The following is a 57,671-nucleotide window of genomic DNA, read 5'->3' as shown; positions in this document are numbered from 1 at the left end:
GAGGCGTCCGACGAGTCGGAGTCGGACTCCGAGGACGAGGACGTGGCGGCCGACCCGGGCTGGCTGGACATGCTGTTCGGCCCCCACCGGGCGAACGTCCCGCGTGACCGGCTCCGGGAGACCTCCGAGGGGCTGTACGCCCTCGTCCGGGAGGAGGCCGGTGCGAACCCCACTCCGCAGGCGCTGCGCAGCGGCCTGAACCGCGTCACCCGGCAGGTCCTGCACATGGGGACCGGGGCCAGGCCGGTCGCCGCGGACTTCCTGCTGCTCGGTTCGCTGGCGCTCGACGCCTCCTCCGACGACCTGGCGAGCACCGACGTCCTCTCGACGTACTTCGTCGAGCGGCAGATCGAGACCGGTCGGGGCGCCCTCGACGAGCGCACCCTGCTGCGTGACGGCGACGGCAACGCCGTGGGACGCGACTTCACCGGTCCCGGGCAGCCCGCCCCCGAGCGGAACTCGTACGCGGTGCGGGGCCGGGGCCGGGTCGTACCGAGGCCCGCTCCGTGGCACAACCCCTACCTGGTCGTGGCCCGGGCGGCAGGCCGCGCCGTCGAGATCGTCATGCCGGGGCGGACCTTCCGGGTGGAGAGCCCCGAAGAACTGGCCATGTTCATCTCCTACGATCCCCTGCGGCCCCGTGGCGCGGACATCGTCCTGGCGCTCCCGCCGCAGTACGCCGCGACCGTCGCGACCCTGGTCTCCGGCACGACGGGCCGTCGTGTCTGGCACCCCGAGGCGCCGGTCGAGGTGGCCACGCATCCGACGACCGGGACCCGCCACCTCATGCTGGACCTGAACGCCGGGAACACCGGAGCGGGCTGGGCCTCGGTCGACCCGCCGGCGGACGGCGGCCTGCCCGGCGCCCGCGACCTCAGCAGCGGGAGCGACAGAGACGGCGGGCCCGACCCGGACAGCGGCGACGAATGGTCCAGCAGCGACGGGGACGCGGAGTTCGACCGTCTCGCCGACCAGGCCGTCCTCGAACGGCAGATCGAGGCGCGTCGCCCCCGGCCGCTGACGACGCGCGACTACGGCGTCATCGACAGGCGTGGCACCGGAGTCCTGTTCAACCCGCCGCTCCCGTCGTCCGTCGGAGAGGTCCGGGCCGAGGACGGCACCGGCGCCGACGCGCTGGTCCTGCCGCGTCAGGACCTCGGGAGCGTCCTGATGGCCGACCGGCCGCCGCTGCACATCTCCGAGGACCGGACGCTCGCGATACTGGCCGCCGACGGCGCGTCGGGCACCGGCAGCCAGCAGGCCTACGCCACCCGCGCGGCGATCGAGCACTCGTCGGCGCGGCTCGCGGCGGCCGGCGCGGGCGTGCGGCTGAGGGCCGACGAGTCGGTCGGCGTACTGCTGCCGAAGGAGGACGGTTCGTACGGCGAGCCGCTGTTCCGCGTCGAGCCCGAGTTCCTGACGGCGTCGGGTGGTTCGGAGCACGCCTTCACCCGCGACTTCGCGCAGATGGTGGCCGGTGAGGCGGCCGCGCCCCTGTCCCACATCGCCTTCCGGGGTCCCACCGGCGGCCTCGTCGCCACTGCCCCGGTGAACGGGATGCACGGCCGGGAGGTCACCGGTACGCACCACCTGGCCCAGGCGCTGGCCGAGGTCGCCGAGGGCACGGACCCCGCCGTCGACGTCAATCCCCGCTGGGCCGCTCGCCGGGCCGGTCTGGACAACCGCTTCACCGGTGGTGTGGTGGGCGCCCCCACACCCGGCGAGCGTTACGGCCGTGCCCTCAGCTACGAGCCCCAGGACAATCCGCCGCGCACCCGACTGGCCATGGCGGCGCGGCGCATCGGCGTCAACGAGTACGCCTGGGCGGGCGTCGGCGAGGGCTACCTGATCCAGTCGGTCAGCACCACGAACGACAGCGGCGCGCAGTTGTTCACGCACAACCACGCCAAGCCCGGCGACCGGGTGGGCCCGCACGCCCCGTACCACTTCGCGCAGGTGGTGCTGGCGAGCGAGGACGGCACCCACCAGTTCACGCTGGAGAACGAGACCCACTCCCGGAGCGAGATCCCGGACGACGCCCTCGACGAGGTCATCGACGACAACCTCGACCGCTACGGCGAGGACGAACTCACCGCGCTGGCCGCCGGAGCCGAGCGCAGCCTCGCCGAGGCGCGCCGCGGTGGTGCCGACGAGGCACGGATCTCCCGCCTGGAGGCCTTCGCCAAGGCGGCCAGGGCCCTCGCCGACGTGCACCAGGCGGAGCAACTGCCCTGGTACTTCGACGAGGACCGCCCCGAACACGCCCTGGCGCTGCGTGAGGTGGCCGTGGCGCGCTCCCGCGCCAAGGAGCTGATCCGGGCCGCCGCGCCGGTGATCGACAACAAGGACCTCTGGTCCTTCCGGGCGTACAGCAAGCGGCCGGGGGAGTCGGCGCACGAGGTCAACGCGGCTCTGCTGTCGACGGGTTCGCCCGCTGTGGCCAACCCGCTGACGACGGTGGTGCTGCACGGCCACACCCCGCGCCGGCACCAGCACGTGGTCCGCTTCGAGGAGAAGGAGCACGGCACCCCCGCGGACGCGGCCGACACGATCGACGGCCTGGCCCAGGCGCTGGCACGCGCGGGGCTGTGGAACCGGGCCCACGGACTGCCCATGCCGACGATCACCGTCACCGGCCACGGCAACCGCTCGCAGTCCAGCGGCCAGGCGCGCGCCGACGCCGTGGCCAAGGCCCTGGCGACCAGGCTGGCCCAGGTCCTGAGGACCTTCCAGACCGGGGTGAGCGGACCGCACGTCGGTGTACGGGACTTCGGTCTGACCAAGTCCGCCAAGCGGGTGCGCAGGGCCGTCGACCCGGACCAGGGACGCCTGGTGACGATCGAGGTCGACGATCGCCGCCAGGTCACGCCCGGTCCTTCCGGCCGCACCACGCCCACCGGTGAGCCGGCCCCGTCCGAGGAACCCGCCGTCACGCGGCCGACGACCGCCCCGACCGCCGAGCCGTCGGCCACCAGGCCGCCGGCCGCCGAGTCCGAGCCGTCCGTCGGACCGTCGGACCGCCGGCCCACGAGCGCCGACTCCGCCGCCACGCCCGAGCGCGGCAGGTCCCGGCCACCGGGCCGTACCGCGCAGCCGAGTCCGGACCGCAGGAACAGCGACGCGCCCCCGTGGGTCCTGGCGCGCATCCGCTACGCCGAGGAGTCCGTCGCCTTCGACAAGCGGCTGGGTGAGTACCTGGCCGAGAACGAGGCGGTGACCGCCGAGTTCCGGAAGATGGCGAGTGCCGCGTGGGCGGAGGCGCGCCAGCGGCACCCGCGCGCGCTGGCGACGTTCGGTGACACCAGCAAGTTCAAGGCGGGCGTCGTCGGCAAGTCCCGCGAGGCGCTCCAGCGGGTGCTGAGGAGCGGGAACCTGCGGGAGCTGGTGGCGTTCCTCTACGAGGGGATCTCCAGCGACCTCGTACCGGAGATGCTCGGCGGCGCCGAGGAGCAGCATCCGCAGATCGCCGCCGAACGGCCGAGCCGCCGGCAGCGGGAGGCCTACGCGGAGTACATGCGCCGAGCCATGGAGATCCAGGCCTCGGACATGACCCTGGCCGAGAAGGAGGCGGCGGTCGCGGAGCTGCCGCAGCCCGTGTCCGACCCCGCGCGTCCTGACGAGGCGCGTCCGCCGTTGAGCGAGGCGGAGCGCCGGTTCGCGGTCGGCGACGCCGGGCTGACCTGGATGCCGGCGACCTCGGTGTACGACATCGCGATGAACGCCGACTTCCAGGGGCGTTCCGAGGACTCCGGCGGTCTGGTGGCGACCGGAACCGCCGGATCCACGTACCGCTTCCTGCTGCACGCCGCCCGGATGCGGGACCAGTGGGGCATCGACCTGGACCTCGGCCTGATCCGGGCCGGGATGCTGGCCATCTCGCTGACGGTGGGCCACCACACCGCCCACGAGGTGATGCGCGGCGCCCAGCTCGCCCTGGACGGCGTACCCGGCCACGACCCCGCCCTGGACTACACCGACAACTGGGGCCGTTACTGGAACATCCACCCCTTCGGCGAGCGTGAGCTGCGGGAGAACGTCGCGCGGGACGGGCTCTTCCCCGACGAGCACGCCGACGCCCTGCTGGAGGAACTGGAGCCGAGGTCCGCCGCCGGCACCGTCGTGCGCGAGGACGGCCCGCGCGTCCGCGGGGCGCTCCCGCACCGTCCGGTCCACACCCGGCCGGTCGCCTCCGAGCCGAACCACCCGGTGTCGCAGATGCCGAACCCGTCCGGCCCGCACCAGGGCGCCACCGGCACCCCCCAGCAGGTGTCGCCCGACGACGCCGAGCGGCACCGCGAGGCGGTCCTCGACGCGCTGTACGGCCTCGGCGCCCTGAACGGCGTCGACCGGGAGCGGGCCGCCGAGGGGCTGGAGCGCCTCGACCGGCTGCGGGCCTCCGACCCGGCGCTGCGCGGCGGCTTCCTGGACCTGGACGCGCTGGTCCGCCGGGTGCTGCTGCTCGGGCCCGCCGACACGGTGAACGCCTCGGCGCGGGGCGCCCTGGTGCGGCTGGCGACGGCACCGTTCACCGCCGACGCCACCACGCCGGCCGCGCTGTCCGCCCACTACCTCGCCCAACGCGGCGCCTTCCACGCGGACTTCCGGCTCACCGACGCCCAGGGCCGCCCGCGCGGGTGGAACTGGCTCGGGCAACCGCTGCCGGCCGACTTCGACCCGGGCGGCACCGGCCGGATCTCGCGCGCCCCCGACGGCACGACGGGCCACACTGGCCCCGAGACCGCGCCCTGGCTCCCCACACCTGGCCACCCCGACCCGTACCTCGTGCTGCTCGGCGGGCGGTCCGACGCGGTCGTGGTGCGCGGGCTCGGCGGCTTCGCGCGTCCGGTACCGCCCGAGGTCCTCCACGAGCTGATGGCCCTCGACCGGAACCTGACGGGCCGTCCGGGACCGCTGCTGCTGCACGTCGCCCGGTCCGGAGCCGCGTCCCTGGACCTGCCGCGCGGGCTCTCCGACCGGCTCGGCAGAGAGGTGTGGGCCACCACCGGCCGGTCGGCGATCGGGCGCCTCCCGAGCGCCCCGGACCGCTCGGTGATCCTGCTGCTGGACGAGGAGAAGCAGGCGCCGCGGGGTCAGTGGTTCGCCAACACCCCTGCGGCACAGTCCACTTCATCCGAAGACCCGACGGGCGACGGGATCAGCTCCCTCTCCGTCGCCCACCACGGCCACCGGTCCACGGGCTACATCTCCATGGACCTCGCCGACTCGGCCGACGGCGGCTGGTCGCGGACGCTGACGCACAGTCGGCTGGGCACGGCCACGTCCTACATCCTCCAGCGCACCGCCTACGACCCCCAGGGCGCCACGTCGCCCGTTCCCTGGGCCGAACTCAACCTGCCCGCACCGTACTTCCCCAACAACCACGGGCTGCCGGGCTCCGTCACCTGGCACACCCCGCAGGGGGAGCGGACCGAGGACGGGCCGCAGTTCGCCCGTAGGCTGGCCCGCCGCCGCAGCCTGGCCTCCCTCGCCCCCGAGCACCCCGTGGTGCTGCTCGTCTGCTACGCCGCGGCGCCCCCCGGGATCGGCGAGATGCACGGGCTGCACATCGACGGTCCGCTGCCCTTCGTGCCCGACCCGCTCGCGGCCGTCGCGGTCGGCCAGGACACGGCCAACGAGACGGGCCGCACGGTGTTCGCGACCTCCCTGATGAACGCCGCCGTCCAGTCGCGGGACGGCGCCCAGGAGGCGTACCTCAGCCTTCAGACGGACGCGCGGGGCCGCGCCTACCCGTGGGTCATGTTCCGGCCGGAGCCCACCGGGGACGCGCTGGACCGGCGGGCCCGTGACGCCGGGCTGCACCACGGCCCCGGTCCGGCCTCCGAGGCGGTACAGGAGCGGACCCTGCGGCTGGTCCGGGCGCTGCGCCAGATCTTCGGCTCCACGATCGACGAGACCCCGGAGTACCCGGAGCTGCTGCGCGGCATCGGCGCGCTCGACCTGATGCGCGAGGCAGATCCGCACCTGGACCGCGACGGCGCGCGCCGGTTCACCCTCGACCTGTACGAGCAGGTCCTGACCGGCTACCACGCGGCCGGGCTCCCGCCGGGGCAGACCCCGCAGTTCACTCCGGACAGCCACCGGAGCCTCCTGGCCGAGGCGGCCCGGCGGTGGGACGCGGGCCAGAGGACCCCCCTGACCGGCTGGATCGGGCTGCCGAACCTGGTCCACATGCTGGCAGGCCTCGCCTCCGCGCCCCACCGCGAGGACTTCGCCCGGCGGATCCTGGGGCTCGACGCCTCGGCGCCGGTGGGCGAGGCGGAGTGGTCGCGGGTGCTGTGGGCGTCGTTCAAGGTCGCCCTGATGACCGGCCAGGTGGATCCGGGCGCGTTCGCCGCCCGGGTGCTGCACCTGCCCGCCCCGGACCCGGCGCGGTTCAACGAAGCGGTCCTGCTGGCCCGGCAGGCGGCGGCCGTCGGCCGCGACCCGTGGCAGCTCAGCGAGGTGGCCGCCTACCACCTGGAGCAGCAGGGCGCTCTGGGGTCCGACCGGGTGCTGACGGACGAGGACGGCACGGCCTGGGGGCGCGCGCTGGACGGCGCACCCCGGCCGCAGGGCACGTTCGACCCGAGCGTCGTCACCCTGCTGGGATACGCGCCCGACGGTTCGCTCGTACCCGTCGGCACCCAGCCCGCGCCCTGGACAGCCGACCCGCACCGCCCGACGCCCTTCGTGTACGTCGCCGACGGTGACGCCGACGGGCTGCGGATGCAGGGACCGGTGCCGCCCAGCGACTTCGGCGAACTGGTCTTCCGCGATCCGGAGCTGCTCTCCGAGGACGGGTACGCCGAGGTCATCGCGGTGGTTCCGCACGGCAGGCCGTCCGGCGGGCGGCCTGCCGAGGGCAGCGTCCCGGGTGAGGGTGCCCGGAACTCGGCCCGGAACTGGTGGGCCACCGACAGCGCCACCACGCTCCACCACGACCCGGCGACCGGGACGTACACGGTCGCGGTGCTGCCCGGACCCGACGGGCAGCCCGCCACGGTGGGCGGCTGGGGGCGGATCACGCGCGCCGAGGGCGACGGCTCCACGGGCGCGCCGACGGCCACCAACGCGAAGCCGCCCCGCAAGGCCGCGCACACCTCCCCGCCCGCCGGGGCCCGCGCGGCCGACGCCGTCGTCGACGAGGCCGCCGACCCGGACCTCGTCGCCGCCCGGGACGCGCACGCGCGGGCGCTGAGCGCGCTCGTCCAGGCCGCGGCCGAGGCCGCGACGACGGAGCGGATCAGCGGTGACGGGACCGCCGTGGCCGACGCCTGGGCGGAGGTCGACGGGGTGCGCCGCCGACTGGAGGAGGCCGAGACGCGACTGTGGCTCCTGGGCGCCGCACCGGACGTACCGGGTGCGGCGCGCGGGGCAGTTCGGGACGACGCTTCCGGCGCCGACGAAGCGGCCCCGGTCGTCCCTCGGGACTCCGCCGAACGCCGTTGGATCGCCGCAGAGTTGACCGACGCCGATCTGCCGCCCGCACTGCCGCGGCCCTCCCCGGGCGAGACCGTGGGCCCGCAGGAGCTGGAGGCCGCGGGCGTCACGCTCTCCGTCGGCCTGCGGACCGAGATGATGCTGCGCGGCGACGACCGGCTGCCCGCGGACGCGTTGTCGCCGCTGGACCTGGCCCGGGTGCGGATGGCGGGGACCGGTGCGTGGCCGGACGCGCTGGACACCGCCGCCGCTCACGCGTCACGTCGGCTGTGGGCACGGGCGTACGCCGACTTCGAGGGCACCGCACCCCAGGACACGGGCGGGAGCGGCACCACGAGGGCGTGGGACGCCGCCGTCTCCCTGGTGCTGCCGGCGGAGCCGCACGCGGCCATCGCCGACTCCCGGTACGCCGGTGACGGCTTCCGCCGCGCGGTGCGCCAGGTCGCCGACCACCTGCTGGGCGCCTGGACCGGCACGGAGGCCGTGCCGGCGTCCGCCACGGAGCTGGCCGACACCCTCCGCTCCGGCCTCGGACTGCGGCAACGCTGGACCGCTCCCGCCACGGACACGACGCAGGCTGCGCCCGTACCGGTGGCGCAGTCGGGCGCCGACTCCGACATGCCGGACTTCGACATGCCGGACTTCGACATGTCGATGCTGGACGACCCTGCCCTGGGCGGCGTCGACTTCGGTGACTTCGACCTGTCGGCCTGGAACGATCTCGACGCCGGTGGCTTCGACTTCGACCTCGACCTCGGCCTGCCCGAAGCCGACCGGGCCGACCTCGACATGACCGACGCCGACCCGACCGTCCCTGACCTGACCGCGCTCGATACGGGCAGCGGACAGCCGGTGTTCGCCGCACCGGCGGCCGCCGCCTCGGCCCGGCCGCTCGCCCCGCTGCCCCGGCTGAGCCTCGTGACCTACGCCCAGGGGGAGACGCGGCCCTCGGGCGACGCGGAGGAGAGCGTCGAACGGCTGGCGCGCCGGGTCGCCAGGGCCGGTCTTCGCAACCTGCGCACCCGGGTGCCGATGCCGAGGATCGACATCGCCGGATTCGGCGCCGACGCCCGCCAGGCCGGCACGGCGCGGGAGCGGGAGCAGGCCGCCCGGCAGCGGGGCGACCAGCGCGCGCGGACCGCGCACGACCTGTTCGTCCGGAAGCTCGACGAAGCGCTGCGGGCCCTCCAGACGAACCTGCCTGCGGGGCGGACGCGACTGACCCCGAACGACTTCAAGATCACTTCGCGCGGCCGTGCGCGCCTTCCCGCCCAGGGCGGCACCGCGAACATGCCGGAGGCGGTGAGCCGCGCGGACCTGGGCCGGCAGGCCACCATCGCCCTCACCTCACCGGGGCACGCGGCGGCGGTCGAGGCGCTGGACGCACTGCGCCGTGAGGACCGGTCGCTGCGTACCGGGCCGTTCGACGTCGACGCCGTCGCCCGGCGCGTCCTCCACCTCGGCCCCTCCGTCCTCGTCGACCCCGAGATGCGCAGGGACCTGTACACGACGGTCGAGCGGGCGCTCGCGGCCGGCCGGGCCTCCAGCCTGGCCGCTCTCGCGGCGTTCGCCCTCGCGGAGGAGGGCGTCCTCGCCGCCGACCGTGCCAGGTACGTCTCCGTGGGAGGAGGCCGGGTGCCGGGCCTGAACTGGGCCGGATCCGACGTCGCCGAACTGGACGGCATCTTGGTGGACGACCTCCGGTCCGACGGGACGGGCGGCTTCACCCCCACCGGGAACACGGACTTCTCCCCGTGGGCGTGGGACGTGACCCCGTACGCCGTCCTCGCCGACGGGCGCCACGACATGGTGACCGCGCGGCTGCCCGACGGGACGACCCGGGACCTCGGTCCCGACGACTTCGCCGAGCTGGTCGCCTCCGACCCGGAGTTGCGGAACCTCCCGGCCGAGGCCCCGATCGTGCTGGCCGTCCCGTTCGCCGGCGACCGCTACCTGGACCTGCCGCGCAAGCTGGCCGAACGCACCGGCCGTACCGTGTGGGTGCACAGCGGCCTCGCGCGGCGCCACCCCGATCCGTCCGTGTCGATCACCATCGCCGTGATCAGCAGGGACGGACTGCCGCGCGGCACCTGGCTCCCCGTCCGGCCGGGCCTCGCGCCCGACGCCGACGACGACGCCCCGGACTGGCACCGCGACGTGCTCACCCAGCCCGTCGTCAGCGCCCTGACGGGGCAGCAGATCGGCCGCAGCCTGCACGAGCCCGGAGAGCTCACCGGGATGCGTGAGGACACCTTCAGCCGTCTCGACCAGATGACGCTGTACGTCCACTACAACCGGGCCACCGGCACGTACTCCGCCAAGCTGCCGTTGCTTGACCCGGGACCGAAGGGCAAGGCGTACCACCTGGCGGGCCACGGCCTGCCCGGCAGCCTGGTGCTGCCGCTGGCCGGAGGAGGGTCGAGGACGGCCGACCGGCGCGAGGCGGGGGAGTGGCTGCGGCGGCGCAAGAGCCTGTCGAGCCTGCCCGCGGACCACTGGATCGACATGGTCGTCTGCTACTCCTCGACCCCGCAGGACAGCGCCGTGCAGGACCACACCCAGGCGGGCGACTCCTACCCCGTGCCGTTCGCCGCCGATCCGCTCGCGGACGAGGCGCTCTCCCTGGGGCAGCACCTGGCGAACACCACACGGCGCACGGTGCGGCTGTCCTACGCCTTGCAGGGGACCTTCAGGTACCAGGACGACCCCGTGCGGGTGCTGTTCACCGACGCGCGCGGGCGCCGCTGGTGGTGGGAGACCGCCCGCCCGGAGCCCGACGAGGCCGATCTGGACAGGCTGGCGGCGTCGGCCGGGTTCGAGGGCGAGCCGTCGCTGCGGAGCAGGGCCGAACTGCTCCGTGTGGTGCGGGCCCTGAGGCTGCTACTCGGGCACGACGTGGAGGACGCACCCGAGTACGCGACCCTGGTCCGCGGAGCCGGCGCGCTCGCCAACATGCTGCACGCCGATCCGGACCTCGGCCCGACCGGCCCGCTCTCCCCGGACCTGCTGCGCCGGGTGGTCGGGGCCCGCCCGGAGGCCGCTTCCGGGGCCGACCGCCGGGCCACCCGCCTGGTGCTCGCCGCGGCGGCACAGGCGTGGCAGCACGGGGCCACCCCGCCGTTGAGCCGGTTCGTCGACCTGCCCGTACCGCACTCCGCCGCCCGGTGGCTGCGGGACACGGCGGCGGTGGACGAAACGGCCGTCTCCGCACTGAAGCTCTCCGGGTCCGGCGACGTGGGCGCGACCGAGCGCTCGCGGATGTTCTGGGCACGGGTCAAGGCCGAGGAGACAATGGCCGAGGCCGACCCGGACGCCCTCACCCGGAGGGTGCGGCACCTCGACCCCGGCGCCGACGTGGACGACGCGCTGCGTGGCGAGGCACTGGACCTGCTGACCCGGGGGTTCGCGGCGGGCCGGGACATGCGCGATCCCGACGTCGCCGCCGCGTACGACCTGGAGACGCGCGGCGCCTTCGACCGGTCCACGCCGGTGACGACGATGGGCTCCGCGACGGGCGGCGGACGGGACTGGACGGACGGGGCGTCGCCCCTGCCGGGCCTGGACCGGTTCCGGACGCCGGGCGGGCTCGCGGACGCCCCGTGGGCCGGGCAGGACGCGTACGGCACGGACAAGCCCGTCCCCCACCTCGTACTGGCGTACGTGGACATGCAGGACCCCGACCACCTCCGGGTGGGCTTCGGCGGCTCCTCCTACGAGGTGACCGCCGCAGAGTTCGCCGAACTCCTGGCGGCCGAACCCGAGTTGTCACGACAGGGCCTCACCGTCCCCGTCCTCCTGGTGCTGAGCGGAATCGGCGGGCCCGAGCCGGGCTTCGCGGACGTGGTCGCCCAGCGGCTGGGCCGCAGCGTGTGGTGGAGCCCCTTCCCGGCGGACCTGTCGGGGACGGACGACACGGGCACCGCGGTGCCCACCCTCATCGACTCGCTGGTCACCATGACCAGCCCCACGGCCGCCGACTGGCAGGAGGCACGGCCCGTCGACCCGACCGGTGCCCAGGAGGGCCCGCGCCCCGTCGAGCCGCCGCTGCCCGCGGGGCCGGGGCCGCGACCGGCGAGCCCGGCGGGTGACGCCGTACCGGCCGGGGACGGCCCCGCCGCGGCGAGCGACGCGCTGCCCGGCGCGGGTACGGCGGCCTCCCCCGCGAGAGCCCGTTCCTCGGTCGGAGACCCCATGGAGGGCGTGGAGACGACCTCGACACCGGCGCCCGTCCCGCCGGTGTACACGGCCCCCGCCGCTCCGCCGACGGCCCGCCCGCTGCCCGCCCTGCCGACGCGCAGCCTGGTGGCGTACGGGCACGGGCTCATGACCCCGTCCGCGGCGGGCGCCGACACCCTGCGCAGGCTGGCGTCCCAGGTGGCCGCCGCGGGGCTGCGCAACCAGCGGGCCGGCGCCTCACTGCCGCGCGTCGCCGTCACCGGCTACGGGGCCGACGCGCGCCGGACCGACAGCTCGAACACCACCGAGCAGGCGGACGCGGGCAGGCGGCGCGCCCAGGCCGCACGCACCCTGTTCCGGCGGCTGCTGGCCCGTGCGCTCGACGACCTCCAGCAGGACCGCCCCGATGGCGAACCGCGCCTGACCGTGGACGACTTCGCGGTCGGGGCGCGGGGCGTGACACGGGTCCCCGCCGACTGGACGGGTACGGGCGCGCTCGACGGCGTGACCCGCGCGGAGCTGGGCCGGCAGGCCACCCTCGGCATCTCCCAGCCACCGGACGCGGCGGCGGTGCAGACGCTGGACACCCTGCGCCGTCACCACCCGTCGCTGCGCGACCGCCCGCTGGACGTCGACGCGCTCGCCCGCCGCGTCCTGCACCTCGACCCCGCCGCGAGCGTCGGACAGGACCGGCGCGCGGAACTGTTCGCACTGGTGGAACGGGCCACGGCGGCCGGTGCGGCGACGGGCCTCGCCGCGCTGGGCGCCTTCCACCTCACCGAACTGGGCGTCAGGGCCCCTGGCCGCGCACGCCACTTCACCGTCCAGGGCCGCCGCGTACCGGGCCTCAACTGGGACGAGGACACCGTCGCGGAGCTGGACACCGCCCAGGGAGACGTGCTGGAGGACGACCCGTCCGGCACGTACGACGTCCTCGACACGGTGCGGACCCCCTGGCCGCAGGGTGTGACCCCGTACGTCGTGGCCGCCGACGGAGGGCACGACCGGGTGGAGGCACGGCTCCCGGACGGCTCGACGCGCGAGTTGGACGTCGACGAGTTCGTGGAGCTGGTCGCGGCGGACGTGGCGGGGGAGGGCCTGGCCCAGGGCACCCCGATCGTGCTGGCCACGCCCTTCGCCGGGGACGGCTACCTCGACCTGCCGCGCAAGCTCGCGGACCGTACGGGTCTGACGGTGTGGGCGCACAGCGGCGAGGTGATGCTCAACTCGGCCCCGGGCGCGGCGAGCACCCTCGACACCGTACGGCGCCCCGGGGTCCCGCAGGGTGACTGGATCGCGAGCGAGCCCGGCCTCGCGCCCGACCCCGACGACGACGCACCGGCCTGGCACCGCGACGTGGTCACCCGGCCCATCGTCAGCGCGCTGAGCGGGAAGCAGATCGGCCGCGCCTCGCACCACCCCGCCGAGTACGCGAAGTACTTCGAGGAGGACGGCCGGCACCTCGACCGGATGACGACGTTCGTGCACCACTACCCGGCCACCGACGGGATGTCCCAGGAGTACGACCTGCCGCGCCCGGGCCCCGAGGACACCGCCTACCGCCTGGACATGCACGGCGAACCCGGTCTCCTCCAGCTCGCGCTGCGGGACGGCACCGTCCGGCTGGTCGACGAGGGGGAGGCCGGACCGTGGCTCAGGCGCCGCAAGAGCCTGGCGAGCCTGCCCGCGGACCACTGGATCGACCTCGTGGTCTGCTGGAGCGGAGCGCCCAGGGGCAGCGCGGTGCCGGCCCCGAACACCGTGGGCGACGCCTTCCCCGGCCCGTTCGTTCCCGACCCGCTGCGCGACGTGTCCATGGGGCAGCACCTGGCGAACAGCACGGGGCGCACCGTGCGCCTGGCATACAGCTCGCAGGGCACGCGGTCGGCCAACGGCCGTTACACACGCACGCTGTACGCCGACGCGCAGGGGCGGCACCGGGCATGGGACCTGTTCAGGCCGGAGCCCGCCGGCGCCGACCTCGACCGCCTGTCCGAGGTCGCCGGATACGGCCCGGCCGACGGGCACGTCACGGAGGAGACGCGGGCGAGGACCCTGCGCCTGGTGCGGGCACTGCGACTGACGTTCGGTCACGATGTCGACGAGGCTGCCGACTTCGGTGATCTGCTGCGCGGCGCGGCGGCGGTGGACCACATGTGGCGCGCCGACTCCGACTTCGACACCGCAGGGCCGTTCACGCTGGACCTGCTCCGCCGGGTCGTCGAGGCACACCCGGCCGCGGCCTCCGGCGTGGACCAGGAGGCCACCCGCCGGGTACTGACCGCCGCCGCCGAGCAGTGGACCATGTGGCCCGGCGACGTGCTGGTCGGGTTCGTGGACCTGCCGGCGGTCGAGGCCGCCGCCGGGTGGATGCGGGACGGCGATCCCGAGGACGAGGCCGCCTCCGCCCTGGAGATCGACCCCGACGCGGTCGGCGAGACCGAGCGGTCACGCATCTTCTGGGCCCGGGTCAAGGCCGAGGAGGCGCTGCTCGCGGCCGGCCAGGGCCAGGACGCCTTCATCGCGCGGGCTCTCCATCTGCTCCCCGGCGCACGGCTGGGCCACACGGAGCGCGAGCAGGCACTGGACCTGATCACCCGCGCCTTCGCGGTGGGCCGCCAGGCGTCCGACCCGGACGTGGCGGCGGCGTACGACCTGGAGGAGTCCGGCGCGTACACCACCACCGGAGTGCGCACGGTGCGGGACGGCACTCGCGGGGGCGGCCGTGACTTCACCGGCGGGCTGCCCTCGTCGGACGTGGACCTGGCGCAGTTCCGCACGCCCGCCGGGGTGGTGGCCGCGCCGTGGACTCAGGGCCCTGGCACACCGGTCCCGTACCTGGTGCGGGTCGCCCCCGACGCGCACGACCCGGACCTCCTCCGACTGTCCTACGACGGTGAGAGCTCCGCCGTGCCCACCGGCGAGTTCCTGGACCTGCTCGCGAACGACATCCCGTTGATGCGCAGCGAACTGAACACACCCCTCGTCCTGGCGTTCTCGGGACCGCCCGCCGACGCCGGGGACGTCGCCCACCGGCTCGCCCAGCGGCTGGGCCGCACCGTGTGGTGGACCGACTTCCCCGCAGACCTGTCCGGGGCCGGCGACTCCGGACAGCCGGTGCTGACCCTGCACGACCCGGCCGCCGTCGGGAACGTGCCCGGGGCGGACGTCTGGCACGAGACGCGCCCGTTCCAGCACTCCGCACCCCGGGACGCGCCCCGTACGCTCCCCGCGCCGGTACCCCGGTCCACCGGCCGGGGCACCACCGCCCCCGGCGACCCGGCCACCGACGACGGTCCCGGCGCCCTCCCGACGCGCCCACCGGCCGGCCGCTCCGCCTCTGCGGACCCGGCCGCCCGCACGCTGCCGTCCGACCCCGAGTGGGCCTTCGCCCCGGCGACCGACACGGTCTCCGGCCCGGCGTCGCCCGCCTCCTCGGCCACGTCCGAACCGTCGTCCACCGCCTCGCCCACCTCCCGGGAGCCGGTCGACGCGGCGTCGGACCCGCTGCTGTCCGACGCCACCCTGATGACCGACGCCCAGGGTGCTCCGCGCGGGCGCGACTGGACCGGCTCCGGCATCCCCAGTGTCGACGCCTCGCGGATCCGGCTCCACGAACAGCGGGACGGCCGGCTGCGGAGGGTCTCCGACGAGGCGTCGCCGTGGGGCGACACGGCCTACGTCGTGGCGGCCGAGGCCGGCTACGACGAGTACCTGTTCGCCGACGGCCGGGAGCTCGGCCCGCGGGCGCTGGCGGACGTGCTGGCGGCCGATCCCGTCCTGGCGTCGATGCCGCGCGACGTCCCGGTGGTGCTGGTGAGCCCGTACGCGGGCGCCCAGTACGGGCAGTTGGCGCGTGCCGTGGCGGAACGGCTGGGCCGGAGGGTCTGGGCGCCCAGCGGCGACGGACGCCTCCTCGGCCACACGACCGGCGCCGACGGGACCGGGACCACCGCGGACGTCACCGCGGACCCGGCCGACGCCCACGTGCCGTCGCTCGTGGACTCCGACCCCGACGACGCGTACGGCGACTGGGTGCCGTTCGATCCGCCGTCGGACGGGACCACAGGCTCACCGGACCGCGAGTGGGTCACGGTGGACGGAGTCCGGTTCCGGGACAGCGACGTGGACACCCGGCCACTGGTCGGGACGGACCACCGCTTCGAAGGCCGCGAGTCGATGCCGGACGACGGCCGCAGGCGGTTGCGGGAACGCCGGCTGAGGCTGTACCGGGGCATGCGGGAGCGCACGCACGTGCTCCGCCTCGGCGACACCTTCCACACGGTCGACGCCGAGGAGACCGCCCCGGACCCGGAGGCGTCCGTCTACACCTTCCACGCCCACGGCGTACCCGGCGGGCTGAAGCTGGTCCGCAAGGACGGCCGGGTGCTGCTGCTCGGCGCCGAGGACGGCGGACGCTACATCGGCGGGCTGCCGGAGGTGGTCACACGGGCGGCCGGGGACGAACTGCACGTCGCGAGCTGTTACGGCGCGGTGGCCGGCGACCCGCGGCGCGAGCAGTCCCTCATCAGGCCCGCGCCCCTCGTCGAGGACCCCCTCGAAGAGGTCGCACTCGCGCAGCACGCCGCCAACCACAGCGGGCGCACCACCACCGCGGCCACCGGCAGGACCGGCTACAACGACACCGTGCGGCTGCTCGCGGCGACACCCGACGGCACCCTGGCGCGCATGGAGACCTTCCTGCCCGAACCGATCGACGGGACAGCGGAGTTGGCCGCGAGGGCCGGCCTGCTTCCCCTCCCGCGGCCCACCGGCCTTCCCGCCTGGGACGACGAGGGGCCGCGCGCCCTGCGCCTCGTGCGGGCGCTGCGGCAGGTCTTCGGCAACGACGTCGAGGCCGACCGCGGTGAGCCGGGCGGCCGTCACGAGCGACTGCTGCGCGGGATCGGAGCGCTGGAGACGCTGCGCGCGAACGACCCGGCGCTCAGCGCGTACACCCCGCTGCGCATGGAGCTGTGGCAGCTCCTCGCGCCGACGTCCGACGGGCCCGCCCCGCGACCCGCCGACTTCGAGGCCGTGCTCGACCGTGCGCTCGCCGCGCCGCGGGACGCCGCGCTCACCGCCGTGTGGGACGTGCCCGCGCTGCGGACCGCGTCGGACCGGCTGGCCTCGGGCGGCGACGCGGCGGTGCGGGCGGTGCTGCGGACGCCCACCGGGCCGCTCACACCGCGTGAGTACGCCCGCGCGCTGTGGGCGATGACCGGTGCCGCGGTCCTGATGGACGCCAGGACGCCCGCGGAACGCGAGGAGCTCGGGCGCACGGCGCTCCACCTGTCCGCCGACACCCCGTGGGACGCTTCCGCGGAGGCCCGGCTGAGGGAACTGGCCGAGCAGGCCCTCGCCACCGGCCGGAACTTCGGCCACCCCGGCGAACTGGCCGTCTTCCACCTGGAGACGCTGGGCGCGTTCGCCCACGAAGGCCGCATCCGCACACCCTCCGGCACCCTCCAGGGACGCAACTGGGGCCCCACTCCGACCCCCGGCGGGCTGGAGCCCACGCGGCTGCTCACCGCCCGGACCGGCGCCGACGCGGACAGCGGCCCGCCGGAGTTCGCCCCGTGGACCCGGCCAGGTGCCGTTCCCCCGTACTTCGTGTACGCGGACACGGACGCCGCCGGGCAGGTGGTCCTGCGGCTGCCGGGCGGCACCGTGCCGGTCGGCGTGCGGGAGTTCTTCGCGCTGCTGGAGTCCGACCCGGAGCTGTCGCTGACGGGCCACCACCGCCCCTTGGCGCTGCTGGTCCCCGGCATCGGAACGGGACAGCCGAGCGCGCAGCGGCACTTCTCCCTCACGAACGACCGCACCGTGTGGAGTTACGACGGGGCGTTCAGGGTGTCCGAGGGCAGCGGGACACGACCGGGCGTCGTCACGGTCCTCCCGCCGGAGACACCGGGCACCCCGACCACGGGAACGACGCGGGACCCCGAGGCCTCCGACGCACCGCCGCCCGGCGTCTGGCGCCGGACCGTGCCGCGGATGCCGTCCGCCGTACCGTCCGGCCCGACGGACACGGCGAGGGCCGGGGAGTGGAACGCGAGCACCGGCACCGCCGTCGACGACCTGGACGCGGACGGCACGCCCCCGGCGGCACCGTCCCTGCCCTACTCGGCGGACGGCCGTTTCGACCGTCGCTTCGAGGAGACGCTCGAGGCCTTCCCGGTTGCCGCGTCCAGCGACCGCCACACCGTGTGGGGCTACGGCCAGGACGATCCGGACCTCCATGTGTTCGTGGCCGAGATGGCCTCGCTCGGACTGCGCGGCGAGTACAACTCCGACGGGCCGTCCGCCGGCGGTGTCACCGACATGGCCGGCACCGTGTACTCCAAGGGCCCGGCCTGGGACTGGTACCTGCCGGGCCGCGGACTCGTCGCCTCCTCCCGCATGCGGACGGTGCCGACGACGGCGGACCCGTCCGACCCCGTGCCCGTACCGGTCGGCTGGCCCGCCACCGGACCGGTCAGCCCGACCCCGCCCGTCGACCCGGCCACCGTCGCGGCCGACCCCGGCGCGCTGGCGGGCAGCACCCTCCCCGACGCGCTGTGGCGCGACCACGACGGCCCGCTGTTCCGCTTCAGCCCCGACGGGCCCGAGCAGGTCTTCGGCGAGGGCCTCAAGCCGTACGGCCCCGAGATGGTGCACCTCATCGACCACGTCTACGGCGGCAGCAGCCTGGTTCCGGACACCGTCTTCGCGAGCGCCACCCCGAACCGCGACTACGTGCGCGACAGCGCCCGCGCGAACCCCATGGGAGCCCAGGCCCTGTACCGCCGCTACCGCTGGCGCTACGACATCCAGGTCCCCGGCGGCATCGACGTCAACGCCACCCTGGGCCTGGCCTCCCCCTTCCCCGACCAGGAGGAGGTGCTCTTCCCCGGCGGCGTCGACCGCAGGTACATCCGCGGCGCGCAGCCGATGGCGTACGGCATCCCGCTCGGACCGTACGTCGCCAACCCGCACTTCGAGCCGCCCGCCGGCGGGGACGCGCCCGTCGTGGACGCGGACTTCGCGGGCCCGGCGGAGCCGGCCGCCGCACCCGACTGGGTCCTGGCACGCATCCGTTACGCGGAGGAGGCCCTGCACTTCGAGCAGCGGCTGGCCGCGCACCTCGCCGGGAACGAACTCATCAACGCGGAGTTCGGCAAGGTAGCGCGTTCGTTCTGGCTGATCGCCCTGCACGGCGGCATGGACTACCGGCTGTTCGGCAGCGACAAGGAGGGGGAGGCCGGTGCGGTCGGCACCTCGCACGAGGAGCTCGCGAGGGTCGTGGAGTCCGGCAACCTGCGCGAGCGGGCGACGTTCCTGTTCAACGGCGTCGCCAAGCAACTCGTCCCGCACCTCATGGGAGGCGTCGAGCCCCCGCATCCCGAGATCGCACGGGAGCGCCTCGACCGGCGCAAGACCGAGCTGCGCGAGCGCTTCGAGCGGGAGCGCGAAGAGCTCCTCGCCGCCGAACTCGACCCCGAGGACGAGGCGCAGGAGATGGACGAGCTGAGGGCGCCGCTGCGTACGCCGCTGCGCCCGGACGAGGTCGTGCCCGCGCTGAGCCCGGCCGAACGCCGTCTCGGGGTCCGCGACGGCGCCCTGCTCTGGTCGCCCGCCGGCCTGCTCCACACACTGCCCATGTCCGCCGACTTCCAGAAGAGCTCCGAGGACTCCGCCGGCCTCGTCCTGACGGGCACCTCGGGCAGCGCCCACCGGATCCTCACCCACGTGGCCCGGCTTACGAGGGTCGCCGGGGTACCCGTGGACCTCGCCCTGATCCGGGCGGGACTGCTGAGTGTGATGGTGGGCGTGCGCCACCACAGCTTCCACGAGGTGATGACCGGGGCCCAACTCGCCCTGGACGAGCACGACCCCACGGCCGCCTCGGTCTACGTGAACGACTGGGACCGGTACCGGGACGTCCACCCGCTGACCGAGGAGGAGCTGCGTGCCCACGTCGCGCGCGACGGGCTGTTCCCGGACGAGCACGCTCGGGCGCTGCTGTCCGGACCGGAGGCCGGGAGCGCCGGCGGCCCGGGAGCGGAGGGCGACGGCGCCGTGCAACGGTGACGCGATGTTCTCCCTCTTACCCTGCGAGCCGGGCATCCGCGCGGCGTGACTGTCTGGAGCGACTCCCATGCCCACCCCCGCCGGACGGCCCGACGGCCCCCACGGGCCGGTACCCGCACCCGCCTCCGGCGGGGTACCCACTCCGGTTCCGGCCCCCGCCGCGCGCACGCCCGGGACCGTCGTGCGCGGCGAGCCGGACTTCCCGGTGCCGCCCGACGACGTCGTCGCAGCCGCCCGTACCGCCCCCGACCACTGGCTGTCGGTGACCGACCGGCACTGGCTCGGCGTGGCGGACGACGAACCCCCGCCCCCCTGGGCCGTACTCGGCCGCTGGCGCAGCGACGCGCGGGGCGAGATCGCCGAGTGGGAGGCCAACCCCGACTACCGCCCTTCGCCCGCCGCCCTCGGCTGGGCCCCGCCGGTCGACGACGCAGACGCCGCGCTGCACCTGGCCGCCACCGGCTACGGTCCCGACGCGGACGTGGCCGAGGCCCTCGCCGAGGCGGGCGCCGTGGCCGTGTGCGTGGCCGAGGACGGTGAGCCCGCGTCGACGCGGGCGCCCGGCGGAGCGCACGCGGTGCCCGTCTTCCCGTCGCCGCCAGGGGGGTCGGCGAACCGCCTGCCCGCACATGTGACGATGACGATCCCCGATCTCCTCGACCGGCTGCGGTCCGGCCGGGACGTGATGTTCCTCAGCTCGACGGCCCCGGCCGCCCTGCTCGTCCCGGCCGACGAGCTGCGGGCACGCTGGGAGGAGACGTCGGGCGAACCCGCACACCGGGCCCGGACCACCGGGCGCCCCGGCACCGAATCAGGTACCCCGAGCAAGCGAGGACACGATGAGTGAGTCCGGAGCCGAAACCTCCGCAGCCCCCCTGGACCCCGCGCCTCCCGAGGAGTTCGTCCGGGCCGCCGCGCTGGCGCCCGACCACTGGCTCTACCTCGCCGATCCCGCCTGGCAGGGGGAGGGGGCGCCGCCCGAGTGGGCGGTGGTCGGCCAGTGGCGCTCCGACGCGGAGGGCGAGATCGTCGAGTGGGAGGACAACGAGGACTACAGGCCGTCACCCGAGGCGATGGGATGGCCCGAGCCCGCCGACGACGTCGACCGTGCGGTCCAGCTCGCCACCACCGGGTACGGCCCGGTGGAGGACGTCACCGCCGCCCTGGCCACCGCGGAGGTCGCCGTGCTGGTCACGGCGGACGGTGAGCCGGTGAGCGCTTCGGCACCCGACGGCACGGCCGTGGTCCCGGTGTACACCTCGCCCCGCTACCTCCGGACCGCCGGACAGCTGGGGTTCGTACGGCTGTCGGTCGTGGATCTGCTCGGCCGCATCCCGCAGGGGCACGGTCTGAGCCTCAACAGCTCGGCCCCGGTCAGCATGGTGGTGAACACGGAGGGGCTCGCGGAGGTGCTGGGGGAAGCGGCGGGAACGCCCCGGGAGGAGACGGCCTGACCCTCCCCGCGAGCCGGTGGCGCCGGTGAGCCCGGGGCATCGCCGGACCGGGCTCTGCCGGTCCCCCCGGCCCCACCCACGCCGGACACGGTGCGCGCCGGGACACCGGCAGCCTCCGGCGCCGGTCGTGGATTCGCCCCGGACTCCACCGCTCCGCCCGTCGGTCCCGTGTACACGGAAGCGGCCCGCTCCTCCGCAGGCGGTGCCTTCGGCCCGCGTGACCGGGCCGGGACCGCGAGATGAGGGACATCACCGTCACCGAGCCGGACCGGCATCGCCCACAGTCGTTTACGATCTCGACCCGGGAGCGTAGGACAACCTTTGTATAGTCAAGAAGTGGAAAAAGTTACCGAAGTCTCCCTGCGCTTCGCCGTGCTGGGGCCACTGCGGGTATGGCGTGGCGAGGAGGAACTGACCCTCGGCTCTCCCCAGCAGCGTGTGGTGCTGGCCGCGCTGCTGTTGCGGCGCGGGCGCCTCGTCACCACCGCCGAGATCGTCAACGCCGTATGGGGTGAGAACCCGCCGACGACCGCCGTGCCCGTGCTGCGCACCTACGTGTCGCGGCTGCGCAAGATCCTGGACGCCGGCCGGGTGCCGGACGAGTCCCGGGCCGTGATCGTCTCGGCCACCGACGGATATCTGGCCCATGTCCCCGAGGACGCGGTGGACTTAAGCGTCTTCGAGCAGCGAGTCAGCCGGGCCGCGAAGATGCGTGCCGCGGGCGAACTGACTTCGGCCTCCAGGTTGTTGCACGCGGCGCTCGACGGGTGGCACGAGACACCGCTGGCCGGGCTGACCGGCCCGCTCGCCGATGCCGAACGCTCCAGGCTCAACGAGACCCGGCTGAGCACCCTCGAGGCGCGCTTTGACATCGATATCGAGCTCGGGCGGCACGACACCGTCATATCCGAACTGCGAACCCTGGCCGACCAGCACCCGCTGAGGGAGCGGCTGTGCCAGCTGCTCATGATCGCCCTGTACAGGTCGGGGCGGCAGGCGGAGGCGCTGGCGTGCTACCGGAAGACGCGCAGCACCCTGGTGGCCGAGCTGGGCATCGAACCCGGCGCCTCGCTGAGGGAGCTCCACCACAAGATCCTGACGGCCGACGCCTCACTCGAACACCCCCCGCCCGCGCCCCCGCGCCGAGCAGCCGCACCCGCCGAGGCCCCGGCGGTCCCGGCTGTCCCGCCGATCACGCGACCGGCCCAACTCCCCGCCGACCTGGCAACCTTCACGGGTCGCAACGTCGAACTCGGCCAGGTGCGGGCACTGTTGCCGACCGGGGGCAAGCGGGCCGACGCGATGGTCATCAGCGTGGTGAGTGGTATGGGCGGCATCGGCAAGACGACGCTGGCCGTCCATCTGGCCCATGAGATCGCCGACCGCTTCCCGGACGGCCAGCTCTTCATCAACCTGCGCGGATTCGACGCGACGGGCTCGATCATGACGCAGGAGGAGGCCATCCGCATCTTCCTCGACGCCCTGGGCGTCCCTTCGCGGCGGATCCCCGCGCAACTCGAGGCCCAGGCGCTGCTCTACCGCACCCTGCTCGCCCACCGGCGCATCCTGATCCTCCTCGACAACGCCCGCGACGCCGAACACGTCCGTCACCTGCTGCCGGGCTCTCCCGGCTGCCTCGTCATCGTCACCAGTCGCAACCAGCTCACCAGCCTGATCGCCGGTGAGGGAGCACGACCGCTGACCCTGCATCAGCTGACCCACGCGGACGCGTACGACTTTCTGAGGCTGCGGCTCGGCCCGACGCGGATGTCGGCACAGCCCCGCGCGCTGGACGAGATCATCGCGCTCTGCGGCCGGCTGCCGTTGGCCCTCGCCGTCGTGGCCGCCCGCGCCTCGATCAACCCCGGCTTCCCCCTCAGCGCCATCGCCGACGAACTGCGCGAGAGCCAGGGCAGCCTGGACGCCTTCGTCAGCGCCGATCTCAGCACCGACGTCCGGGCCATATTCTCGTGGTCGTACGACACGCTGTCGGCCCCCGCCTCGCGGCTGTTCCGCCTCCTGGGCCTGCACGTCGGCCCGGACATCTCGGCGCCCGCCGCGGCCGCGCTCGCCGGGCTCCCCCTGCGGGAGACCCGCACCCTGCTCGCCGAGCTCTCCCACGCGCACCTGCTCGTCGAGCGCCTGCCCGGCCGCTACACCGTGCACGACCTGCTGCGCGTGTACGCCCGCGAGCGGGTCCGCACCGACGAGCCGCCGGAGGACCAGGACCGTGCCGTCGACCGGCTCCTCGCCTGGTACCTGCACACCGTGGACGCCGCGTACCCGCTCTTCGCCCCGCACCGCAGGCGCATACTCCTGGAGGCGATACCCCCCGGTTGCCGGCCGCTGTCCTTCACGGCTCACGACCAGGCGCTGCAGTGGTGCGAGATCGAGCGGGCCAACCTCGTCGCAGCCGTGCACCAGGCCGCCGACTCGGGCAGAGCGGGCACGGCCTGGCGGCTCGCCGCGGTCTCCTGGGCCTTCCTCTACCTGCGCAGTCATCTGCACGACTGGCTCGACACCTCCCGCACGGCCCTCGCGGCCGCGCAGGCCGCCGCCGACCGCAGGGGCCAGGCCCAGAGCTTCGGGGACGTGGCGGGAGCCCTGACGCAGTTGCGCCGGTTCGACGAGAGCATCGACCACTACCGGCAGGCGATGATCCTCAGCCGGGAGCTGGGGGACAGGGACGGCCGGGCGCACGCCGTGTGCAACATGGGCAATGTTTACCTGAACAGCGGCAGGCTGGACAAGGCCGTCGAGTACGGCCGCCGGGGCATGGTCATGGTCCGGCACACCGGCGACTCGTGGGGCGAGGCGATCGCCCTGGCCAACCTCGGCGACGCCTACCAGCAGCTCGGCAGGCTCGACGAGGCCAACGACTGCCTGGAGCAGTCACTGACCATCCTGCGGACCGTCGGCAGCCGCTGGGTCGAGGGCGTGGTGCTCGACATCCTCGGTACGGTCGACCACCGGCGCCATAGGTACGAAGAAGCCGGCAAGCACTACGAACAGGCCCTGGAGGCCCATCGGGACGCCGCCAACCAATGGGGAGAGGGCCACACCCTGAGCAACCTCGGCGACGTCCAACTGGTCACGGGGAAGCCCGAGGAGGCCCGCGTCAGCTGGCTCCGTGCCCTGGCTATCTGGAGCGATTCCGATCACCCGGACGCCGAGACGATGAGGGACCGGCTCCGCCGCCTGAACGAACCCGGCTTCGACGTCTCGTTGGATCCCGCTTCCGCCTGTGCGGATGCCGACACGTGACACCGGACATGCCTCCCGGCGCCTGGTCCGACGGGCGTCCGCGCGCCCACGGCGCCCGTGCGCGCGGGCGCCTACGCGTCGGGCTTCCCGTCGGAATCCGGCACTACTGCCGTGCGGGGCTGCCCAGTTGGGCATTCGGGGGCTCTTCCGGTCAGCCCTGATCAAGAGCGGTCCACTCGGGTGAACCGTCCACCGCACCCCAACGTCGTGCGGGTGTAGTCGATCCTCGACCCGAGAGGCATGTTGCATGCGAGTGAGATCACTCGAATCATTCCGATCACTTCGATCATTCCGGCCGCTCCTGTTCGCCCTCCTGCTGGTCGTCGCCGTATCGGCCGTGACCACGGTGGCGTCCCGGGGTTCCTCCGGCAAGAGCGAGGACCGTGTCGCCGGCGCGGCCGCCGGTGGCGCCGAGCACACCGTCACCCTGCGTAACAACACCTCCAGTCGCGTCTGGGTCGGTGCCACGGTCAACGCCGACGGCTCGTCCCCGCTCACCGGACTGCCCATGCTGCATCCGGGAGAGTCCAAGACCATCACCATTCCCGAGCGTTCGGCCGCCGGGCACTGGCGCGGCAAGTTCTTCGCCCGCCAGGGATGCACCGGAGAGGAGGGCAGCACCTTCCACTGCACCGTCGCCGACTGCGGCCCCTTCGCCGACCGCTGCTCCACCGGCGAACAGCCAGCCAGTCTGGCCGAGTTCAACTTCGACCCGGCCGACGCCTCAGCTCCCTGGTACAACGTCAGCTACGTCAACGCCGTGTCGGCGCCCATCACCATCACCCCCGACGGAGTGCCGCCGCCCGAGGACGGCGGCCAGTGCGCCTCGGTGGGCTGCCCCACCGACCTCCTGTCCGTCTGCCCGCCCGAGAACCTGACGAAGAGTCCGACAACGGGTCGGCCCATCGTGTGCGTCAACCCGAACCGGGACGCCAAGACCGCCTACAGCGAGGCGCTCACCGCCAAGTGCCCCTCCGCGTACTCGTGGTCCAAGCACGACGCCGAGGCCGGCAACCAGGTCGTACGCCAGTGCAGCGAGTGCAGCGGCATGACGGTGACCTTCCACGGCACGGCCGGCGCGGAGAAGCCCGCCCGGAAGCCCGTCCGGAGCACCAAGCCCCGGACCGAGCACAAGAAGGCCGTGCAGGCCCCGGGCAAGGGTGTCGGGCTCAACCCCACCCCCGGCTCCACCCAGGCGCTGGCCGCCTCCGGCGCGAAGTGGTACCACAACTGGGCCTCCTCCAGCGGCGAGCTCGTCAGGCCCGAGGGCGTCGAGTTCGTCCCGTCGATCTGGGGCCCCGGCTCGGTGACCGACGCCGAACTGGGCAAGGCCAAACAGGAGGGCAAGAACCTCCTCGGCTTCAACGAGCCCGACTCACCCACCCAGGCCAACATGACTCCGGAGCAGGCTCTGGACCTCTGGCCCCAGCTGCAGAAGACCGGGCTGAACCTCGGCGCCCCGGCCGTGGCCACCGACGCCGACAAGCCCGGTGGCTGGCTGGACCGCTTCATGAAGGGAGCCGCCGATCGCGGTCTGCGCGTCGACTTCATCCCCGTGCACTGGTACGGCTCCGACTTCAGCTACCGGGCCACCTACCAGCTCGCCGCGTACCTGGAGCGCATCCACAAGCGTTACGACAAGCCGATCTGGCTGACCGAGTACGCGCTGATCGACTTCACCCAGGGCACCCCCCGCTACCCGAGCGAGCAGGAGCAGACCGCCTTCATCAAGACGTCGACGGAGACGCTGGAGATGCTGGACTACGTAGACCGCTACGCGTGGTTCGCCCTCTCCACCCAGACGAGCCCGACCGGACTCTTCAACGGGAGCACTCCCAACGCCAGCGGGAACGCCTACCGCAACGGGGGCTGATCCGCACCACCCGCGGGCGACCGCCGGTCCGCCCGGGAGGGCGGGCCCTCGGCCCGCCGCCCGCGCTCGACGGAATGTGACGGACCTGCCGTGATCCATCCCAGGATCGCGGCAGGTCCGCGCCGTTCTCCGCACGGCCCAGGTGAACCCGGTACGCCCGGACCGCGTTGTGACCCCGCACGGGGCTGTCTCTCCGCACCCCACGACCTCCGCGGTCGTCCGGGGCAGCCCGCATCGCACACCGGAAGGGAACCCGATGACGATCGACACCCCTGGAGCCGAGCAGGAGGCCCCGTCGCCCGGGGAGTCCTCAGGGCACTCGGCGCCCGCCGATCCCCCGAAGGGATCCGCCGAGCCTCCGTCCGTGGAACCGCCGTCCGAGCCGGCTCCCGTCCCACCCCGGTTCATCCTCTACCTGGAGGGTGCCGAGTACGCGCAGAACCTCCGCCAGCTGACGCTCTGGGCCCATCATGTCCTGCTGCCGGTCTACGGCCGCGAGGTCACCTCCACCGCCCCGTGGTGCTCCAGCTGGTGGGAGCACCCGGAAGCGGTCGCGCAGCTGCACGGCCTGTGGCTAGCCTGGGCGGACCTCACCGGCCCCGACTCGCCCATGTCCGGGCCCGCCAACTGGCATCGGGACTACCTGGGTCCGGTCATGCAGTCGCTGCGGGACCCGATGGGCCCCTTCGCCGGCTGCAAACCCGGCAGCCACCGGGCCAAGGAGACGCCGCCGGTCGACGCCGTCGACCCGTTCCGCCCGCGGGTCCCGCCCCAGCCCACCCGGGCCTGACGCCTGCGCCCGGCCCGATGCTGCGTGCGGGCCGGGCGCAGGCGGGTCCGTCAGCGGACGCGAGCACCTGGCGCGCGTCCGCTGACGGTCGGTTCAGCCCTTGACGAACCGCCACTGGTGGTCGTCGGCGTCGTTGCACACGTAGACCCTGAGCCTGGTGTTGGCCGCCTTACGGTCCGTCCGCGCCACGTCGATGCACATGTCACCGCTCTTCTGGTTGCGGATCCAGTACGTGCCGTTCGGACGCTTGTCGAGCCACCAGAGCTGGTTGTCCTTCACGTCCGGTATGCACTTGTACTCGACTATCCGCTGCTCGATCCGGGCGGGTCCCATACCCGGCAGATCCATGCAGAGCCCGTCCTTGACGTTTCTGATCAGATACAGGTCGGAACCGCCGGTCCCCTTGCCCTTGGCGGTCAGCTTGAACTCCCAGAGCTGGTTGTCCTTGGGGGACTTGGTGCAGCTCTGCTCGTCGAAGATCCCGGCCCCCGAGCTACCCTTGCCCTGACCGGGAAGGTCGACGCAGTAGCCCCACTTGAGGTTCTTGATCACCACTGGACCACGGGGCAGCCCCGGGTCGCTCGGCGGCACCTTGGTCACCAGCGGCTTCGGCTTGGGCGGGTCGGGCTTCGGCGGCGTGGTGGGCTTCTTCGACGGCGACTTCGACGGCTTCTTCGAAGGCGACTTCGACGGCGAGGGTGAGGCCGGCAGGGTGGGCAGGAGGCTCTCGGAGGCCGAGGGGCTCGGCTGCCGGAAGGTCATGGAGGACTCGCTCGGCTTGCTGCCCGAGCCGGCCGCCTCGTTCTTCTCCCCGGCGTTGCCCGATCCGGTGCCCAGCGCGACCAGCGACCCGATGACGGCCACCGACACCACGGCGGCCACACCACCGACGACCAACGGGCGCTGGAACAGACCGGGTCGCTCGTACTCGTCGTCCGACTGGGGCACCGCCTTCCGGCGGGTGTTGTCCACGGCGGGCACCGGCCCGAGAGCCGAAGGCTTGCTCGGCGCGGGCGTGTCATCCGTACGCTCGGAATCGGAGCTCCCGACCGGGGCCGGGCCCGGCCCGAGTGCTTCGTCGGGCTCCGTGTGCCGGCTCCGCTCCACAGGAACGGTGGTCTCGACGATCCCTCCCGCCGCTGCCTCCGTGTCCCTCTCCACCTGCTCCAGCAGCTTGCTGGAGCCGTCCGGAGCGACCTCGACGATCGCCACGTAGTCGGCGGACGGGTCGGAGATGGCACCCGTGATCGGGGCGTTGCGGCTGCGCGCGAATCCGTGCAGCATGTCGAGGATCGCTACGTCGAGCGGCTCGCCCGGCACGATCGGCACCGACTCGCCGTCGATGGCGGCGGAGCCGTCGTCGAAGATGACCACGGCGAAGTGCGAGGAGGACTCGGACCCCTGCCCGGAAGCACCCGGCCGGCCTGGTCCCGCCGGAGCGGCAGGTGCGAGAGGGTCACCCTCGGTGAACGGGCTGTCAGCTTCGTCACCCCTGTTCATATCCATCCCTTCCTTGCGGTGTCGACACGTGGCCCGCGGCAGTCGATCCGGCTGTCAGGGGCCGAACGGCAGGCACGGACCACGCGCCACAACAGTTCTGCTCACGTCGCAACGGAAGAGGAGGGGAAACAGTTCAACTTCCCGGCCCGGCATCTCGGGTGGTTCCGGTCCGGGGGCTCGCCACTCCCCGCCGGTACACGGCCGAGGAGCGGTGCCGGAAGTCGGCCTGCGGCTACTTCGCTCTTCCCGGGCGTGGCGAGGCGGTCCGGTTCTGGTGATCGGGCCGTACGTAGGCGGCCGAATCGCGGCGGTTCCCCGGATCGCCTGCCGGCCGCAGGCCGGCCATCTCCTGCTTGAAGGGAGGCCGTTGGACAGTTGACTGGGACGAGACGGTCGCGATCGACGGTGTGGGCGAGGTCGGCCGCGTCAGCCGGCTGTCGCGGAGGGGCCAGTCCTGCTCGACGCCGCGTGCTTCCGGCGAGTCACGGCCGCTCTGCGCGCTCTCGGGACGCGTCATCTCACGCGCGTGCTCGAACTGTTCCAGCGACGACCGGCGTGAGTCGGACCGCTGCAACGACTCCGGTTCGGGTGTGCGCGGCCTGGCATGCTCGTCCTGGGACGTCATCTCGGGCGCCGATCCGGGCTCCCGCGTCGACGCGCTCGTCTCAGCCGGTTGCTCCGACCTCGCGGCCGCACTCAGGAGCTCCCTGCCCGCGCCGCCGAGGAGCATGCCGAGGCCCGCTCCGAGAGCGGCCCCCACCGGTCCTCCCACCATGAATCCGATGGCGGCTCCGAGCAGGGCGGCGCCGATCACCAGCCACTTCCGGTTCCCTTTCATGGGATGTCCGACTCCTTTGTGAGTTGCTCCCTCAGGGATCCGGTCACTGCGATGACCGGAACGGCGGGAGTCCGCGGCGCAGGGGGGTGACAGACCTCCGGGTGAGGTCGGGAGAGCCGCCCGGAGCGGCGGCTTCTCCTGGTTAACGTGCCGAGGGGCCCGGTGGTTCACTCCACCTTCCCGGAACGGTTCGGCGAGGGTCGAGCGGGCGGTGAGGGTGGTGTCCGGCCCGTCTCCCGTTCACGGTGCGGGCCGGCGACCCGGCTGCGTCAACAGCCGGATTTGGGAGCACCTTTCAGCCGACTCATGCCCCCGGCCGCCCGCATCAGCATGCCGCGGTACCGGTCGGCCGCGGGTTCGGCGCCGGTCGCGCTGCAACTGATCAGGTGCAGCCAGTGCGACAGTGTGTCGTTCATATGCGTTCACGTTCCTGGGTGGGGTGAGTGGTCGGGGGGCGAGCGGGATGAGGCGTTGACCGTGCGCTGCCGGAAGTGGTCATGCTGCTGGGCGGTCCGCCGTCGCATCGGCGAAAACTACGCAGTCCGAGGCCGCGTCGCCCGGGTCGGGCCGTCGACAGGAGGCCGGGCCGACGGCCTGGCTCTTCCTTGCCGACCGACCGACGGTCACCTCGTCGGCCGGTGTGTCTGGAGCACCCCGTCAGACGTGAGTGGGCCGCGATTCGTTGCTCCGGTCGTTGAATTCGGATCAGTTCGACTGCCCGCCCACGCCCGTGGCGCTGCCCCCGTGGAGTGTCTACCACGGCGTACGCGCTCGGTGTGATGACAAACGTCATCGCATCCGGGTGGACGCGGCCGGGGCGACTCGGCGAGGTGCCGCTCTGCTCTCCGTCCCGGAGGGAACTCACCTGTCGCATCGTCGCCTTACGCCGTGAAGCCTACTGCCGTGACCGTCTTGCGTGACGTCAACTTACATGTGTAGCTTTACGTTAGTAAGCCAATGACCCGGACCTGAAGGGCACGCCATGACCAAAACCGTCACCACCACGTCCACCACCGAGATCGTGCTGCCCGGCCGGGTGGAGCCGGACGGCCTGGTGGTGCGGAGCCGTGAGCTCGACGCGCCGGAGAAGGGGCAGGTGGTACTGCGGATGGAGGCGACGGGCGTGTCGTTCGCCGAGCAGCAGATGCGCCTGGGCAAGTACTACGACCAGCCGCCGTTCCCGTTCGTGCCGGGTTACGACGTGGTGGGCAGGGTGACCGCGGTCGGTCCGGGCGTGGACGCGTCGCTCGTGGGGGACCGGTTCGCGGCGGTGACCAAGACCGGTGCGTGGGCCAGTCACCTGCTGGTCGACGCCGTGGACCTGATGCCGGTGGCGGAAGGTGTGGACGCGGCCGCGGTGGAGAGCGTCCTCGTCAACGGGATCACCGCCTGGCAGATGCTGCACCGTCTCGCCCGGGTCCCCGCCGGCGGTACCGTCGTGGTGCTCGGTGCCAACGGCGGTGTCGGCTCGACGCTGGTGCAGCTGGCCTGCCACGCCGGCATCACGGTCATCGGCACCGCGTCCGCTCGTCATCACGCGACGTTGCGTGCCATGGGAGCGGCCCCGGTCGACTACCAGGAAGAGTCGATGTACGCCCGGATCCGGGAACTCGCGCCCGGCGGTGTGGACGCCGTCTTCGACCACGTCGGCGGCGCGGGGGTGGAGCAGTCCTGGCAGCTGCTTCGCAAGGGCGGGACGCTCGTCTCCTACGGCAGCGCGGCCACGAAAGACGACGAAGGCGACTCGCGGCTGCCGGTGCTGAAGCTGTTCGCGCGGCTCGCCGCGTGGAACTCCCTGCCCAACGGCAGAAGTGCGCACTTCTACAACTTCTGGGCGGGCAGGCGCCGTTGCCACGCCTCCTGGCACCGGAGGATGAGCGAGGACCTCACTCAGCTCCTGCGGCTGATCGCCGACGGCCACCTCACCCCGCAGATCGCCGCGAGGATCCCGCTCGGCGACGCCGCCGCCGCGCTCGCACTCGCCGAATCCCGCACCACCACCGGCAAGATCATCATTCTGCCCGACGCGTGACGAGCCGTGCCCCCGCGGCCGAGCCGTCGCCCCGTCCCTCCCGGCATACGCCGAACCCGCGAGGTGAGGGCGGCCGGTTGCGGGCCGACATCCTGGCCGCGGCGACCGGCCTCATCGACCGCGGCGACGAACGCACGCCGACCCTGCGGGCGGTGGCCCGGCAGGCCGGGATCGCCGTTCCCTCGATCTATCCGCACTTCGCGGACCGCCCGGCCATCATGCTCGCGCTCGTCCGGGAGGCCTTCGACGAGCTGTCCGGCCGGCTCGTATCAGCCGTGGACGCCGCCGGCGACGACGCGGAGGACCGCCTTTACGCGGCCTGCACCGCCTATCTCGACTACGCGGACGCCCACCCCGAGCGCTACCGCGCGATGTGCGGCGAAATGGCACACCCCGCCGCCGGTGGGACGGCAGGCCAGGACCTCGCCTCCCTCGGTGCGCAGACCCTGCGGATCCTCGTGGCCACCCTCACCGACTGCGTCACGGCCGGGTGCTCGACCAGTACCGACCCCTGGGCCGACGCGATCGCGCTCCGGGCCGGCCTGCACGGACTCGCCCACCAGCGCTCCGTGGCCCACGTCCATGCCCGGCCCGGCGATCTCGTGAGGCCCATCGCGGCTTCGCTCTCGCGGCTCGGCCCGGGACGCGCCACGTCCTGAACCCGACTCGTGCGACGGGAAGGGCGTCGGTGAGCCGGTCGGGTACACGGGCGTGCTTCGGCGCCGCGCCCGTGCACCACGCCCGCGGCCGGAACGCGTGGCCGAGCCGGCACTCGGCCGATACCGGCTTCCGGAGATCTGAGCACGCGCATCTCGTGATCATGGAGGGCTGCCCGCGGGAGCCCCCGCGTCGCCGAGTGGGGCGACCGTGTCCTCCGGAGGCAGGGAGCGGACCCGCGGTATCGGTGAAGCCAGCAGCCAGAGCAGGGACAGCGCACCCCCGACGGCACCGATGAGCAATGTTGCCCGCAGACCGAAGGCGGTGGCGAGCAGGCCGCCGACGACGGCCCCGACGGGACGTATGCCGTAGTTGACGGTGCTGAACGCGCCCGCCACCCGGCTGCGCATGCCGTCCGGGATCACGCTGGTCTGAAGGGAGTTGAGGTTGACGTCGAAGAGCATGACGCCGACTCCGGAGAGGAACTCCGCCGCGGCCAGCGCCCCGGCGCGGGCCCAGAGCGGGCCGCCGGCGCCGGCCGCGATCGCGATGGGCGCGGGAAACAGCACGGCGCCCACGACGATGCTGTGACCCACACCTATACGCCGCGAGATCCTCGGAGCGAGAACGGCGCCCAGCAGGGCGCCGGTCGAACCGACCCCCAGGGCGAGTCCGATGGCCCCGGCGGACAGCCCGAGGTCGCGGCTGGCGAAGAGGACCATCAGCCCGCTGCCTGCGACGAAGGTGAAGAAGTTGACGGTGGTCGCGCAGCCGAGCCCGGCACGAAGCACCGGGTTCCGAGCGACGAAGGCCATCCCCTCCCGGGCGCGTCGCAGCAGTGAAGGTCCTGCTGCTCCGTCGTCGCCGGCGGGCGACTCGACAAGTGGGATCCGCCCTATCAGGATTGCGGACGCCAGGTACGACAGGGCATCGACGACGACGGCGACGGGCGCGCTCAACGCCTGGACGAGACCGCCGCCGGCCGCCGGGCCGACCACGTGCGACATCGACCGGCTGGCACTGAGCTTGCTGTTCGCCTCGACGTAGGACGAGCGGGGCACGAGCTGGACGAAGAAGGGCGGATAGGCGGTGTTGAAGAGCACCGCCGCAGTGCCGGTCAACAACGCCACGGCGTACAGCTGACCGAGGCTCACCACGTCGAGCAGGTAGGCCACGGGGAGGCTGAGCAGGACCGAACCGCGCACCAGGTCGGCCAGGACCATCAGGCGGCGTTTGCGGGCCCGGCGGTCGACCCAGGCCCCCAGGATGATCGCGAGCAGGTTCGGGATCCAGATGAGGGCGGTCAGCCAGGCCACCTGGTTGGCAGAGGCGCTCAACGCCGTCACGGCGATCAGCGGCAGCGCCAGTTCGGTGATCCGGTCGCCGAACTCCGAAATCGACTGCCCCGCCCAGAACCGACGGAAGCGCCGGTCCTGCCACAGGGATATCGGGCCGCCCGCCTCCGGGGCGGTCACGGGGTCCCTCCGGCCTGCTCCTCGTCCTGCTCCGGCAGGACGTATCGCATCAGCCGGACCCCGCGGCTGCCGGTCGGGCGCTCGGCGGGTTCTCGTGTCACGTAGGGCGCCAGCACCCGCTCGATCCCGTCCTGAATCGCCGCGAGCTCCTCCGCCGAGACGACCACGCGCGTGTTGGCCAGGCCGGACGCCTTCTGCCACAACGGGTCCAGGCCCGGCTCGACTTCGGCCGCCCACCTGCTCGGCAGATCTCCGTAGCGCGCGAACATCACCCGGGACAGCGCTCGGGCAGCAGACCTCCCCTCCTCGCTCTCCGGTGACTCGAACCGGAAGCCACGGGCTGCCGCCTCCCATCGCCGCTGCCTGCGGTCCGCGCCGGCCTCGGCGTCCCGCACCAGGCCGAAACCCGCCAGGTGCCGCAGGTGCCAGCTGGTCACCGAGGGAGTCGCTCCCACGTCGGGAGCGAGTTGCGTGGCCGTCGCCGGCCCGTGCCGTAGAAGGCGATCGAGGATCGCCAGCCTCACCGGATGCGCCAACGCCCGCATCACTTGCGGATCAGTGATCTCGATATCGCCGAGCCGATTTCCGGAGTCCATGACGTGAGAGTGTCCTCTTACATATTGTGAGAGTCAACTCTCACGTTCGGGAGTGCGGGCGGCTCGAGAGGATGACGGGCCTTCACCTCCGTCGTCGGCGCCGCCTCCACCGCGGTCCCCGGCACCGACCTGCTGCGACCGGTTCCGCGCAGGCCTGCCCGCCAGGGCTCGGCCCGCCGTGGTGCGGGGCCCTTGGTCGGCGAGGTGAACCCATCGGATGCGGAGACCGTTGTGCCCTTCCGACACCCGATCCGGTGTCGGTCCGGCATCTCGCAACCGACAGGTCCAGGGAGTACGCACATGCCTGAACGCGTTCCGGCCCAACGCATCGCACCCCAGGGCCTGTTGAAGCGTCGGCGCACCGAGGTGAACGCGGCGGCGGCCCCCGCACCGCAAGGCCTCGCCCCGCAGCCCGCCACCCCGCGCCGGCCCCCGCCGGCGAGCGGCCGGGTGCTGCGGCTGCCCGTCTCGCCGCTGCCCGCCGCGCTGCTTCCCCTGCCCGAGGGGTTCGACCTGGCGCCGGGGGCCACGACCCACCTGGCGGATCCCGCACGGAACCCGAAACGGTGGAAGGGCTGAGCGCGACCGGCAGCGCGAGGAGCGCCCACCGTCCGTCCTACCCGCCGTACCGGTCCCGGAGGCCCGTCTTGCATTCCCCGCGCCGCACACCCGCTCTCCGCGACGCAGAGGCGGTGCCGAGGCGTCACCGGGTAGGAGATGTCGACGTACTCCGCGGATTCGCCCTGCTGGGGATTCTCCTGGCCAACGCCCCGGCCATGGCCGGACCCCACATGGGTCCGGGCGGTGAGCTGTCCGCGTCATGGACGGACGCGGTGGCCGGATGGACGATCACGACCCTGGTCAGCGCCAAGTTCTATCTGCTCTTCTCCTTCCTGTTCGGGTACAGCTTCACGCTGCAGCGGGCCTCGGCCGAGCGTGCGGGGGCGCCGTTCGCCCCCCGCCATCTGCGTCGGCTGACCGCTCTGTTCCTGCTGGGCGTCGCGCACGCGGTCCTCCTCTTCCCCGGCGACGTCCTGGTCACCTACGCGGTCCTGAGCCTCGTCCTGTTCGGGGTCCGCGACATCGCACCCCGTACAGCCGTACGGGCCGCCGCCTGCCTCGTCGCAGGTGTCGCGGCCTGCCTGCTGGCCTGGGGCCTGCTCACCGTCGCCCTCGCCGAGCCCGGACCCGGGCAGGACGTCACCGCGGCGGTGCGCGAGGTGGCCGCGTCCTACCGCGGCGACTTCGGCTCGGTCGTCCGCATCAACCTGGAGCGGTGGGGCGGTGCACTGGGGTGGAACCTCCTTTACGGCGCCGACATGCTGGCGGCCTTCCTGGTGGGACTCGCAGCCGGTCGGCGTGAACTGCTCGCGCAGACCGACCGCTACCGCGCGTGGATGGTGCAGATCGTCGTCTGCGCCCTGCCCCTCGGCCTGGCCGGCAGCGCCTTCATGGCCGTCTGCCGCAAGGGGCCGCTGGACGCGCGGTGGTACGACGTCGGGTCAGCCGTCGGCGTGCTCACCGCCCCGGCCCTGACGGCCGCGTACGCCTGCGGTCTCCTGCTCCTGCTGCGCACCCGGTCGGGAAGCCGGATCGCCGGTGTCCTCGCTTCGGCCGGCCGCCTGGCCCTGACCCACTACCTCACCCAGTCCCTGGTCATGGCACTGGTCTTCACCGGCTACGGACTGGCCTGGTACGGCCGCTTCGGCGCCGCCACGCTGATGGCCGGGTGCCTCGTCCTCTACGCCGTCCAACTCGCCTACAGCGGATGGCTGTTGCGGCGCTTCCGGTACGGGCCCGTCGAGTGGCTGCTGCGCGCGGCGACGCTGGCGCGCAGGCCCTGAGCGCTCAGGGCCTGCGCGGACCAGGGCTCGCGTGCACCAGGACCTGCGCGGATCAGGGCTTGCGCAGTGACACCGCGTTCCTCTCCCACTTGCTCACGCCGTCGGCCGGAGCCGCCTGACCGGCCCAGGAACGGGCGGCCCGCTCGGTGATGGCGGCCGTCTCGGCCTTGGCAGCCGCCGAGATCAGACCCGCGTTCGCCTCCTTGTACCAGGGGCGAAGCCTGATCAGGGCGGGCCGCACGCCGGTGGCCAGCAGCAGCGCGCTGCCCTTGGGCAGAGCCCGGATGCGGTCCGCGGGCAGCACCGGGTCCAGCCGGTAGGAGTAGGAGCGCGAGGTGCCGTCCTTGCTCCGGGAGACGGACGCCGTGCGTACGTCCTGGTTGCCGACGAGTTTGGACACCTTCTCCACGAAGTCCGCGTCGTCGAGGCCGGCACCGAGCAGCTTGATGGTGGCCGCACTCCACAGGGCGTCCATACCGGCCTCTCCCCACACCCGGCTGCCCTGGCGGTAACTCTGGAGCAGGGTCACGACGTTGATGCCGCGCGAGCCGAAGTGGCTGTACAGGTCGGGCAGGTCGGAGATGCGGCACACGTTGGCCGCCTCGTCGAGCACCGCGGTCATCGGAGGGTCCAGCCGTCCGCCCATGCGCTCGGCGGCCATCACACCCGCGCGCATCGTCGTGTCGGCGAGCCCCGCGATGACCCCGGCGGCCGAGCCGCCGCCGTCCTTCGACAGCAGGTAGAGGGTGTCCCGGGCCAGCACGTGATCGTGCGGTTTGAACTGCGGAAGCGCGGGGTCGGGCGTCACCCATCGCACGATCTCCGGGTCGAGCAGACAGGCGACGCACTGCCGGGCCGTCTCGTAGATGCCGTCGCGGGTCTCCACCGCGCCCCGGACCGTGCCCTGCAACTGCTCGGCCATGGCGTGCATCTCGACGTCCCGCAGCAGGTCGACGGGTGTGCGGTCGGCGGGGTCGGCGAGCCAGCCAAGCAGGTCGAGTACGGAACCCCCGCCGCGTGCGGCGGCCAGGAACAGGGCCGTGAGGGTGTTCTGGGCCGCGGAGATCCAGAAGTCCTTCTTCGACTGGTCGTCGTTGACCGAGGCGACGAAGTGCCCCGCCAGGCGACGGGCGCCCTCGATGGTGTGGCAGTCGGAGAGGATGTCCCACCACATCGCGCGCGGTGAGTGGGCGATGCCCTGCGGGTCGAACGTCCACACCCGGCCCGCCTTCTCGCGCTCGGCCCGGGTCACGGCGTACACGTCGGACTTGTTGGACGTCAGCAGCACCGCGCCCTGGGCGCGCAGCACACGTGGCACCGCGATGCCCGTCGACTTGCCGGCGCGCGGGGCCATCAGGTCCAGCTCCACGTCCTCGAAGGAGGACCGCAGTTCCGGGCCGCTCGGATCCAGATCTCCCAGGAGGTTGCCGGTCTCGTCCGGGTGCAGGTGCTCGCGGCCCTTGAGCGAGGGCCGCAGCTCACGGGCCCGCTCCGCGATGCCGGCGGGGGACAGCGAGGCGAGCTCCCGGTTCCCGGCCAGACCCTTGGGCCTGGCGACGTACCGCATGACCCGTCGCGCCACCAGCACGACGGCGGCGACGGCCGAGCCGAAGACCAGGGCGATGCCGGCGACCACACCGGCGGGCGAGGCGTCCGGCCAGATCCTCGTCGGCCCGCCGGTGAGGAACGTGCCGAACGTGGCCAGGGTGAACGGCGGGGTGTGCCAGCCCGAGCCGGTCAGCGCCGCGCCCACGGTCCCGCCGAGCCACACGCCGCCGAACAGCACCAGGCTCGCGCCCGCCACGAGCACGATGGCCCACGGCGCCATCTCGCTGCCGTAACTCCTGCCCCCGGACGAGTTCCCGCTCATGCGCGTCCCGCCCCGTTCTCGTGCCACCGCTGTACGCGGCCGGCGACGTCCGCGGACGCCTTCTCCACGGCCTGCTCGTTCTCGGCCCAGCGCTTGTTGGTGTCGTGCAGACGCCGTTCGGTGTCGGTGATCGCGACCTGGATCGGGATACCGGGCCGGCCACCGACCTTGATCAGGAAACGTCCGCGGCCGGGCGGCTCCTCGCGGTCCCCGTGCGCGGCCCATCCCGGAGGCGAGGACCACGAGGCGACCAGTTCGATCTCCCGGCGGGACAGGCCCACGATCTGGCCGAGCTCCTCCATCTCCTGGCGCGGCAGCCCCGCGCAGACCACCATGCCGGCACGTTCGACGAAGCCGCGCGCCTTGACCCGGTCGGCGTCGGTGCCGAGCGATTCGGCGTCCTTGAGCGTGTGGGTGATCTTGGCGTCGCCCAGACCGAGACTTCGGTTGAGCCGGGTCAGGGCGTCGATGCGGTCCACGATGCCCGAGGCGGCGCGCAGTGGCCGCCACAGCTCGTCCAGCACCGTGAAGAACCAGCGCCGTGGCCTGAGTCCGGCGTCCGCGAGGGCGTGCGAGGCGGCCACCGTACCCAGGCCGTCGGACCAGGCGGCCAGCATCGCGGCGGCGGTGAGCTGGGTGTCCGCCTCGCCGATCCGGGAGATGTCCACGCACACCGCGGACGCGTCCAGGTCGATACGGGTGGAGGTCTCGGAGGCGAACGTGTCGCCCAGCGGACCGTCCAGGACGCCCAGCAGGGACCGGTGCAGCGGGTCCACCGCATCGCGGTAGCGGGTCTCGTCGCCACGGTCCAGGGTCACCGCCCGCACCCGGTCCGGCCCCTCGGCCAGGACGCGCAGGAGGTCGGGCAGCAGCGGCTGGCGGCCGGGTTGCGTGCGCTCGCGCAGATGGTGGAGCGCGGCGGACAGCACCGACTGCTCGTGGTCGTCCACAGGGCGGTCGCGCACGATGGTGACCAGCGCGGCGACCATGTTCAGGACACGGCCGTGCGTCTCGGCGCTCAGCACCCGGCCGGCCTCGCCGCCGATGCGCTGGGCCGCGGCGCCCATGGCCCCGGGGTCGAGGACGTTGATGCCGCCGACCCCGCGCCCGATCGAGATGACCTGGCCGCCGAGCGCGCGCACGGTGTCGGCGTAGTCGGGTTTGAGGTCGCCCAGCACCAGTGGCACCACACCGGTGGCGGCCAGTCCGATGAGCATGCGGTTGACCAGGGTGGACTTGCCCAGGCCCGGCATACCGAGCATGAACAGCGAGGGGTTGGAGATGTAGTGGGCGCGGGTGAACCACGACAGCGGGTCGCCGCACACCGTGGCACCGGTGTAGAGGTGCTGGCCCAGCGGTACGCCGCTCATGGGGGCACCCGAGCCTGCCGCGAACGGCCAGAGCCCGCACGCCTGGACGGTCGTGGCCCGCCACATCGTCGGCGGGTCGAGGTTGGCCACCTGGCCGCCTCCGGGGCCGGGCCAGCCACGCGGGGGGACCAGCCGCTCCCTGGGCGGGGCCGGAGGCTTCTTCGTGCTGCCGGTCGTCTTCCTCGTTCTCACAGTGCTTCCTTCAGCTCGCGCGGGACCAGGGTGTACTCCCACGGCAGGATCCCGGTCGGCAGCGTGCAGCTGAACGCCGCCGCCTGCATCAGGTCGGCCGGGCGCATCAACAGCCGTGCTCCGGCGAGTTGGTTGCGGATGGAGGTGTTGGCGTCCTCCAGGTCGGCGGCGGAGTCGACCGTCACCGTGACCATCAGTGAGAACTCGACCAGGCCGGCACCGGTGGCCTCCTCGACCGCCGTCTGTTCGGCGGCGCTCACCTCGTTGGCGGCTCGCGCCTGCACCATGCCGCGTCGTGAGGTCGCCATGAACTGGGCCGCCCTGCGGTCCGACTCGACGATGCGCGCCGAGGTCGCCGGGTCGATGGGGCGGTACAGCAGCGCGACCCGCTTGCGGCGCGTGCCCGGAGTGGCCTCCAGCAGACCGTGCAGCACGTTGGCGCGGACCGTGCCGCGCGGTGCGAGGGTGAGCATCCAGGTCCGGGACACCCCCGAGTCGTGCAGGTAGGCGTTGGTCTTCTCCACGGTCGCGGAGGGGCCCGCGTCGTCCCACTCCAGTCCGGTGCCGCCGTGCTGGGCGCGGGCGTCCAGCACGTCCCCCGCGACGGACGGGTCGTAGGCCACGCGTACGACCTCGGCGATGCGCTCGGCCGACAGCGGGGCGGCGGGCCCGCCGCCCGCGCCCACCACTCCCGCCAGCAGGCCGGGGATGCGGATGGCGAGGTCGGTGATGATCTCGTCGGTCTTGCGCCTCTGCCCGGCAGGCGCGCCGTAGGTCAACGAGATGTAGGTGTGCATCTCGGAGGACGCGCTCGGGTACCGCTGGACCACTTCCTCCATGACCGCGCGTGCCGCGGCCGGGGCGTCGGGGCGGATGCGCGGCAGCAGTTCGTTCGCCAGCCTGTTTCCGGTGTCTGGGGCGGTCTCCACCACCACGGCGGCCCCGCGCAGGCCAGGTTCGGAGGACAGCCGCGCCAGCCACTGGCCCCATGACGCCACCCAGGTGTCCACCTGGTCGGGGTCGACGAGGGAACCACCGTCGGGCTCGCAGCCGAGCACGATGGTGTAGAGGTTCCGGCTGCGGTGGTGCAGCACGCCGAACGGCTGGTCGTAGGCGTCCCTGCCCTCCCTGACCTTGACCCGGCTCAGTAGCCCGGGCGGACGGAACCGCCCGCCCGGCCGCGAGGACAGCGGCCCCGAGACGTAGGTGGTCGATCCCTTGGACTTGCGGTTGAACCAGCTGATGCGCAGCGCCAGGAGCTGGTAGACGTTCCGCCCGTCCTGCGTGCGCGCCATCAGAGGCAGGAGGAACAGGGCCTGGGCGACGACGGCGAACAACGTGACCTGCAGCGAGATCAGCGACAGCATGAGATCCACGACGATGCCGCCGAAGACCCCGATGGTGCCGATGAGGCCGAGCGGCCCCAGCCCGGGCCGCCTGGGCCTGCGCCAGTTCCCGTACGTGGGATGGACTACGGGAGCTTGGGTGGACATGGGGATACCTGCTTCACTTCCGATGAGTGGATCATGGGGCCGGCGAGGGGTGTGTCACGGTCCGGGACGGGCCCGCGAGGCCCGGACCGTGCGGCGGGTGCAGGGCGGGAGGGATCCCGCCGTACACCCGCCCGGTGGAGGTCAACGTTCGTTTCGCTCCTGCTTGTTGGCGCCCTCCACCCCGCTCTGGGTGACGTCCGCCGCTCCCTTGGCGACCTTGGAGGCCACGGCCGCCGCTCCGAGCACCGCCGCGCCGATGACGGGGACCGCAGCCCCTGCCGCCGCCGCGCCGCCACGAGCCGCAGCCGCGCTTCCGCCTCCGCCGCCTCCGGACGAGGAACCGGCTCCTCCGCCTCCTCCACCGGACGAGGAACCGCCGCCGCCCTGCTTTCCGGAGGCACCGGTCGCGCCGCCGCTGGCCCCTGACGGGGCCTGTGCCCCGGCGGCACCGGGGCTCACGCGGCTGATGGCTCCGCCGGCGATCGACTTGGCTCCGGAGGCGATACCGCCGGCCATGCCCATCGTGGCCTGCCCGGCCGAGTCACCGCCGAGGGCCTCCGTCGCCGGGACGATCACCCGCATCAGCGCGGGCAGGGCGATCGCGGACAGCAGGAGCAGGCCCATTCCTGCGATCTGTGTGTTGACCTGGCTGGCCTTCTGGGCGTTCACCATGACGGAACCCGAGTAGAGCACCAGGCTTACCGTGGGCTTGTACAGCAGCCAGGCGATCAGCCAACCGATGTGCTTGCGCCACCAGTTGCCGCCCCAGTCCGTCATGGACGCGGCGGCAGCCAAGGGGAGCGTGCCCATCAGGATGATCATCACGCCGAGCCGGATCCACATCAGGAGCGCGTGGATGATGCCGGAGAGGAGAAGAAGGCACCCGACGACGAGCAACAGCATCGCCGGGACGCTGCCACTGCAGTCGATACCGTTCATCAGGTTCTTGAGGCTGTTCTTGAACAGGTGACTCGAGTACCTGTCCATGAGTGTGGCGAACGTGATGATCACGCTGCTCGCAGCCGTGTTGACCAGGGTGACGCGCAGCACGCCTTTCAGCGCGGTCTGGCCCGCCTCGCCCCGCCTGTCCAGGGCCATCTTGATCGCGGCGAACAGGATCGAGCCGACCGCCATGTAGACGACGATCCACTGGGTCTGCCGGTTGATGATTCCCGACGACTCCTCGTCGTAGGAATCGATGTCGCCCACGGCCTCGAAGATCCCGAGTGCGCCACGCATCACGATCTTGGCGACCATCTCGATCATCGCCTGGATCGGATCGTCGAACATCCCGAAGAAGTCGAGTCCACCGCCGCATTTCTCGGCCAAGTACATCTATTTCCCCCAGGCTGTGAAGTCGCCGGGCTTCGCCTGCTGCACCGATGAGTAGAGCGACCCGTCGGCGTACGGAGCGATCTTCCAGTCACCGTCGCGCCAGTGCACGGACACCGACGTCGACAGGTAGCCGCCGCTGGGATTGGTGAGGAGCAGCCGCACGTTCGCGGTATCGGCCGAGTAGGACGCCAGGGAGAACCCCACGAAGCGTCCGATGGGGCTCTTCTCCAGGTCCGTCGCCTCGGCATCGGCCTTTGCGGTGACGAACCTGTCGCGTAGTTTCCCGGGGACGACCTGCTGCTCGGCGGCACTGCGCCAGGTGATCCCGCTCAACTGGACGGGAATGACGTGTGCGGCGAGCACCGCACCCGTGGGCGTGTGGGCGAAGCACCACCACACGGAGCTGCCGGTCTGCAGCGGGCCGGCCGTCGGTGAGGTGGGAACCATGATGGCGACGAGCTTCTGCCACCGCAGGTCTTTCGGCGTGGTGGTCGGCAGGGAGGCGTCGCGGTCGTCGGGACGGCAGTTCGCCGGGCGGCCCTCCGGACCGCTCCGCACCTCCTGCGGATCACCGGGGGAGAGCGGGCCGCTCAGCCCGGAGAGCATGTCCCTGCTGCCGGCCGCGACCTCGGACTCCTTGGTGGACGTGTCGGTGGTGGTGCCGCTCAAGAGGGCAACCAGCGTCATGACCAGGAGGAAGCCGAGGAATCCGGCCGAGTTGATCCACCCGCGCTGTTTGTAGAAGGGCCCGTCGACCGGGTCCTTCCTTCGTATCGACCTGAACATGTCGCTGATCTCTCTCGCGGCCCTCCGTTACTACGCGAAGACGAACGAGATGATGGGCCCCGCGGTGGCGACGAGGACGCAGCCTCCGAGCACCATGCCCAGGCGGCTGAGGTGTTCGGAACCCTCGCCGCGCTTCATGGACACGGCCATCATGATTCCGGTGACCAGGACACCGGCCACGCCCGCGGCCGTGCCGGCCCAGCCGGCGATCCCCAGCACGGTGTCGACCGCGTCGGCCAACGCCCCCGGAGCCTTTCGTTCCGGATTGGGCACCTCATCGGTTCCGCCTCCTGCTGAGGCGAGGTAGTTCCAGCCCGTGGCGTGGAGGGAGTACAGGGCGTCCTTCATGGGGTCTCCGTTGTCGTGAAGCAGTCAGATGTTCAGGTGCCGTGCGGCGCACGGCTCAGGGGGGAGGCAGGAGGTAGGGATGGATCACGTAGTTCACGAGGGGCCCCGCGGTCATGCCGAGAATGCAGGCGCCCATGACGATGGCGAATCCGCGGAAGTAGGTCGCGCCCTCGCCCATCTCGCCGCGGCGCAACTGGAGTGCCATCTGGGTGCCGATGACGATCACGCCTGCCACCGCCGCGGCCGTCACCACCCAGGCGAAGTTGCCGAGCAGTTCACTCGCCTGGGGGTTCGGATCGAACTTGCCGTTGGGTGCGAATTCGTCGGCGAGGTTCATCGCGGTCCCGCTTTTCGTCGGGGTGCGCCGGAGGTGAGTTCCGCCAGCGCGCGTACCTGCTTCGGCAGCGGATCCACCTCCGTGCCGAGACGCCAGGCCGGGATCCACGGAACGCGGTGGACCTCGGCTGCGGAGCGCAGCACACGCACCCGTTGGCCGAGCCGGCGCGGCAGCCGTCCCGGGGCGTCGGCGACCAGCACCAGGGCGATGAGGTGCACCCCGTCGGGGTGATCTCCCAGGCGCAGCGCGTTCAGTGCCTGGGACGCCGCCCGCATGCCTCCGGCATGGGTACGTGCCACCAGCAGGACTCCGCCGGGTTCACCCCTGGCCGGCTCCGGCCACCGGCGGCCCAGGTCCGCGCCACCCAGTACGCCCACGAGCGTGCTGGCCCCGCCGCCGCCGTGTGCGTTGACCCAGGCGACGCGCTCGCCGCGGTGCGGCGAAGGCTCCTCCTCGGCCGACCCGGCGTTCCCGGACCGTGGTGCCGGCCCGGACGCCTGCGGTGACACAGCTGTCACCGGGGCGGCCTGCTGGGTGGCCGGTCCACGAATCCACATCTGCGGGCCGGCGGATCCCGCCGGTGGGACACCCATGAGCGTCCATCCCTTCCCTCGGTTGCGAGCTACGGCGACGAATCCCGCATTGAACTGTTCGGCCGCTGTGTCCGTTGCGCCGTACGAGCCCGTGATGATCCGTCGGGCAGCCACTACGGGAAATCGCACGACCTGGTTCAGCGCTGCGCGCAACCGGCCGTGCGGGCGAGCACTGAGGGGAGCGACCGGCCGTGGGCGCAGGTGCCAGCGGGAAGAGCCAGCCGTCCGGCGGCAAGGGGATGAACACCACTCTCGTGGTCGCCGGCGCGGGCGCGGGATTCATGGGATGCCTGTTCAGCCCGCTGATCATCCTGATCCTGCTGCTCGGGGTGATCGTCGTGTGCGCCATCGGCGTCATCTTCTGGCCGCTTGTGCTCATCTGCCAGATCTTCGGCTGTGGAGGCGGCGGCGGCGCGACGGTGGACAACGACAAGGTCGCGGCGGCGTTCGACGGTGACGGAAAGGGCGAGATTGCCGAGGGCAGTGTGCCCGCCGACTACTCCGAGTACATCGCGGACGCCGGGAAGGAATGCGACCAGATCGGCGCGATCGTCATCGCCGCTCAGCTCCAGCAGGAGTCGATGTTCAACGCGAAGCTGGTAGGTCCCGACGGCGCCAAGGGCATCTCCCAGCTGCCCCCGGACAAGTTCGAGGAGTTCGGCGAGGACGACGACGACAACGACGAGACCTCGGCCCTGGACGCGGGGGACTCGATCAGGGCGCAGGGCAGGTACATGTGCTCACTGGCCGACGACATCGACGACCTCATCGCCAACAACGAGTTGAAGGGCGACGACCTCGACCGCCTGGACCTGACCCTGGCGGCGTACGACCTGGGTCTCGACGCGGTCAAGAAGGCGAAGGGCCTGCCCGACAACGGCGGCGCACAGGCCTACGTCTTCGGCGTCAGGACGTCGTTCGCCCTGTACTCGGGCGCCGTCGAACTTCCCGAAGGGTCCGCCTACCCGAGCGTCAGCGCGCTCCCCACCAGCACGAAGTCACCAGAGGAATGAGAAGGAGTCCGCGGGTGTTCAGGAAGCACATCGACCAGGACCGGACCGGGCGGGACGCCGCGGAGCCACGGCAGACGCCCGTCCTGGAGGTCCTGATCGACTCCGACGGCACGGTGCTGGTCGACGGCGTGCCCTTCCCCGTTCCGGACGGCGAGCCCGTCAACGCGGCCGTGCTCGACACCATGCAGCGCCGGGCGCGGGCCGGGGACCGTCCCGTCGAGGCGCTGATCGTCGACCGAAGGGCGGAGTACGCCACCCGCATCGAGGTCACAGCCGACGGTGCGAGCCGGATGGTGCGCCAGGAGCCGTACGAGGAGCCGTCCGGGACGGGGCCCAGGCCGCCGGCGGCAACCGAACCCGCCTCGGAGGCCGGAGATCCCTCCGCCGGACGGTCGTCTGCGCCCGGGGCACCGCCCGCCGGACCGTCCGCCGAGGACGCGCCGCCCCTCGGCGCGGGTTCGCCGGTGCCGGTCCCGGACCAACTGGTCGGACTCGTCGCGCGGATCGGCCAGGCCATCGACACCGGTGCGCTGGAGCTTGCGGCGGCGCTCGCGTTCAGACTGCGGGAGTACGCGATGCGCACCTTCGGTGCCGAGCACCCGTACACGCTGGAGGCGCAGGCGCTGGAGGCGTTCGCCGCGCACAAGAGCGGAAACCACGCCGCCGCCACCGTCACCTGCCTCGACCTTGCCACGATCCGCCATGAGCAGGGTGACCCACGTGCCCATGAGGACCTGCTGCGCGCGGTCGCCGTGTGGCGGCTGATCGACGACCTGCCGTCGGCCGTCGACCACAGCAGAGCTCTGCTCACCACGTGGTCCAGGTTCGCCGAAAAGGACGATGCGACCGTTAAACATCTCGATTTGGGTAGGGGTGTGGACCACCGTATACGCGCCCTTGCCACGGAGAACGCGACGTCCGAGGCAGGGGTGGCATGACGTAGAACGCGCAGGTCGGCGGCGGGAGCGCTCTGAAGGAGAGGGGGCTCCTCGTGCGCCGCGCGACCGTCCGGCGAGGCGGAATCCACCGCTCCGGCGTCAATCGAACGTCAATGCGATGTGGAGATCCGCTCGTAACACTCCCCCGATCGAGGCGAGTCCGGCCTCGAGACCTGACCTCTCACTGAGGTCATGGAGCGAGGGAGTAAGTACGTTGAGCTGGACAGTGATGGGCTCCTTGGGAGCGGTGAGCGCTACGGAACGCGCGATGCGCACGCTCCACGACGAGCAGGCGGGCGCGCTCTACGCCTACGTGGTAAGGCTGTTGAACGGTGACCGCTACAAGGCCGAGGACGTGGTGCAGGAGACGCTGCTGCGTTGCTGGCGGACCCAGGACCTGACGTCCGGTCAGCCCCTGCGGCCGTGGCTGTTCAGGGTCGCCCGCAACCTCGTCATAGACGAGTACCGGATGCGCAAGACCCGCCCCCAGGAGGTCAACGGCAACACCTGGCTGGAGGATCTGCTGACCAGGCCCGACGACGTGGACTGGCTGCTCTCCTCCCTGCTGCTGAAGGAGGCGTTCAGGGAGCTGTCGCCCGCTCACCGCGAGGCGCTGTACGAGACGTACTTCTACGGCAGGTCGATGCGTGAGACGGGTGAGGTGCTCGGAGTCCCGCCGGGCACCGTCAAGTCGCGCGTGCACCACGCGGTACGTGCCCTGCGACTGGCCATGGGGGTGGTCGAGTCCGCAGGCGGGAAGTACGTGTCCGCCGCGTGAGTACGCCGTCGCCGCACCGCGAGGCGGCGAGTCGTACGCGGACCACCGGGCGCCCCGGCCGCGGAGGGGGCACCCGGAAGCCGGGTGCCACTCAGCCCGCCTTCCGGGTGGCCACCGCCGGCCGTTCCCAGGACGGAGCGGGACGCGAGCTCCGCGGTGCGGGTGAACCCTCCGCGCCCAGCGCCCGCACCTCCGGGATGCTCGGTCCCCGCACCTCCGGGCCGCTCGGATCCGGCGTCCCCGGCCCGCTCGGGGCCTGCGTCCCGGGTTCGTTCGGGTCACGGGACCTGCCGGGCCCGTCCGGGGTGTGAGCCCCTGGCTCGTTCCCGGCACGAGCCTTCAACAGCCACTCCCGGTGCTTCAGGACGGCGGTGAGCGCATCGCCGTCCTGGCCCGGGATCTGGCTGCGCATACGGACCACCGCGACGCCGGCATCGAGGGCCTCGTCCACATCGGTGATCCCCGTCCACAGCAGCTCGGCACTGCTCGCCACCGCCTCCGCCCGCTCGCCGTCCCCCTGGTAGTGCCAGCGTTCGGCGACGTCGCGGTACAACTGGATGCCGCCGACCGTGTCCCCGGCCAGCGCCGTGGCCCGGGCGCGTACCTCACGGATGCGCAGTGTCTCGGGGTGGGAGACGCCGAGGATGCCGGCCGCCCGTGTGTCCAGCTGGGCGGCGAGCTCGCACGCCTGCTCGGTGCGGCCCGCCTCCAGATGGTTGCGCACCTGGTCCAGGGACTCCTCGTACGTCCCGGCCCCCGTCCCCTTCCGCTCGCCGGATCGGGGCGTGGGGCCGGGGGCGGCGGCCGCCGCCTTCTCCCGGCGCTTCGACCGGCGTCTCCTCGGCCCTCGGCCACGGGATCCGGCTGCGGGGACCTCGGTGACCTCCCCGTCGGGCGAGATGACCAACTGCCATACCTCGCCGCCCGGTTCGGTCGCCGTGGCCCGCACGGCACGACCGAGCCCGGCCGCGGCGACAGCCACCACACCGATGGCGGAGGCCCGAGTGGCGTGCCCGGTCGTGGGAACGAGGGGGCCTGACGCGACGACCCGGCCGTCGTCGTGGACGACGAGGTCGTAGACCGGCCAGGCCGGAACATCCTTGTGTTCGTGCTTCGTTGACATGACGTTTCTCCCGTGCGGTTGGACGCCCGGCCTGATCCGGGACACGGTCCTCAGCGGACGGTGACGTCGGCGACCCGCCACGGCTTGCCGGGCGCCGCCCGGGTGAGCTGCGCGTAGACCGCTACGACGACGGGATCGCCCACCCACCCCTTGCTCCCCGACGGGGTGGCGGTGACTGTCCACTGCCGCCACGCCTCCGTGTCGCCGTCGGGGGGCCTGGCGGCGTCCTCGGTCTTGTCCGCCGCGACGGTGGTGCGTGCGTCGTGATCCGCCCACTCCTGCCACTGGGCGCCACTCACCGGCCGGGGCGGGCGCGCGCGGAGCCGGTCCGCGTAGGCGTCGGTGAGCCAGCCCGCCTCCGCGGTGCGCAACTCGGCGTCGTGCGGCCCCTGGTCGACGGTGGTGTCGAACGTCCACAGGGCCGTGATCGCACCTTCGCTGACCGCGTCGGCATCGGTGAGGTCGACGTCCTTCGGCCGCACCGATCCTCCGCGCGGAGTACCGGGGCTCGCGGGCGGCGTGGGCTCGGCGGTGTCCGCGCCGGTGACGGACGGAGTCGGGTAGGGGCCGGTGCCGGTGGCCACGGGTGCCGACGGTGTGGAGGCCGCGGCCTCCGCGCCCCCGTCGTCGGAGCCGCACCCGCCGGCCACGAGGGCGAACGTGAGCACCGCGGCCGCGGACGCGGTGGCGTTCCGTGTACGGGAGGAAATCATCCGAACCGCCTGACCTTCTGGGGCTTGCCCGCGTAATAGGGCTCGTCGAGGCTGCTGATCTTCACCACGTCGCCGGTCTTCGGCGCGTGGATGAACTGCCGGCCGCCGATGTAGATGCCGATGTGGTCGTAGCTGCCGTTCAGCGCGAATCCGATCACGTCGCCGGGTCGGAGGTCGTCGCGTGACACCGCTTCGCCGGACGTGACCTGGAGCTGGCTGACGCGGGGGAGGATGAGGCCGCCACCCGTGGCGTGGTACACGGCGTTCTGCACGAGGCTGGAGCAGTCGAACCCCACGGTGCCGGCCCCCTGGGCGAAGCCGCGGCCGGGTCCCTCCGGTCCGCCGCCACCCCACGAGTACGGAGTGCCGAGCCACTTCCTGGCATTGGCGACCACCCGGTCGCCGAACGCGCTGCCGTCCTCGCCGTCCGCCCCGCCGCCGGTGCCGGCCGGTTCGGCGCCGGTGTACTTCGTCGTGGCCGCGATGATCCTGGTGACGTAGCCCTGCGTCTCCGGGTAGGGAGGCACACCGCCGTACTGCTGCACCGCACCCGGCCCGGCGTTGTAGGCGGCGAGCATCAGCCGGGTGACGTCGCCGCCGATGTCCAGCCTCCCTACCTTGTCCGCGAGCCAGCAGTCGTAGCGGGCCTGCGTCATGATCGCGTCGCCCGGGGTGAAGGGATCGGCCACACCGTCCGGTTCGGGACTGCCGTCCTTGCCGGCCGCGTCCACACCCCAGGTGTCCCAGGTGCCGGGCATGAACTGACTCAGCCCCTCGGCGCTCGCGGGACTCACGGCGGTGGGGTTCCACCCCGACTCCGCCTCGATCTGGGCGGCCACCAGCGGGGCGCTGACCTCGGCGCAGAGATCGCCGGCCCGCTCGATCCACCGCACGTACTCGGGCGGCACGACCCCGGACCTGAGCCCCGTGACCAACCCCACTGGTTCTGCTTCCTGTTCCCGGCCCACGGCCCCCAGCACCGACAGTCCGAGCAGGGAGCCGACGCCGACCATGCCCAGGACCGCGCACCCCGTGACGAGCGCGGCCGACCGCGCCCGGCCGGGACCGCCGCTCACCGGCGATCTCCCGCCTGAGGCGCGACCCCCGGCGGAGATCTGAAGTCGAACATGGATGAATCAGTCCTTATCTATCCCAATTGCAAGAAGAGTTGTTTGTTGTGATTTATCAACTTGTGTGTATTATTCGGCCCGTTGTGTTGGTGGTCGAAGGAGATGCCGTGGCAGGGGATGTGCCGGTCGTCAATCCCTGGTTGCCGCAGCCGGGCCGTTCGGGGGGCACCAACGGGAAACCGGTGCGATCGGTTCAAGGGACGCCGTCCGGACTTTCCGGCCCGGACGCGCCCCAGGGCGCGGGGGTGCCGAGGCCGGAGCGGGCGCTGCCCGTGGCTCGTCCGCTGCTGAGCGAGGGGCAGTCCTGGTGGTGGCTCGGCGTGCACGGCGGCGCCGGGGTCAGCACGCTTGAACAGACCGTGCCGGGAGGCCGGGACGCGGGACGCGCATGGCCGGCGGCCTCGGGGAACCAGCCGGTCGTGCTGGTCGCCCGTTCCACCTCCTACGGACTCGGCGCCGCGCAGAGTGCGGCTCAGCAGTGGGCTTCGCGCATGGTCACCGGCATCGACCTGCTGGGCCTGGTCGTCATGGCCGACGCTCCCGGCCGGCGGCCACGGATCCTGCGGGACCGGGTGCAGCTGGTCTCGGGCGCGGTGCCCCGGCTGTGGGAGATCCCGTGGGTGGAGCCCTGGCGGCTCGGTGAGCCGCATCTGCCCAAGGAGTGCGTGCCCCTCGCCCGAGACCTGACCCGACTCACTCAACCCACCTAGAGGGGAACCCAGTTGTCCACTCTGCTGGCGGCCTTTTCGGACGCCTCGCCCTATCTCACCCACGCGGTCGCAGCCGCACCGGCGCCCTCGGGCGTGCCCGACGTCGGCGGGGGAGAGGCCCCGCCCGGCGCCGAGGACCTCCTGAAGGTACTGAGGTGGGTGGCCTGGACCGTGACCGTCCTGTGCGTCGCCGGCATCTTCGGCGTCGCCGCCCGGATGGCGCTCGACCACACCCGGGGAGGCGGCCGCGACCACGCCAGGGGACTCGGCTTCGTCCTGGGGGCCTGCCTGCTCGTCGGGTCCGCCTCCGGCATCGTCGGCGCGTTCGTCTGACGACACCGACGACAGCGACGACACCGACGACGGGCCGGACCGGCGCCCCGCTCCTCCGACCACCACCCGACCACCCATCACCCTGAGGACGGGCAGGAACCATGTCAGACCCCGGCACGCGCGTGGCGGCCGACGAGCCCCGAAGTCCCTGGCTGCGCGGCGGCTTCGTCCTCGCCGCCGCGTTCATCGGCTTCGTGACCGTCGTCGCGGGCGCGGTCGTCTTCACCTCGGACACCTCCGGCCCGGACCCCGGCGCCGGCACCGCACGGCCGCCCGTCGACCGCGCAGCCGTCCCGTCGTCGCCGCCACCCGACGCCGACGGGCCCTGCCCCGAACTGTCCGACACCCGCCAGGACGTGCCCACCGCCGTACCCCGGGGCGTGACCTGGAAGCTGTTCGGCGCCGTCGCCGTCCCCTCGTCCGGGGCGTCGGGCCCCGCGGTGACCGGCAAGGACGTGGCGCACTGCTACGCACGCACTCCCGTGGGCGCCCTGCTCGCGACAAGCCAGATCAGCGTGCGGTACCTGGCCGCCGACGACTGGCGGAAGGTGACCCGGCTCCAGATGGTCGGAGCCGGCCGTGACGCCTACATCGCGGGACGCACGAGCGCGGAGAAGAAACCGTCCACCGACCGGGACGGCGGCGCCCACGGGCAGATCGCCGGATTCAGGTTCGTCACCTACGAGGAGAGCACCTCGGTGATCCAGACCGTGTGGCGGTTCCCGGACGGCCGGATGCAGGCCGCCACCACGACCGTGCTGTGGCGGGACGGCGACTGGCGGCTGGAGTACCCGGCGGCCCCGGTCGCCCCCACCCCGGTCGGCTCCCTGGCCGGCTACATCCAGTGGGGAGGCGTCTGATGGCCGGGTGCGACTTCGGCTGGGTCACTCCCTCCGTCGGCGGGTACTGCGTGGGGAACGGCACCGGGACGGCGCCGGACAACCTCGGTGACAGCGCGTTCGACGAGATCGCCGAGAGCGCCGCGAAGGCGGCGAGCACGACGGTCAAGGCACTCGGCAGCGCCTGGATGGACCTCGGAAGCCCCGATCTGAGCGACGACACCGGGCCGGTGGCCTTCCTCCGCGGCTCCACCCTGTGGGTCACCGGCTTCACCGCCGTACTGTGCCTGCTGGTCGCGGCCGGGCAACTCGCCTGGCAGCGCCGGGGCGAACCGGCCAGGCAGGCGCTCCAGGGGCTGCTCAACCTGGTGATGGTCTCCTCGGTCGGGGTGGCTGTGGTCAGCCTGCTGACCACAGCGGGGGACAAGTTCAGCGTCTGGATCATCGACAGGTCCACCGGCTGCCGGCAGATCAGCGCGACCGGGGAACCGGTGGCGCAGTGCGTGGCCGAGTTCGAGAAGCGCACCTCGGCCATGCTGGCCCTGGGCGGCACGGACTCGTCGTTCCTCGTCCTGATCATGGCCGTGCTGGTGATCACCGCAACCGTGGCGCAGATCGCCCTGATGATCGTGCGGACGGCCATGCTGGTCATCCTCACCGGGACGCTGCCCCTGTCCGCCGCGGCCAGCTCCACCCCCGCCGGGCGGCTCTGGTTCCGCAGGTCCGTGGGCTGGCTGCTCGCCTTCGTGCTGTACAAACCGGCCGCGGCCGTGGTGTACGCGGCCGCGTTCTCGATCACAGGTCAGGAACAGGACAACGAGGTCGTCTCCATGGTCTCCGGAGTCGTGCTGATCGTGCTGGCCTGCTTCACCCTGCCCGCGCTGATGCGGTTCGCCGCCCCCGTCGTCCAGGCGGCCGTTTCCGGTGCGGGCCGTACGGCCCGGGGCTCCGACGGAGGCGGAGCCGCCCCGTCCGCCGGCGGCACCGGCGCCCTGCCCGTACCGCACCTGCGGAGCCTGGCCACCGGCCGGTCGGTCGCGGGGGCGGCGGTCAGCCCGGACGCCACCGGCGCGCGGTCCGGCCACCGCGCGGCCACCCGGGGAGCCGAGGGCGCACGCGGAACGGCCGACGGCGCACGCGGAACGCCGGACGGCGAACGCGCCACGACCCGGCCCGCCAGGCCCGAGGCCGACCCCGCCGACAGCGCCGACACGGAGTCCGCGGCCCCCGTGCCCGTCCCGGACCGCCGGCACCCCGACCACCACCAGCAGGAGGAGCGCCGTGACCACTGAAGAGATCACCACCCGCACATACGGCAACTTCCGCAAGCCGCGCACCGCCGGGCTGCGCGGACTGTCCCTGGGTGCGACCCTGCTGCTGCTCACCGGACTGATAGCCGTGGTGCTGGCCTCACTCGTCTCCCTCTGGGCGGCGCTGGGCCTGGCTGCGGTGCTGGCGCTGCTCACGGCCGCCCTCGGGTTGAAGGACCGGCACGACCGTACGCTGATGCAGCGCGGCGCGGTCCGCCTGGCCTGGTGGCGTACGACCTCCTCCGGCGGACACCTCTACCGGTCGGGCCCGCTGGGCCGGTCCGGTTACGGGACCTGCCAACTCCCGGGCCTCGCGGCGCAGTCGACACTCACCGAGGCACGGGACGGCTACGGCCGCCCGTTCGCGGTGATCACGATTCCGGCCACCGGGCACCACACCGTCGTCATCTCCTGCGACGCCGACGGATCCGCCCTCGTCGACGAACGCCAGGTCGACACCTGGGTGGCCCACTGGGGCCAGTGGCTGTCCGCACTGGGCGCCGAGCCGGACCTGGTCGCCGCGAGCGTCACCGTCGAGACCGCGCCCGACTCCGGGGTGCGCCTCCAGCAGGAGATCGCCGCCAACTCCGTCGCCGACGCGCCCCGCCTGGCCACGGAGATGCTCCAGGAGGTGCTGTCCGCCTATCCCGAGGGCTCCGCGCGGATCACCACGCGTATCGCGCTGACGTACTCCGGTGCCGCCCGGCCCGGCATAGCCCGCCGCAGCGCCGAGGACATGGCGCTGCACATCGGCACCCGCCTGCCGGGCCTGACCGCCGGACTCTCCCTGACCAGCGCCGGTACGGCCGTACCGATGACCGCGACCGAACTCGCCGAGGCGGTGCGCGTCGCCTACGACCCGACCGTGGCGACCCTGGTGGAGGAGGCGCAGGCCACCGGCGGCACCGGACTGACCTGGAGCGAGGCCGGGCCCACGGCCGCCCAGGAGGCGTGGGACCACTACCGGCACGACGGGGCGTTCAGCGTGACCTGGGCCATGACCGAAGCCCCTCAGGGCGAGGTCTTCTCCAACGTCCTCACCGCGCTGGTGCAGCCCAACCGCGACATCGCCCGTAAGCGGGTCACGCTCCTGTATCGCCCGCACACCCGGGCCGAGGGCGCCCGTGTGGTCCAACAGGACTACAAGAACGCACTGTTCAGCGCCCAGCAGTCGCAGATCGGCAAGGCCAGGGAGGACGCCGAGGTCACCGCCGCGCGCAGGACCACCGAGGAACAGGCCCAGGGACACGGCGTGATCCGCTTCGGCATGCTGATCACGGCGACCGTCAACGTCGCCTCGGAACTTCCGAGGGCTGCGGCGGCCGTCGACAACCTGGCCCCCGCCGCGCGTATCGCGGTGCGCCCCGTCTACGGCTCCCAGGCCGCGGCCTTCGCCGCTGCCCTGCCCCTGGGCCTGGTGCTCCCGCTGCACACCGCGGTGCCGCAGACCGTGCGCGACGCCATGTGACGCAGCACGGAGTACGAGCGCGGAGACCGGCGAGGAACGAGGAGAACCCGATGGCACGCACCACCAAGCAGTCCCGTCAGCCGCTGCGCCCCACCTCACGTGGCTGGTCCGGCCCCGGCGGCGGCATGGTCGGCTATGTCGACCCCGCACCCGAGTGGCGTGGCACCTCGGTGCAGGTGTGCGGCCTGTGGCCGTTCGGCGCGGGCGCCGGGACCCCGATGGTCGGAGTCCCGCTCGGCCGCGACCTGGACTCAGGGGCCACGGTGTGCTGCGATCCGGTGTCCTGGTTCAGCCGCACGGGCCTGCTGGCCAACCCGTCGATGTTCGTGCTCGGCCGCCCCGGGCTCGGCAAGTCGACCATCGTGCGGCGCATGGCCCTGGGCCTCTCCGGTTACGGCGTCCACCCGATGATCTTCGGCGACCTCAAGCCGGACTACGCGGACCTGATCAGGGCCATCGGAGGGCAGGTCATCAGCCTGGGCAGGGGCCGCGGCAACCTGAACGTCCTGGACCCCGGCGAGTCAGGCAAGGCCGCCACCCGGCTCACGGGCGAAGCCCGTCAACGCCTCCTCGCCGACATCCACGGCCGCCGCCTCCACATGGTCTCGGCGCTGGTGACCATCCTGCGCTCGGCTCCGCCGACGGACCGCGAGGAGACGATCCTCTCGACCGCGCTGAACGTCCTGGACGACCGGCACGACCTGCGGTCGGGCCGCGTCCCGGTGCTCGCGGACCTGGTCCAGGTCATCAAGGAGGCCCCGGAGGCGGTACGGGCGGTCGCGCTGGACCGGGGCGACATGACCCGCTACCGCGACATCACCGAGAACCTCGAGGCGTCGCTGACCGCCCTGCTCGGCGACGGCCGTCTGGGAGGGACCTTCGCCCGGCCCACGACGGAGCAGATGAAGCTGGACCGCCCGGTCTGCTTCGACGTCAGCGGAATCGACGACAGCGAGGCGCTGCTCCAGGCCGCGGCGCTGCTGTCCTGCTGGTCGTACGGCTTCGGCGCGGTCTCCGCCGCACACGCGCTCGCGGACGCCGGACTGGAACCGCAGCGCAACTACTTCCTCGTCATGGACGAACTGTGGCGCGTCCTCCAGGCAGGGCGCGGCCTCGTCGACCGCGTCAACGCCCTCACCCGGCTGGACCGCCAGCGCGGAGTGGGGCTGGCGATGATCACCCACAGCATCGACGACCTCATGGCCCTGCCCGCGGAGGAGGACCGCACCAAGGCGAAGGGCTTCGTGGAACGCGCCGGCATGGTGGTCACAGCGGGGCTGCCCCCCGCCGAACTGCCGCAGCTGGACCAGATCGTGGAACTCACCGAGGCGGAGAGGCGCCTGCTGGTCGACTGGTCCACCCCGCCCGCCTGGGACGCGGCCCACGGCCGCCGCGCGGACCCGCCGGGCCTCGGCAACTTCCTCATCAAGGTCGGCAACCGCCCCGGTATCCCGGTGCACGTGGACCTGACGGAGGCGGAACTCGCGGTCAACGACACGAACAAGAGGTGGAACAGGTAGGGACGCGGGGCGCTCCCCGGCCCGGGGCCGCAGTTCGCCCGGCCACCTGCCGAACCGCTGACGGTGAACCGGAAACCCGGCCACCACGTTGTGTCCGTCGAGCGTGGTGCCGCGCTCCTCAGCGCCGTATCTCAGCAGGCCTCCCCCGGGAGGCGTCCTCCAGCCGAAGGAGAATGTGGGATGGAAGAGTCGGACTTCGACTACTACGCAGTGAAGATCGGCAGGGAGAAGACCCACAGCACGAATCAGGAGGTTCCGGATGACGCACCCGTGCCACCTGCGGGCGCGACGCACGGAATCTACGACACGCGGACCAAGAACTACTACGTGCAGAGCGCCGAAGGGCAGATCGCACGCTATTCGGAAAGCAGGAACGCATGGGTCGCCAACGACGAAAGGGGGGTCAGGAGTGCTCTGCGTGGAAAAAGCGTAGCAGCGTCCTACGACGCGCCGTCGTCCTCGGCCCAGGTACAGGAGGCGCGCGAGAGTTCGCCTGAATCGCTGGACAGTACCGGTTCCTACTCCAGTTCCTACAGTGCCGTGCGGAGGGACTCCCAGGGGCGGTTTCGGGAGTCGCGTCAGAGCGTGCCGGAAGATGCGCCCGCGCCGCCGGCAAGCGCCCGGCGTGGTGTCTACGACGTGGAGGCCGGGGAGTTCTACGTACAGAACCACGGCCGGGTCGAGCGCTTCAGCCAGAGAGCGCAACAGTGGGCGACAAGTTCGGCCGCGGGCGTGAAGGACGTCTTGAAGACATACGGCAGGGCCATCGGTAAGGCCGCTGTGAACGCCGGTCCGACCATTGCCGCCGGGACCGCGAAGTACGTGGGAGGGCCGCAGGCCGAGAAGTGGGCGAACATCGCTTCCGGCACCGTTCAGGGTCTGCAGGCCAGCTACTCTCTCGGCACCAATCTGTACGCCGGGTACTCGCAGGGCCGTGATCAGTTCGATACCGTCCAGGCCGCGGCGGATGCATTCCAGATCGGCGGTTCGGTCGCCAACAACCTGAGTGGCGCGACCGCTGAGTCGAACCCCCGTCTCTCCCAGGTGGCGAACTCGATCGGCACAGCCACATCCATCGGGGTGGCCACAGCGCAGGCGACCCACGAGGTCCACGAACAGAGGAGGCAGGCGGAGGCGCAGGACAGGGGGGACAACTTCTACCTGCAGCCGATGGGGAACGAGGTGCACATGAATCTGCCGCTGCGGTCGGCCTCGTCGGTCTCGTCCGCTGCCCGGAACTACACGCCCAGCACCTCCACCGGTGTCCGGACGGCCGAGTCGGACAACAGCCGCCAGCGTCCTGTCCAGGACCCGTCGAACAGCCAGAAGAAGTCGTCGGGGCAGAAGCGAAGTTGAGCGTCCGGCTTCCGCCCCGACCTCCTTCCGCCGGACGCCTGTAGGGCAGATCCGAACGGTGGGCCGCCGAGGGGCTGGCCCGGACGGAGGACGAGGGGCGGGCG

The 57,671-nt window shown here is 72.7% G+C and carries 36 protein-coding genes (1 of these 36 cut by a window edge); 20 read left to right on the top strand and 16 right to left on the bottom strand.

Annotation, left to right across the window (positions count from 1 at the left end):
- The 6 genes from AB0I83_RS18785 to AB0I83_RS18760 all read left to right on the top strand — a co-directional run.
- Positions 1 to 19,689 carry the 3' portion of a lonely Cys domain-containing protein gene (locus tag AB0I83_RS18785; protein WP_363305379.1) on the top strand. 18,066 nt of this gene lie to the left of the window's left edge, so the window shows 19,689 of its 37,755 coding nt (coding positions 18,067–37,755); its start codon lies off the left edge, out of view; it ends in the stop codon at positions 19,687 to 19,689.
- A 67-nt stretch (positions 19,690 to 19,756) separates the two neighbouring features.
- On the top strand, positions 19,757 to 20,536 hold the full coding sequence (locus AB0I83_RS18780) for a type VII secretion system-associated protein (RefSeq protein WP_363305378.1): 780 nt from the start codon (positions 19,757 to 19,759) through the stop codon (positions 20,534 to 20,536).
- Positions 20,529 to 21,143 (top strand): type VII secretion system-associated protein, encoded by a 615-nt coding sequence (locus tag AB0I83_RS18775; protein ID WP_363305377.1) that lies wholly within the window; start codon positions 20,529 to 20,531, stop codon positions 21,141 to 21,143. Before AB0I83_RS18780 ends, AB0I83_RS18775 begins: the two co-directional genes overlap by 8 nt.
- 336 nt (positions 21,144 to 21,479) lie before the next feature.
- Positions 21,480 to 24,407, top strand: a complete 2,928-nt coding sequence (locus AB0I83_RS18770) for a BTAD domain-containing putative transcriptional regulator (protein WP_363305376.1) — start codon at positions 21,480 to 21,482, stop codon at positions 24,405 to 24,407.
- 247 nt (positions 24,408 to 24,654) lie between these two features.
- The gene (locus AB0I83_RS18765) at positions 24,655 to 26,280 is read left to right on the top strand and encodes a glycosyl hydrolase (protein ID WP_363305375.1); all 1,626 of its coding nucleotides are present in this window, start codon (positions 24,655 to 24,657) and stop codon (positions 26,278 to 26,280) included.
- Positions 26,281 to 26,644: 364 nt separating this feature from the next.
- On the top strand, positions 26,645 to 27,070 hold the full coding sequence (locus AB0I83_RS18760; RefSeq protein WP_356842098.1) for a DUF4913 domain-containing protein: 426 nt from the start codon (positions 26,645 to 26,647) through the stop codon (positions 27,068 to 27,070).
- A 93-nt stretch (positions 27,071 to 27,163) separates the two neighbouring features.
- Here the strand turns inward: AB0I83_RS18760 and AB0I83_RS18755 are convergent, their stop codons facing one another.
- From AB0I83_RS18755 to AB0I83_RS18745, 3 genes are all read right to left on the bottom strand, one after another.
- Positions 27,164 to 28,570 (bottom strand): RICIN domain-containing protein, encoded by a 1,407-nt coding sequence (locus AB0I83_RS18755; protein ID WP_363305374.1) that lies wholly within the window; start codon positions 28,568 to 28,570, stop codon positions 27,164 to 27,166.
- A 232-nt stretch (positions 28,571 to 28,802) separates the two neighbouring features.
- Positions 28,803 to 29,408 (bottom strand): hypothetical protein, encoded by a 606-nt coding sequence (locus AB0I83_RS18750; RefSeq protein ID WP_363305373.1) that lies wholly within the window; start codon positions 29,406 to 29,408, stop codon positions 28,803 to 28,805.
- 269 nt (positions 29,409 to 29,677) lie between these two features.
- Entirely contained in the window at positions 29,678 to 29,824 is a 147-nt protein-coding gene (locus AB0I83_RS18745) for a hypothetical protein (protein WP_363305372.1), read from the bottom strand.
- A gap of 566 nt (positions 29,825 to 30,390) precedes the next feature.
- On the opposite strand from AB0I83_RS18745, the gene AB0I83_RS18740 reads away from it, so the two are divergent.
- Positions 30,391 to 31,440 carry a medium chain dehydrogenase/reductase family protein gene (locus AB0I83_RS18740; RefSeq protein ID WP_363305371.1) on the top strand — a complete coding sequence of 350 codons (1,050 nt, stop codon included), beginning with the start codon at positions 30,391 to 30,393 and terminating at the stop codon, positions 31,438 to 31,440.
- 77 nt (positions 31,441 to 31,517) lie between these two features.
- Positions 31,518 to 32,099, top strand: coding sequence for a TetR/AcrR family transcriptional regulator (locus AB0I83_RS18735; protein WP_363305370.1), 582 nt, complete (start codon positions 31,518 to 31,520; stop codon positions 32,097 to 32,099).
- Positions 32,100 to 32,258: 159 nt separating this feature from the next.
- Here AB0I83_RS18735 and AB0I83_RS18730 read toward each other — a convergent pair whose 3' ends face one another.
- A complete protein-coding gene (locus AB0I83_RS18730; protein WP_363305369.1) occupies positions 32,259 to 33,572 on the bottom strand; it encodes an MFS transporter in 1,314 nt (437 codons plus the stop codon).
- Positions 33,569 to 34,168: a helix-turn-helix domain-containing protein gene (locus AB0I83_RS18725; RefSeq protein WP_356530631.1), complete on the bottom strand. Its 600-nt coding sequence runs from the start codon at positions 34,166 to 34,168 to the stop codon at positions 33,569 to 33,571. The genes AB0I83_RS18730 and AB0I83_RS18725 overlap by 4 nt, the downstream gene beginning before the upstream one ends.
- Positions 34,169 to 34,468: 300 nt before the next feature.
- Between AB0I83_RS18725 and AB0I83_RS18720 the strand changes: the two genes are divergently transcribed.
- Positions 34,469 to 34,747: a hypothetical protein gene (locus AB0I83_RS18720; protein WP_363305368.1), complete on the top strand. Its 279-nt coding sequence runs from the start codon at positions 34,469 to 34,471 to the stop codon at positions 34,745 to 34,747.
- A gap of 113 nt (positions 34,748 to 34,860) precedes the next feature.
- Entirely contained in the window at positions 34,861 to 36,012 is a 1,152-nt protein-coding gene (locus AB0I83_RS18715) for a DUF418 domain-containing protein (protein WP_363305367.1), read from the top strand.
- 52 nt (positions 36,013 to 36,064) lie between these two features.
- Here the strand turns inward: AB0I83_RS18715 and AB0I83_RS18710 are convergent, their stop codons facing one another.
- The 8 genes from AB0I83_RS18710 to AB0I83_RS18675 form a co-directional block, all read right to left on the bottom strand.
- Positions 36,065 to 37,882, bottom strand: a complete 1,818-nt coding sequence (locus AB0I83_RS18710; RefSeq protein ID WP_363305366.1) for a TraM recognition domain-containing protein — start codon at positions 37,880 to 37,882, stop codon at positions 36,065 to 36,067.
- Positions 37,879 to 39,444, bottom strand: a complete 1,566-nt coding sequence (locus AB0I83_RS18705) for an ATP/GTP-binding protein (RefSeq protein ID WP_356530638.1) — start codon at positions 39,442 to 39,444, stop codon at positions 37,879 to 37,881. The genes AB0I83_RS18710 and AB0I83_RS18705 overlap by 4 nt, the downstream gene beginning before the upstream one ends.
- Positions 39,441 to 40,937: an SCO6880 family protein gene (locus AB0I83_RS18700; RefSeq protein WP_363305365.1), complete on the bottom strand. Its 1,497-nt coding sequence runs from the start codon at positions 40,935 to 40,937 to the stop codon at positions 39,441 to 39,443. The genes AB0I83_RS18705 and AB0I83_RS18700 overlap by 4 nt, the downstream gene beginning before the upstream one ends.
- Positions 40,938 to 41,078: 141 nt before the next feature.
- Positions 41,079 to 42,266, bottom strand: coding sequence for a hypothetical protein (locus AB0I83_RS18695; protein WP_363305364.1), 1,188 nt, complete (start codon positions 42,264 to 42,266; stop codon positions 41,079 to 41,081).
- Positions 42,267 to 42,272: 6 nt separating this feature from the next.
- Positions 42,273 to 43,058, bottom strand: a complete 786-nt coding sequence (locus AB0I83_RS18690; RefSeq protein WP_363305363.1) for a hypothetical protein — start codon at positions 43,056 to 43,058, stop codon at positions 42,273 to 42,275.
- A gap of 30 nt (positions 43,059 to 43,088) precedes the next feature.
- Positions 43,089 to 43,406, bottom strand: a complete 318-nt coding sequence (locus tag AB0I83_RS18685) for a hypothetical protein (RefSeq protein ID WP_356530643.1) — start codon at positions 43,404 to 43,406, stop codon at positions 43,089 to 43,091.
- A gap of 55 nt (positions 43,407 to 43,461) precedes the next feature.
- The gene (locus tag AB0I83_RS18680; protein ID WP_363305362.1) at positions 43,462 to 43,743 is read right to left on the bottom strand and encodes a hypothetical protein; all 282 of its coding nucleotides are present in this window, start codon (positions 43,741 to 43,743) and stop codon (positions 43,462 to 43,464) included.
- Positions 43,740 to 44,336, bottom strand: a complete 597-nt coding sequence (locus AB0I83_RS18675; RefSeq protein WP_363305360.1) for a DUF6668 family protein — start codon at positions 44,334 to 44,336, stop codon at positions 43,740 to 43,742. The genes AB0I83_RS18680 and AB0I83_RS18675 overlap by 4 nt, the downstream gene beginning before the upstream one ends.
- Positions 44,337 to 44,527: 191 nt before the next feature.
- Here AB0I83_RS18675 and AB0I83_RS18670 point away from each other — a divergent pair, with 191 nt between their 5' ends.
- The 3 genes from AB0I83_RS18670 (at position 44,528) to AB0I83_RS18660 (ending at position 47,065) form a co-directional block, all read left to right on the top strand.
- A complete protein-coding gene (locus tag AB0I83_RS18670) occupies positions 44,528 to 45,349 on the top strand; it encodes a transglycosylase SLT domain-containing protein (protein ID WP_363305358.1) in 822 nt (273 codons plus the stop codon).
- Between the two features lie 14 nt (positions 45,350 to 45,363).
- Complete coding sequence (locus AB0I83_RS18665) at positions 45,364 to 46,287, top strand: hypothetical protein (protein WP_363305356.1); 924 nt, start codon at positions 45,364 to 45,366, stop codon at positions 46,285 to 46,287.
- Positions 46,288 to 46,555: 268 nt separating this feature from the next.
- Positions 46,556 to 47,065, top strand: coding sequence for a sigma-70 family RNA polymerase sigma factor (locus AB0I83_RS18660; protein WP_363305355.1), 510 nt, complete (start codon positions 46,556 to 46,558; stop codon positions 47,063 to 47,065).
- Between the two features lie 91 nt (positions 47,066 to 47,156).
- Here AB0I83_RS18660 and AB0I83_RS18655 read toward each other — a convergent pair whose 3' ends face one another.
- Genes AB0I83_RS18655 through AB0I83_RS18645 form a run of 3 tightly spaced genes read right to left on the bottom strand, consistent with a single transcriptional unit; the run spans position 47,157 to position 49,977 of the window.
- Positions 47,157 to 48,188, bottom strand: coding sequence for a hypothetical protein (locus AB0I83_RS18655; protein WP_363305354.1), 1,032 nt, complete (start codon positions 48,186 to 48,188; stop codon positions 47,157 to 47,159).
- A gap of 50 nt (positions 48,189 to 48,238) precedes the next feature.
- Positions 48,239 to 48,901: a hypothetical protein gene (locus tag AB0I83_RS18650; RefSeq protein ID WP_363305352.1), complete on the bottom strand. Its 663-nt coding sequence runs from the start codon at positions 48,899 to 48,901 to the stop codon at positions 48,239 to 48,241.
- Positions 48,898 to 49,977, bottom strand: coding sequence for an NlpC/P60 family protein (locus AB0I83_RS18645; protein WP_363305351.1), 1,080 nt, complete (start codon positions 49,975 to 49,977; stop codon positions 48,898 to 48,900). Before AB0I83_RS18645 ends, AB0I83_RS18650 begins: the two co-directional genes overlap by 4 nt.
- Before the next feature lie 326 nt (positions 49,978 to 50,303).
- Between AB0I83_RS18645 and AB0I83_RS18640 the strand changes: the two genes are divergently transcribed.
- The 7 genes from AB0I83_RS18640 (at position 50,304) to AB0I83_RS18610 (ending at position 57,567) form a co-directional block, all read left to right on the top strand.
- Positions 50,304 to 50,741, top strand: a complete 438-nt coding sequence (locus tag AB0I83_RS18640) for a DUF6668 family protein (RefSeq protein ID WP_363305350.1) — start codon at positions 50,304 to 50,306, stop codon at positions 50,739 to 50,741.
- A 12-nt stretch (positions 50,742 to 50,753) separates the two neighbouring features.
- Positions 50,754 to 51,074, top strand: coding sequence for a hypothetical protein (locus tag AB0I83_RS18635; protein ID WP_356530658.1), 321 nt, complete (start codon positions 50,754 to 50,756; stop codon positions 51,072 to 51,074).
- 101 nt (positions 51,075 to 51,175) lie between these two features.
- Positions 51,176 to 51,934 carry a hypothetical protein gene (locus AB0I83_RS18630; RefSeq protein ID WP_363305349.1) on the top strand — a complete coding sequence of 253 codons (759 nt, stop codon included), beginning with the start codon at positions 51,176 to 51,178 and terminating at the stop codon, positions 51,932 to 51,934.
- Entirely contained in the window at positions 51,934 to 53,205 is a 1,272-nt protein-coding gene (locus tag AB0I83_RS18625; RefSeq protein WP_363305348.1) for a hypothetical protein, read from the top strand. Before AB0I83_RS18630 ends, AB0I83_RS18625 begins: the two co-directional genes overlap by 1 nt.
- The gene (locus AB0I83_RS18620) at positions 53,195 to 54,691 is read left to right on the top strand and encodes an SCO6880 family protein (RefSeq protein WP_356530661.1); all 1,497 of its coding nucleotides are present in this window, start codon (positions 53,195 to 53,197) and stop codon (positions 54,689 to 54,691) included. The genes AB0I83_RS18625 and AB0I83_RS18620 overlap by 11 nt, the downstream gene beginning before the upstream one ends.
- 50 nt (positions 54,692 to 54,741) lie before the next feature.
- The gene (locus tag AB0I83_RS18615; RefSeq protein ID WP_356530663.1) at positions 54,742 to 56,211 is read left to right on the top strand and encodes an ATP/GTP-binding protein; all 1,470 of its coding nucleotides are present in this window, start codon (positions 54,742 to 54,744) and stop codon (positions 56,209 to 56,211) included.
- Between the two features lie 180 nt (positions 56,212 to 56,391).
- On the top strand, positions 56,392 to 57,567 hold the full coding sequence (locus tag AB0I83_RS18610) for a hypothetical protein (RefSeq protein WP_363305347.1): 1,176 nt from the start codon (positions 56,392 to 56,394) through the stop codon (positions 57,565 to 57,567).
- Positions 57,568 to 57,671: the final 104 nt, after the last annotated feature.

The organism is Streptomyces sp. NPDC049970, assembly GCF_040660235.1.
Lineage (GTDB): Bacteria > Actinomycetota > Actinomycetes > Streptomycetales > Streptomycetaceae > Streptomyces.
Note: the sequence above shows the minus strand (reverse complement) of the source record. Positions and strands in the feature narration are given on the sequence as shown.

Bases quoted from the DNA above. Each gene is read 5' to 3' on its own strand.
- AB0I83_RS18745 (WP_363305372.1), bottom strand. From the start codon at position 29,824: ATGAACGACACACTGTCGCACTGGCTGCACCTGATCAGTTGCAGCGCG.
- AB0I83_RS18625 (WP_363305348.1), top strand. From the start codon at position 51,934: ATGGCCGGGTGCGACTTCGGCTGGGTCACTCCCTCCGTCGGCGGGTAC.
- AB0I83_RS18610 (WP_363305347.1), top strand. From the start codon at position 56,392: ATGGAAGAGTCGGACTTCGACTACTACGCAGTGAAGATCGGCAGGGAG.
- AB0I83_RS18720 (WP_363305368.1), top strand. From the start codon at position 34,469: ATGCCTGAACGCGTTCCGGCCCAACGCATCGCACCCCAGGGCCTGTTG.
- AB0I83_RS18685 (WP_356530643.1), bottom strand. From the start codon at position 43,406: ATGAAGGACGCCCTGTACTCCCTCCACGCCACGGGCTGGAACTACCTC.
- AB0I83_RS18690 (WP_363305363.1), bottom strand. From the start codon at position 43,058: ATGTTCAGGTCGATACGAAGGAAGGACCCGGTCGACGGGCCCTTCTAC.
- AB0I83_RS18765 (WP_363305375.1), top strand. From the start codon at position 24,655: ATGCGAGTGAGATCACTCGAATCATTCCGATCACTTCGATCATTCCGG.
- AB0I83_RS18750 (WP_363305373.1), bottom strand. From the start codon at position 29,408: ATGAAAGGGAACCGGAAGTGGCTGGTGATCGGCGCCGCCCTGCTCGGA.
- AB0I83_RS18710 (WP_363305366.1), bottom strand. From the start codon at position 37,882: ATGAGCGGGAACTCGTCCGGGGGCAGGAGTTACGGCAGCGAGATGGCG.
- AB0I83_RS18725 (WP_356530631.1), bottom strand. From the start codon at position 34,168: ATGGACTCCGGAAATCGGCTCGGCGATATCGAGATCACTGATCCGCAA.
- AB0I83_RS18630 (WP_363305349.1), top strand. From the start codon at position 51,176: ATGTCAGACCCCGGCACGCGCGTGGCGGCCGACGAGCCCCGAAGTCCC.
- AB0I83_RS18675 (WP_363305360.1), bottom strand. From the start codon at position 44,336: ATGGGTGTCCCACCGGCGGGATCCGCCGGCCCGCAGATGTGGATTCGT.
- AB0I83_RS18660 (WP_363305355.1), top strand. From the start codon at position 46,556: ATGCGCACGCTCCACGACGAGCAGGCGGGCGCGCTCTACGCCTACGTG.
- AB0I83_RS18655 (WP_363305354.1), bottom strand. From the start codon at position 48,188: ATGTCAACGAAGCACGAACACAAGGATGTTCCGGCCTGGCCGGTCTAC.
- AB0I83_RS18700 (WP_363305365.1), bottom strand. From the start codon at position 40,937: ATGTCCACCCAAGCTCCCGTAGTCCATCCCACGTACGGGAACTGGCGC.
- AB0I83_RS18740 (WP_363305371.1), top strand. From the start codon at position 30,391: ATGACCAAAACCGTCACCACCACGTCCACCACCGAGATCGTGCTGCCC.
- AB0I83_RS18755 (WP_363305374.1), bottom strand. From the start codon at position 28,570: ATGAACAGGGGTGACGAAGCTGACAGCCCGTTCACCGAGGGTGACCCT.
- AB0I83_RS18780 (WP_363305378.1), top strand. From the start codon at position 19,757: ATGCCCACCCCCGCCGGACGGCCCGACGGCCCCCACGGGCCGGTACCC.
- AB0I83_RS18650 (WP_363305352.1), bottom strand. From the start codon at position 48,901: ATGATTTCCTCCCGTACACGGAACGCCACCGCGTCCGCGGCCGCGGTG.
- AB0I83_RS18680 (WP_363305362.1), bottom strand. From the start codon at position 43,743: ATGAACCTCGCCGACGAATTCGCACCCAACGGCAAGTTCGATCCGAAC.
- AB0I83_RS18615 (WP_356530663.1), top strand. From the start codon at position 54,742: ATGGCACGCACCACCAAGCAGTCCCGTCAGCCGCTGCGCCCCACCTCA.
- AB0I83_RS18775 (WP_363305377.1), top strand. From the start codon at position 20,529: ATGAGTGAGTCCGGAGCCGAAACCTCCGCAGCCCCCCTGGACCCCGCG.